Source organism: Halomonas sp. KM-1, from assembly GCF_000246875.1.
Classification (GTDB): Bacteria; Pseudomonadota; Gammaproteobacteria; order Pseudomonadales; family Halomonadaceae; genus Halomonas; species Halomonas aerodenitrificans.
In genome coordinates, this window is the sequence record NZ_BAEU01000047.1 from 1 (window position 1) to 56,058 (window position 56,058).

The following is a 56,058-nucleotide window of genomic DNA, read 5'->3' on the forward strand; positions in this document are numbered from 1 at the left end:
CCCGGTCGCGACGCTGCTCGTCCAGCGGGTACTCAAGGTTGAAGTGCAGCTCGGTGGCGTCGATCTCACGGGCGATCTGCAGCAGCGCGGCGGGGGCTTCGCCGAAATCGGCGATGTCCCGATGCAGCAGCGGGATACCGAGGCCAGCCAGCGCCTCCTTCAGGGCGATGACGCCACGATGCCAGAAGTCGAGCTTGTTGGCGCCGTGTCCATGACGCTGCCAGTGCGGCAGGCTGCGCAGAAAGACGGCTACCACCGGGCCGCGGCGCGCCGCGGCTGCAAGCGCCGTGTTGTCATGAATACGCAGGTCGCTGCGAAACCACACCAGTGAGCGGGTCATGGCATTACCTTGCCTGGCTCAGGCTTCCTGAATCAACGACCGCAGGCGCGCCATGGCCTGGGGCAGGTCGTCGCCCAACAGCTCCACCAGGCTGTCTGCCAGGTCGCCGTCACGGATGCGTGCCACAGGGCCGCACAGCCCCAGCGGGGCGTCGAGCTGCTCGGCCAGTCGTGGCAGTTGGCGCCGGATCACGTCGGCACGCTCGGCCCGGCCGCTGACCAGCAGCACTGCCCCCGCCTGCAAGCGCTCGACGGCCAGGGGAAGTTCGCTGAAAGGCAAGGCGCTGTCTAGCAGCTGGATGCGATAGCCGGCATCGCTGGCGGCCAGAGCGGCCAGCAGCAGCCACAGCGTGCCCGGGTCGTCGGGCAGCGGTACGAGCAGCAGCAGCGGGCCCCGGGCGAGCTGGTTGGCATGGTAGAGGCGTATGCCGATGCGTGTGCGCAGAAAGGACTCCAGGCAACGTCGCTGCAGGGTGGCGCCGAGCTGATCGCGCCAGCGCTCCTCAAGCTCGCGTGTCACCGGTTGCCACAGCTCGGACAAACAGGTGTTCACGGGATAGAGCGCCAGGCTCTGGGTGAACAGGGTCTCCATCTGGCTGCGGTCGAGCGCTTCTACGGCGGCGACCAACTGGCGCTGCTGGCTGGGCCAGTCGCCGGAGGCCGGCTCGGGGGGCGGTGCGGAGGCAGGCTGGTCGATGAGCTCCTTGACCTGGCTGACCGGCACACCACGGCTCAGCCACTGCAGGATACGCTCGACCCTTTCGATGTCCTCGCGAGCGTAGAGCCGGTGTCCCTTGGGGGTGCGCTGAGGGCGAATCAGACCGTAGCGGCGCTCCCAGGCGCGCAGGGTCACCGAGTTGACGCCGGTGATTCGGGACACCTCGCGAATCGGATAGAGCGGTGTGTCGGCCGGGTGGCCCCCCTTTGCGGTCATGCGCGCCTCTGCTCGTTCGTTGTGTGGGCCTTGCCATCACCTGGATTCGTCTGCCTGCCTGGCCGCCGTTGCGGGTGGCAGCAGAGAATATTGTACACTACTCGAACGGTGTACAACTGATGGAGATCAGGGTCAAGTCGGCACAGCTTCTCCCGCCTGCTCGGCGATCACGGCGGCCAGGGCCTCGACGAAGGCGGGATGTTCGCCCACCGGGGGCAGGAGCTGCAGGTCGACACTGGGGTGCGCAGCGCGTAGCGCCTCGACCTGAGCCGGCACGTCCTTGCGCAGATGACGCCCGGCGGCGAAGAATAGTGGCAGGATCTCGGCTCGCCGAGTGCCCGAGGCGGCAAGTTCAGCCACGGTACTTTCCAGTGAGGGTTCGCTAAGCTCCATGTAGGCGAGCTTGAGATCCGCCTCCATGCGGGCGGTCAGCGCCTGGTGAAGGTGCTCGAACGGGGCCCGCCACTTGGCGTCGCTAGAGCCGTGGGCGAGAAGGATCAGGCTGTAGGACATGGCTGTCTCCTGCTGGCAGGTCGGCGCCCCGGCGCTACCAGGGCTCTTGCATTGTCGCCAGCATAGCAGAGGTGTACAACGACTGTATAACGAAAGGCAGCGCTGGGGAGGGATTGCGATGCGGGTATTGATCACGGGTGGCAGCGGTTTCGTCGGGCAGCGCCTGTGCCTGCGCTTGAAGCAGGCCGGGCATCGCCTGCAGGTGGTGTCGCGTGATCCGGACGCGGCCAGGAGCAAACTGCCCCAAGGTGCCGACATAAGACGCTCGGTGCTCGACTTCGTCGAGTCGCCCCCGGATGCCATCGTCAACCTGGCGGGCGAGCCGATCGCCGCCCGGCGCTGGAGCGACGAGCAGAAGAACCGGCTGATCGACTCACGGGTCAACGTCACCCGCGATCTGGTTATCCTCTGCGAGCAGCTCAAGCAGGCCAACGGCACAGCCCCCGGCGTCATGGTCTCGGGATCGGCCATGGGCTTCTACGGCGATCAGGGCAAGATCGAGGTCACCGAACAGACCCCGCCTCACGACGAGTTCGCGCATCGCCTGTGCAAGCGCTGGGAGGACACCGCCCGAGAGGCGGCAGATTTCGGTACGCGGGTCGCGCTGCTGCGTACCGGGCTGGTACTGGATACGGGCGGAGGCAGCCTGGAGAAGATGCTGACACCCTTCAAGCTGGGCTTCGGGGGGCGCTTCGGCAGCGGACACCAGTTCATGCCCTGGATCCATCGTGAAGACCTGGTGCGCAGCATCCTGTTCTTGCTCGAGCGTGACGATCTCGACGGGCCGTTCAACGGCAGCGCGCCGCACCCCGTCACCAACGCCGAGTTCGCGCGCACCCTGGCCAGGCAGTTGCATCGGCCGGCCGTCATGCCGGTGCCGGCCATCGTGCTGGAGACCGCCTTCGGCGAGATGGCGCGGCTGCTGCTGACCGGCGCCGACATGCGTCCGGCACGCCTGCTCGAGGCCGGGTTCACGTTCCACTTCCCGACTCTTGAGCAGGCGTTGGCCGACATCCTCGGCAAGTCTTGATGGCTACCGCCGTAGGGCTCAGCGGTTCTCGTCACCCACCGTGACGATCACCCGCACGGCGTCCAGTCGTAGCCGTGTGCCTTCGATGGCGCCGTCGAGTTCGCCACGCTCCCGGCGCAGCGCCTCGAGTTCCGCCTCGCGCACCGCCGGGTTGAGTCGCGCCAGTGCCTCCAGGCGGGCCAGCTCTCCGTCCAGTTCCCGGCGCATGCGTACCTGAGCCGCTTCGACGATGCTCGGCAGCTCGCGATCAGCCTCCTGCTCGCCCTGGGTGAGCAGCTCGCGCAGCTGGTCGTGGCGGCTGCGAATCAGGTCCCGGGCCATGGCCTTCTTGACCTTCTGCAGGTTCTTGGAAAGCCCGGTGAAGGAGACCTTGTCGCTGAGCACGGCGCCGGACTCGTCGAGAAGTACACGTACCGCGGTAGGCGGCAGGAAACGATTGACGTGCAGCCGCTTCGGCGCCGGGCAGTAGGTGCGGAACACCAGTTCCGCCATCAGCCGGCCGGCGGGAATCGCCGGGTGCTTGAGCAGGGCGAGCGCGGTGTTGCCCATGGTGCCGTCGAGGATGCGCGCCATCATTTCGCGCAGCAGCGGGTGCTCCCAGGAGAGCCGCTGCACGTCGTCGCGGGCCAGCGCGCGCTCACGCGACAGGGTGGCGGTGAAGCCCTCCTCACCCTTGGCCAGGCCGGGCAGGCCGTCGAGCATCTGCGGGCTGGGCTGTAGGTGCAGCAGGCCGCCGCCGAGCTCCTGGCTGTCGACGCCGAAGATGTCCAGCGCCTGGTCGAGGTAGCGCGACAAGGCCGGGTCGTGGTCGAGCTCGCGGATCGCCGTGGCGACCGCTTCGGCCCGCGCCGGGCGGCAGGCGTTGAGTTCCAGCAGACGGTTGCGCCCGGCATCGCGCTGGGTCAGGCGGTTCTCGAACAGGGCGCGGGTCTCGGCGATGACGTCGGCGAGGGCCTCGTCGTCGAGCAGCGCCTCGGCCAGGGCATCGCCGAAGGCGTCGAACAGTTCACTGCCGACCCCGTGGGGAGCGTCGAACGCATCCATCCCCTCGCTAAACCAGCGCAGCAGACGCGCCCCGGGGCTGGCTTCGAACAGCGGCACGTGGATCTCGATGGCATGGCGCTGACCGATGCGGTCAAGCCGGCCGATGCGCTGCTCGAGCTGGTCGGGATGCTGGGGCAGGTCGAACATCACCAGGTGGCGGCAGAACTGGAAGTTGCGCCCCTCCGAGCCGATCTCGGAGCAGACCAGCACCTGGCTGCCCTCCTCCTCGTCGGCGAAGGCGGCCGCCGCACGGTCGCGTTCTACCAGCGTCAGCCCCTCGTGGAATACCGGCGCATGAATGCCGCCCAGTACCCGCAGCGCGTCGGCCAGGCCCTGAGCGGTCTCGCGGCTGTGCGCGATCACCAGCACCTTGTCGTTGGCGAAGCCCTGCTCGCCGTCGTCAGCCAGGCGCTCCAGCAGCCAATTCACTCGCGGGTCGATCTGCCACCACGGCTCGGCATTGAGCGGATCGTCCGAGAGCGCGCGATAGGTGGCGTCGGGGTAGATCAGCACGTCGGGATGATCGAGCCCGGTCTCGATCAGCAGTTCGTCGAGATGGTCTTCGTCGCGCTCGAGCTTGCGCAGTACCCGGCGGTAGGCCGAGGGCAGAGGCAGTTCGGTCAGGTGCAGGTAACGCTCGGGGAAGCCGCCCACATGGCGGCGGCTGTTGCGGAACATCACCCGGCCGGTGCCGTGGCGATCGAGCAGTTGCTCACGCAGCTGTTCGCGGGCGCTTTCCTGCTGCTGCTGGCCGCTCTCGGGGTTGGCCAGGGTGTCGAGCAGAGCCAGGCTGTCATGCTCCCCGATCACCGCGGCCACGCTGGCGCGATCACTCTCGCCGCCGGCCGGCAGGCGTTCCAGGGCGTCGATGGCCTGGGCCACCTCCACGTAATGCAGCTCCTCTTCGCGAAACGCCCCCAGGCTGTGGTAGCGGTCCGGGTCGAGCAGGCGCAGGCGGGCGAAGTGGCTCTCCAGGCCCATCTGCTCCGGAGTGGCGGTGAGCAGCAGCACACCCGGTACATGCTTGGCCAGGCGCTCGACGCAGGCGTAGCCGGCGCCGACCTGCTCGGCGCTCCAGTCGAGATGGTGCGCTTCGTCGACGATCAGCAGGTCCCAGTTGCAGGCGGCCGCCTGCTCCTGGCGCTGGGGGTTGGCGAACAGCCACTCCTGGCTGGCCAGGATGAGCTGGCCGGACTCGAAGGGGTTGGCTTCGGCCTGGGCCAGGCTCTGCTGCTCGTCGAGCAGGGTCACCTCGAGGGCGAAGCGGCGCAGCAGCTCCACCAGCCATTGGTGCATGAGACTCGGCGGCACCAGGATCAGGGCGCGTTCGGCACGGCCGGTGAGCAGCATGCGGTGCAGGATCAGGCCGGCCTCGATGGTCTTGCCCAGCCCCACCTCGTCGGCCAGCAGCACGCGCGGCGCGTGGCGTCGGGCCACTTCGTCGGCGATGTAGAGCTGATGGGGAATCAGGTCGATGCGCGGGCCGGCAAGGCCCAATGCCGGATTCTGCTCGATGCGATGATGGTGGTGCAGGGTGCGGAAGCGCAGATCGAACCAGTCGTTGCGGTCGACCTGGCCAGTGAGCAGGCGGTCGCGGGCTTGGTCGAACTGCATGCTGTCGGCCAGGCGTGCCTCAGGCAGCTCGCGCAGCTCGCCCTGGTCGTCCTCGCCGATATAGACGATCAGGCCGTCGACTTCCTTGCTGTCGTCGACGGTCAGGTTCCAGCCCTCGGCGGACTGGACACGGTCGCCGCTGCCGAAAGCGACGCGGGTCAGCGGTGCCTGACGGCTGCTGTAGGTACGGGTTTCCTGGCTGGCGCCGAACAGCACGGTAACGCTACGGTGGTCGCAACTCAGGATGGTGCCCAGGCCCAGGTCGGCCTCGCCATCGCTGATCCAGCGCTGGCCGGGTGAAAAGTCGCTCATGATGCCTCGGTCGATGCTGAACACGGTGCGCACGCTGCCGCCGAAGCATGGCTTCGGCGGGCAGGGCGGGCGATTCTAACGCAAAGCCCGCGCTGGCTTAAGGCTGGTGGAGAAGGGCGGGAAATGGTAGGGGGCGGCTGTTACGGGTGGTAATCAGTGGCGTCCCAGCCAAGTGTCGAGCTGCGCTCGCGACAGTTCGCCCACATGGCGCTCCACTGCGCGGCCTTCACGGTCGAACAGCACCGTGGTGGGGAGTCCCGGCGACTCCATCGTGCGGATCATCTGCTGGTTCGGATCGAGCAGCGGGTAACGGAACGCGAGCTCCTGCTCGTCCAGGTAGCGTGCCACCTGGAGTAGCTCCTCACCTTGATTGATCACCACCGCGGTAACGCCGTCGCGGGTGTCGGCCTCGGCTAATAACGGCATCTCGCGCAGGCAGGGCGGGCACCAGGTGGCCCACAGGTTGACCACCACCAGCTCGCCCTGAAGCTGCTGCAGGTTGACCGGCTCGCCGTCGAGGTCTTCCAGGGTGATGTCGGGCAGCTCGCGCAGCGGCATGTCGCCGCCGAAGGGGGCCAGGGTGACCAGCACCAGCCACAGCGCCGAGGCGCCGACGGTGAGTCCCATGGCGCCGATCATCGACAGCAGCCGGTCGCGCAGTGCCCAGCCGGTCCAGATCAGCGCGGCGAGCAGCCCCCACAGGCCGTGATAGCCGGGTTGCCAGAGCCGCAGTATGTCCAACGGGGCAGCGGCATAGGCGTCGAAGTTCAGCGCCACGTGCCCCAGGCGGGCGCCCACCAGCCAGGCCAGCAGCAAGCCGTTGAACCAGCGCGACCGCGCCGAGGGCGACAGCCCCAGCAGCAGCCAGGCGGCGAGCAGCAACAGCAGGGCACAGCCAATGGCATAGAGGCGCGGTACGGATATCAGCACGGGGCCCAGGGCAAAGGCATCCATTGGCTCGGCTCCAGCATTTAGGGTCGGCGCAAGCGCCGTGAGCGGGTAAAATCACTTACTTGCATAAAGTAACGCGTCAGGCAGAGCAAGCCTACTGCCCCAGGACGGCGCTGTCACCGGCGGGAGCCTACATGGCACACAAGACCTTCGATACCCTGCGCGCCCTGGCCATCGGTAGCCAGGCGCTGGGCTTCATCCTGATCATCACGCTGGAAACGGTCATGGGGGGCGAGGCCGCCCGGCCCTGGCAGGGAGTGACACTGGGCGCCATGGTGGCCTTTGCCCTGGCGCTGGCCGTGGCGCGGCTCTATCGCCGCAACAGGGCGCGCAAGGCCATGGCTCGCCGTCTGGCAGAGCACGATGACGAATCCTGATCCTGACGGCACACGTCGCGCCCGAAGTTGGCTGCTGACGTTTTGCGGCGTACTGCTCCTGCTAATGCAAGGCTGTGCCGGCAGCGCCGCGGTCCGTGAACATACCGCTCCGCTCACCCCAGCCGAGCGCGAGGCCACCTGGCTCGGCCAGTGGGCGCGCCTGAGTGGCTCCGCGCATCCGGGCAAGAGCGGCTTTGCGCTGCTTTCCAGCGGCCAGGATGCTTTCAGTCTGCGCGTGCTGCTGAGCGAGCAGGCCGACCGCAGGCTCGATATCCAGACCTACCTGATGGGCGATGGGCAGACCACCCGGGCACTGCTGCATCGGCTGCTGGGGGCCGCCGAGCGCGGCGTCGAGGTGCGCCTGCTGATCGACGATATCGGTGCAGTAGGCCAGGGTCGGCAGCTGGCCGCGCTCGACAGCCACCCCAACGTTCAGGTGCGCGTCTACAACGCCCTGAGTGTCGGTCGGGGCACGCTGACAGGCCGTGTGCTGGCCTCGGCGCCTCAGGCGGCGCGTCAGCACCGGCGCATGCACAACAAGCTGTGGATCGCCGACGATTCCCTGGCCATCGTCGGCGGGCGCAACCTGGGCGATGAGTACTACAGCGCCAGCGAACCACGCAACTTCACCGATCTCGACCTGCTGGCGCTGGGGCCGGTGGTGGAGCCTCTGGCACAGAGTTTCCACCTCTACTGGAACCACGGCCTGGCTCAGCCCATCGGTCGCTATCACCGTGTCGACGAGGACGCCTGGCAAGAACTGCTGGCGTCGCTCGCCGAGTGGTTCGAGAGCAGTGTCGACTCGCCCTATTTCGCCGACCTGCGCCAGCGCTATGCCGACATCGAGCAGGGGCCGCTGGTGGGCAAGCTGCACTGGGGGGAAGGCATTGCGCTGTGGGACCCGCCGGGCAAGCCTGCCTGGCGGGGGCGGCCGGCATTCCAACGTACCATGGCCGGCGCCCTGCACGACCAGGTGGGAGAGCCGAGCGAGCGGCTGACCCTCGTATCTGCCTATTTCGTGCCCGGCAGGCAGGGTACCCGCCTGTTGACGGAGCTGGCCGAGGCCGGCGTGGCGGTCGAGATATTCACCAACGCCCTGGAGGCGACCGATGTGCCGGTGGTGCACGGTGCCTACCAGGCCAGGCGGGAGGCGTTGCTCGATAGCGGGGTCGCACTCTACGAGATGCGTGCCGAGCACGAGCCGGATGCCGATATCGGCTTCAGTGTGGGGTCTTCGGCCTCTGCCCTGCACATCAAGGCGCTGGGAATCGACGCCGACCGTGTCTTCATTGGGTCGCCCAACGCCGACCCGCGCTCGGTGTGGTGGAATACCGAGGTGGGCGTACTGGTGACCAGTCAGGGTCTGGCCAACGAGTTCCAGCGCCTGACCGAGATCGGCAAGTCGCCGGCGCTCAGCTATCGGGTCGGCCGTACGCCGTCGGGGCGGCTCTACTGGCAGGCCCTCGTGCAGGGAGAACCGGTCGAGCTGATGCGCGAGCCCGGCAGTCTGTGGCGGCATGGTGGAGCCGGGGTGAGTCGGCTGTTGCGGCTCGAACCGCTGCTGTGACGCGCGGTGGCATCACTCCTGGGCGTCGGCGATTCCCACCCGGTTGCGCCCCGAGCGTTTGGCACGATACAGGGCGCTATCGGCGCGTGCCAGTATCGCCTCTGGGCCGTCGCCCCGGCGGTATTCCGCGATCCCCAGGCTGATAGTCACGGCCAGGCCGTGCAGAAGGGTCTCTGCCACCTGCTGGCGCAGCCGCTCGGCGAAGATCGAGGCTCCTTGCGCCGTGGTGTCCTGCAGCAGGATGGCGAACTCCTCGCCGCCCCAGCGTGCCAGCAGGTCGGTGCTGCGCAGGGTCTGGCCGACCAGGGAGGCCAGACGCTTGAGGATGAGGTCGCCCGTGTCGTGACCGTGCTGATCGTTGATCGACTTGAAGTGGTCGATGTCGAACAGCAGCAGTGAGAAGGTGTTGTCGCTGCGCTCGGCCTGGCGTACTGCCTTGCGCATGGCCACATCGAAGGCGCGGCGGTTTTGAGTGCCGGTCAGGTGGTCGCGGGTGGCCTGTTGCTCCAGCTCCTCTTCCAGGCGCTTGCGCTCGGCGATGTTGTGGAAGACGGCAATGAAGTGGCGGATCCTGCCGTTGTCGTCGTACACGGCCGTGATCGCCTGCCACAGCGGATAGATGTCGCCGTACTTGTTGCGATTCCAGATCTCGCCCTGCCAGTGGCCGGTTTCCAGTACCGCCTGCCACAGCTGAGCGTAGAAGTGCTTGTCGTGACGGCCCGACTTGAACAGTCGAGGGGTCTCGCCGATCACCTCTTCCGGCAGGTAGCCGGTAATGTCGGTGAAGGCCTGATTGACCCGTTCGATGCGCATGTCGGGATCGGTGATCAGCGTGGCCTGGCCGGTCTGGAACACGCTGGCGAGCAGCCGCAGCTCCTCCTCCTGACGCTTGCGCTCGGTGATGTCCTCCTTCACCGCCACGAAACGCACGATCCGGCCGCTGTCGTCGCGTACCGGAGTGATGGTTTCGGCTTCCCAATAGAGCTCGCCGTTCTTCTTGCGGTTCTGCAATTCACCGCGCCACACCCGGCCGCTGCGCAGGGTCTGCCACAGCTCACGGTAGACGTGATCTGGGGTCATGCCCGACTGGATCATGGCCGGAGTCTTGCCGATCAACTCTTCGCGGGAATAGCCGGTCACTTCGAGAAAGCGCCGGTTGACGTACTCGATGCGCCCTTCGGTATCGGTGATTGCCGTGGCCGCCGGGCTCTGCTCCACGGCGATGTAGAGCTGATAGAACTTGGCACGCAGCGTCTCGAGATCGGCGTCGGGCCAGTAAGGGTGGAACATGGCGCGCTCGCTTTCGCTGCCGCCATGCGCTGCTTCATGCTCGCCGTTCTTCACGAGCACCTCCGTACGAGTAGGACTTGTTCTAGCACAAGTCTCTTATGGTTTTGCTTGTATTCCTTGGCTTGTAGCGTTTATCCAGCCGGAGTCTGGCGACCCGGCCGCGCAGCATAGCGCCTTTTTACGGTGTGTTCACGTAGATGTCGGCTCTCGATGGGAGCTGGATGGCAAAACGGTGGGCGAAGCAACGAAAAAGGCCTCGCAATCGCTTGCAAGGCCCTTATGAATTCTTTGGTCGGAGTAGCAGGATTCGAACCTACGACCTCTGCCTCCCGAAGGCAGCGCTCTACCAAGCTGAGCTATACTCCGTTACTTCCTTACTCTGTTATTTCCTACTCTGTTATTTCCTTTTCGAGCTGCTTTTGGGCGATGCTCGGTGTCGGCTCCGGGAGCCGACGGATGGGCATTATACGCAAAAGCCATGGCCTTGCAAGCCCCCCGCGGCGGTGCTGTTCCACCTTCAGTTTTGGCGTTCCACCGCGAGTCGGGCCAGGTCGGCCATGCTGTCGCGGTAGCGGCTGGGAGACAGAAAGTCGAGCTGCTCCAGCGCCTTGGCCGACATCTCTTCGGCCCGTGCCCGGGTGTAGTCCAGCGCGCCGGTATCGCGCACGATGGCCAGCACCTCGTCGAGCCGTTCGAGCCCGCCCTGGCGAATGGCCTGACGGATCGTTCGGGCCTGGTCCGGGGTGCCGGCGGCCATGGCCTGGATCAGTGGCAGGGTCGGCTTGCCCTCGGCCAGATCGTCGCCCACGTTCTTGCCCATGGCCTTGGCGTCGCCTTGGTAGTCGAGCAGGTCGTCGACGAGCTGGAACGCCAGCCCCAGGTAGCGACCGTAGAGTTGCAGCGCTGCTTCCTGCTGCGGGTCGGCCTCGGCCAGCACCGCGCCGCTGTGGGTGGCGGCCTCGAACAGCATGGCGGTCTTGCCCTGGATGGTCTCGAAGTAGGTGGCCTCGTCGACATCGGGGTTGCCCACGTTGGTCAACTGCTGCACCTCGCCCTCGGCGATGACGCAGGTGGCACCGGAGAGAATGCCCATGATCTTGAGCGAGCCGATCTCCACCATCATCTGGAAGGAGCGCGAATAGAGGTAGTCGCCTACCAGCACGGAGGGGGCGTTGCCCCAGGCGTCGTTGGCGGTGGCGCGGCCGCGGCGCATGTGAGATTCGTCGACCACGTCGTCGTGCAGCAGGGTCGAGGTATGCATGAACTCGATCAGCGTGGCCAGCGAGATGTGCTTGTCACCCTGATAGCCCAGGGCGCGGGCGGCGAGCAGTACCAGCAACGGACGCAGCCGCTTGCCGCCGCTGGCGATGATGTACTGACCGATTGTCTCGACCAGCGGCACCCGAGATGCCAGCTGCTCCTTGATGGTACGGTTGACCGCGGCAAAATCGTCGGCGACCGCCGCGTGCAGCGACGAAGAGGCGGTGGTGTTGCTGTCAGTCGAACGGGAAGAGGCGTTGGCTGGCATGAGACAGTGTCATCGGGCTGTTGGGCCGGCATGCCGGACATGGCAGTGGCCTTGGGCTGCGGCTCATGCTATGGCCCCCCCATGTGGGCGTCAAGCTGCGCCGCGGTGGGTGGTTGCGGCATTGTCTTGGCGAGCGTGCTCAGTGCTTGAACGGCCCGCGGGGCGCGGTTATAATGCGCGGCCCACTCATCACGCTCCCTGTCAGATGGCTGCCGAAAGGGGCGCCACTCGAAGCAGGCCGATGAAGAGCCAACCCCGATGAGTTCTGGAGAGAGATACATGTACGCTGTTATCAAGAGCGGTGGCAAGCAGTACCGCGTTCAGGAAGGCCAGACCCTCAAGCTCGAGAAGCTGGAAATCCCCACCGGCGAAACCATCGAGTTCGATGAGGTGCTGCTGGTTGCCAACGGCGACGACGTGACCGTCGGCGCTCCGCTGGTCGACGGTGCCAAGGTGGCTGCCGAGATCGTTTCCCACGGCCGTGGCGAGAAGATCCGCATCATCAAGTTCCGTCGTCGCAAGCACCACATGAAGCGTCAGGGCCACCGTCAGTGGTTCACTGAAGTCAAGATCACTGGGATTTCCGCCTAAGCGGCTTCCCCTTAACGAGCGAGGACTTTGCAATGGCTCATAAGAAGGCAGCCGGCTCTACCCGTAACGGCCGCGATTCAGAATCCAAACGCCTTGGTGTCAAGCTGTTCGGCGGCCAGGTCGTCACCGCTGGCAACATCATCGTGCGTCAGCGCGGTACCCGCTTCCACGCCGGTACCGGCGTCGGCATCGGTCGCGACCACACCCTGTTCGCCCTGAGCGACGGTGTGATCAAGTTCGAGACCAAGGGTCCGAAGAACCGCAAGTTCGTCAGCGTCGTCTCTGCCTGAGAACGCACGAACTGGTAACTGGAAGGCCCCGCTCAGGCGGGGCCTTCTTGTATCATGGCGGTAGTATCCGCCGGGAGAGTCACAATGCAGTTCGTCGACGAAGCCTCGATCATCGTGGAAGCGGGCAGGGGCGGTAATGGCTGCCTGAGCTTCCGCCGCGAGAAGTACGTGCCCAAGGGTGGTCCCGATGGCGGCGACGGCGGGCATGGCGGCAGCGTCTACCTGGTGGGCGACGATGCCCTCAACACGCTGATCGACTTCAGGTTCCAGCGCTTCTATCAGGCCGAGAGCGGTCGCCCCGGCCAGGGGCGCCAGATGAGCGGCCGCGCCGGTAGCGACCTGGTGGTCAAGGTGCCGGTAGGCACCACGGTGATCGACGAAGACACCCTCGAGGTGATTGCCGACATCACCGAACTCGGACAGCAGGTGCTGGTAGCCCAGGGCGGTCGCCGTGGGCTCGGCAACATTCACTTCAAGTCGTCGACCAACCGGGCGCCGCGCAAGACCACGCCCGGCACCGACGGCGAGCGGCGCAACCTGCGCCTGGAGATGAAGGTGATGGCCGACGTCGGCCTGCTGGGCATGCCCAATGCCGGCAAGTCGACCCTGATCCGCTCGGTGTCCGCGGCCAAGCCCAAGGTGGCCGACTACCCCTTCACCACCTTGGTGCCCAACCTCGGTGTGGTGAAGCTAGGCATGCACGAGCACTTCGTGATGGCCGACGTGCCGGGGCTGATCGAGGGGGCGTCGGACGGCGCCGGGCTGGGGCTGCGCTTCCTCAAGCATCTGACCCGCACCCGCCTGCTCTTTCACGTGGTCGACGTGGCGCCCTTCGACGAGTCCGATCCGGTCGAGGTGGCCCGGGCCATCGCCCACGAACTCGAGCAGTTCTCGCCGACCCTGGCCGAGCGCCCGCGCTGGCTGGTGCTCAACAAGCTCGACCTCGTGCCTGAAGAGGAGCGCGAAGCGCGAGTGGCCGCCATCGTCGAGGGGCTGGGCTGGACGGGCCCCGTGTTCCGCATCTCGGCCATTAGCGGCGAGGGCACCGATGCCTTGGTGCAGGCAGCCCATCGTTGGCTCACCGACCAGCGCCGACTGGAGCACGAGGACGAGGAGGCCGCCGAGCACGAGCGCGAGATGCGCGAGCGCATGGAAGCCGAGGCGGTGGCGCGCACCGAAGCGAGGCTGGGTCGCCGGCGCAAGCGTCGCGATCAGGACGACGATGACGATGACTTCGACGATGATGATTACGATGTCGAGGTCGAATACGCCCCCTAGGTGGAACACTGGCTGCGCTCGGCCATACGTCGTTAAACCTTGGCTCAAGATGCTCATTTGCAACAGCAAACTCCGCTCTTTCGCCAAGGTTTGCCTAGTCTGGCCATCGCTCGCGCAGTGTCTCAAGGTTGGGGAATCGCAGCAGCCTTGTTGGAGAGTGAACAGGTGAGCAACGAGCGGGTTCCGGGTCGCGATGCGCTGCGTGGCGCTCGCCGGGTAGTGGTGAAGATTGGCAGTGCGCTGTTGACCAACGATGGGCGTGGGCTCGACGAGGCGGCCATTGGCGGCTGGGTGGACCAGATCGCCGCGCTGCATCGTCAGGGGCTCGAAGTGGTGCTGGTGTCGTCGGGCGCGGTGGCAGCCGGCATGGTGCGGCTGGGCTGGCAGGCCCGACCTTCGGCGGTGCACGAGCTGCAGGCCGCCGCCGCGGTGGGCCAGAACGGCCTGACCCAGTGCTACGAGCACCATTTTGCCCGCCATGGGTTGCTCACTGCCCAGGTGCTGCTGACCCATGACGATCTCTCCAACCGCAAGCGCTACCTCAATGCGCGCTCGGCGCTGCGCACCCTGGTCGACCTGCGCGTAATCCCGGTGATCAACGAGAACGACACCGTTGTCACCGACGAGATCCGTTTCGGCGACAACGACACCCTGGGTGCGCTGGTGGCCAACCTGCTCGAAGCCGAGGCGCTGGTGATCCTCACCGACCAGGAGGGACTGTTCGACGCCGACCCGCGCCACAATCCTGCGGCTACCTTGATCAGCGAAGGGCGTGCCGACGACCCGGTGCTGGCCGCCATGGCCGGCGGCGGCGGTGCGCTCGGCCGCGGCGGCATGACCACCAAGATTCAGGCAGCCCGGCTGGCAGCCCGTTCCGGTGCCGTCACGGTGATTGCCAGCGGACGTCAGCCCGAGGTGTTGACCCGGCTGGCCGCCGGTGAATCGCTGGGCACCCTGCTGCGTCCTGAAGAGGCCCCCATGGCGGCTCGCAAGCGCTGGCTGGCCGGCCAGCTGCAGGTGCGTGGCAGCCTCACGCTGGATGCCGGGGCGGTGAAGGTGCTGCGCGGCAGCGGCTCGAGCCTGCTGGCGGTGGGGGTCAAGGCGCTGTCGGGCGACTTCGTGCGTGGCGACATGGTGCTGTGTGTCGATGAGCAGGGACAGCGCATCGCCAAGGGATTGGTGAACTACGGCGCCGACGAGGCGCGTCGAATTCTCGGCCAGCCTAGCCATCAGATCGAGGCGATCCTCGGTTACATGGAGGCGCCGGAGCTGATCCACCGCGACAACCTGGTGGTGCTTTGAGGCAGTGTTTGCGCGGCCTGTAGCATGACGCCGTGCACCTGTGGTAGTATGCGCCATCCTCTCAGACACGGCCCGTCGACAACCTTCGCGTTGGCGAGATGGCCAGGCCGGCAGGAAAGCGAAATTTCCAAGCCGGACAAATCGTTATCGATGCCGCCCCAGACCGGGCGGCGTCAAAGTTTTCCAGGAGATAGTCAGTGGCAAACAGCAAGCAAGCCCGCAAGCGTGCCCGTCAGGCGGAAGGCCGTCGTGTTCTGAAGGCGAGCCAGCGCGCCATGGTGCGTACCTATGTGAAGCGCGTCATCAAGGCCATCAATGGCGGCGACCACGCCACCGCCATGACCGAGTTCCAGAAGGCGCAGCCGATCATCGACCGCATCGCCGACAAGGACGTGCTCTCCAAGAAGAAGGCTGCACGCCTGAAGAGCCGCCTGAACAAGCGAATTAAGGCGCTGGCTGCGTAAAGCCGGTCGCCTGGAGACGTCGCGAACCCGGCCCTTGGGCCACGTTCGCAACGCTCGTGAAAAACCGGCTGCGGCCGGTTTTTTTGTGTCTGCATGCCAGCCAAGGCTTGATGGTCGAGGATGGGAGCGGTGACGGAACCCGAGAAGTTGCCCGATTCAGCGAAGTCGAGCGTGCCCCTGGTGGCCGATGACGACCGTGCCGTGGCGCCCAAGGCCGGCGGGCTGATGCGTTCCGGCCTGGTAGTGGGTGTCATGACCATGGTGTCGCGGGTCATGGGGCTGGTGCGTGACGTGGTGGTGGCGACCCTGTTCGGTGCCGGTAACGGTGCCGACGCCTTCTTCGTGGCGTTCAAGATTCCCAACTTCATGCGCCGCCTGTTCGCCGAAGGGGCCTTCAACCAGGCCTTCGTGCCGGTGCTCTCCGAGTACGCCACTCGCGGCAGCAAGCGCGAAGTGCGCGAGCTGCTCGACGCCGTGGCCGGCAGCCTCACCGCGGTGCTGGCGCTGATCACCGCCCTGGCCATGCTCGCCGCACCCTGGCTGGTGTGGGTCTTTGCCCCGGGCTTCGGTCGCGACCCGGCCAAGCTGGCGCTCACCGCCGACATGCTGCGGCTGACCTTTCCCTATCTGCTGCTGGTCTCGCTCACTGCTTTTGCCGGCAGCGTGCTCAACACCTGGAACCGCTTCGCCGTGCCGGCCTTCACGCCGGTGCTGCTCAACCTCTCGTTGATCGGTGCCGCCGTGCTGCTCACGCCCTTGATGAGCGAGCCGGCCATGGCACTGGCCTGGGGCGTGCTGATTGCCGGCTTTGCCCAGCTCGCTTTCCAGGTGCCGTTTTTGGCGCGCCTGGGGCTGATGCCGCGACCCTGGCCCAACTTCGCCCACAGTGGCGTGAAGCGCATCCTGATATTGATGGCGCCGGCGCTGTTCGGTGTCTCGGTGTCGCAGATCAACCTGCTGCTGGATACCGTGCTGGCCTCGCTGCTCACTCCGGGCAGCGTGTCGTGGCTCTACTACTCCGACCGCCTGGTGGAGCTGCCGCTGGGGGTGTTCGGCATCGCCATCGGTACGGTGATTCTGCCGGCGCTCTCCAAGCGACACGCCGAGCAATCGGGCGAGCACTTCGCCGCCATGCTCGACTGGGCGGTGCGTGCCGTTCTGCTGCTGGGTCTGCCGGCGGCGCTGGCCCTGGCGATCCTTGCCGAGCCGCTGCTGATCTCGCTGTTTCACTACGGTGCCATGACCGAGCACGACATCGTCATGGCGGCCATGAGTCTGCGCGCCTACGCCTTCGGCTTGGTCGCCTTCATGCTGATCAAGGTGCTGGCACCGGGCTTCTTCGCCCGCCAGAACACCAAGACGCCGGTCAAGGTCGGCATCATCGCCATGGTCGCCAACATGGTCTTCAACCTGATCCTGATCTGGCCGCTGGCCCACGCCGGCCTGGCCCTGGCCACGGCGCTGTCGGCCTTCCTCAACGCCGGCCTGCTGGGCTGGCTGCTGCACAAGCAGGGTGTGCTGGTGTTCCAGTCGGGCTGGGGGCGCTATGCCGTGCAACTGGTGGGCGGCTGCGTGGTGATGAGTGTGGGCCTGGCCTGGCTGGCGCCGGAGTGGCAGCAGTGGCTCGAGTGGGGCGTTGCGACGCGGGTACAGTGGCTGGCCTTGTTGGTAGTGGTCGGTGCGGCGATCTACTTCGCCTGGCTGGCGGCGCTGGGGGTCAGGCCGCGACATTTTCGGATGAAAGGATAGTATGTAGCAGGCTAAGGCCTGCCTCCGGGACAGCCCGCTCGTTCGATATCGTGATATTGGGTAGCCGGCTGTCAAGGGAACTGGGGTTCGCTATAATCTTCCCCTTTGTACGTTTTTCAACCAGAAGGCTTAGTGAAGACTGAATGGAAGTCATTCGAGGACTGCACAATCTGCGCGAGGAGCATCGCGGCTGCGTGGCCACCATCGGCAATTTCGATGGCGTACACCGCGGCCACCAGGCGATTCTCGACCAGTGCCGCGAGCAGGCCTCGAAGCTGCGCCTGCCGGTCACGGTGGTGGTGTTCGAGCCCCAGCCGCGAGAGTTCTTCGCCGGTGATCAGGCGCCGCCGCGGCTGACCCGCCTGCGCGAGAAGGTGCGCCTGCTGGGCGAGAGCGGGGTCGATTACGTGCTCTGCCTGCCGTTCAACGAGCGCCTGCGCAGCCTCACCGCGGTGGAATTCATCGACCGCGTGCTGGTCGAAGGGTTGGGAGTACGCCACCTGGTGGTGGGTGACGACTTCCGCTTCGGCTGCGACCGCAGCGGCGATTTCAGCCTGCTGGCGGAAGAGGGGGAGCGGCGCGGGCGTGAAGGCTACGGCGTCGAGCACACCCGCACCTTCGCTCTGGACGACGAGCGTGTCTCCAGTACCCGGGTGCGCACCCTGCTGGCCAGCGGCAACTTCGCCCAGGCGGCACGTATGCTGGGCCGGCCCTATCGGCTCGGCGGCCGCGTGGTCGCCGACAAGCAGTTGGGGCGTACCATCGGCGTGCCCACGGCCAACCTGCCGCTGCCGCGACTGCCCCTGGCGCTGCGTGGCGTCTACGCAGTGGTGACCGAACTGCCCGACGGGCGCCGCTGCCCCGGCGTGGCCAATATCGGCTGGCGTCCCACGGTGGGCAGCGACCGGCCGGTGCTGGAGGTGCACCTGTTCGACTTCGACGGCGATCTCTACGGACAGCGGCTCACGGTGTTTCCCTGCGCCAGGCTGCGCGGCGAGGTGAAGTTCGACGACTTTGCCGCTCTCAGGCAGCAGATCGCCGCCGACCAGGCGCGCGCCCGGCGCTATTTTGCCGATGAGAGCCAGTTTACCGATGAGTGCCAGGGGGCCAGGGAGCTTGGCCTGACAGACGACTCACTTCCATTGGCTTCGGCGCCGCTGGCGCGCGAGACCGTGAATTTCGAATCCTCGGCGGGACGTTCCGCCGACCACGACGACGGCTGACTCCCAGGATATGAGCGACTACAAGCACACACTGAACCTGCCCGAAACCGACTTCCCCATGCGCGGCAACCTGCCTCAGCGCGAGCCCGGTCGGGTGTCGCAGTGGCAGGACATGAAGCTCTACCAGCGCCTGCGTGAAGAGCGTCGCGGCCGCGAGACCTTCGTGCTGCACGACGGCCCTCCCTACGCCAACGGCAGCATCCACATCGGTCACGCCGTCAACAAGATCCTCAAGGACATCATCGTCAAGTCGAAGAATCTGGCCGGCTTCGACGCCCCTTACGTGCCCGGTTGGGACTGCCACGGTCTGCCCATCGAGCACAAGGTGGAGACCACCCACGGCAAGCACCTCGAGCCCGAGCAGGCGCGGGCCCTGTGCCGCGAGTATGCCGCCTCGCAGATCCAGACCCAGCTCGCCGACTTCGTGCGTCTGGGCGTGATCGGCGACTGGGACCACCCCTACCGCACCATGGATTACGCCAACGAGGCCGGCGAGATCCGTGCCCTGGCCGATATGGTCGAAGCCGGCTATGTGTTCAAGGGGCTCAAGCCGGTCAACTGGTGCTTCGACTGTGGCTCGGCGCTGGCCGAGGCCGAGGTGGAGTACCAGGACAAGAAGTCCGATGCCATCGACGTGGCCTTCCCGGCCGCCGACGAGGCCAAGCTGGCTGCCGCCTTCGGTCTGGCGTCGCTGCCCAAGCCCGCCGCCATCGTGATCTGGACCACCACGCCCTGGACCGTGCCGGCCAACCAGGCGCTCAACGTGCATCCCGAGTTCACCTACGCTCTGGTCGATACCGGCGAACGCCTGCTGGTGCTGGCCGAGGAGCTGGTCGAGAGCTGCCTGGAGCGCTACGAGCTCCAGGGCGAAGTGATTGCCACCGCCAAGGGCCAGGCGCTCGACCTGATCGAATTCCGCCACCCGTTCTATGATCGCCTCTCGCCGGTCTATCTGGCCGACTACGTCGAGTCCGAGGTGGGCAGCACCGGTATCGTCCACTCAGCACCGGCTTACGGCGTCGACGACTTCGTCACCTGTCGTGCCCATGGCATGGCGTTCGAGGAGATCAAGAGCCCGGTACAGGGCAACGGCGTCTATGCCGACGACCTGCCGTTCTTCGGCGGCCAGATGATCTGGAAGGCCAACCCGCAGATCGTCGACAAGCTGCGTGAGGTCGGTGCACTGCTGGCGCACAAGGTCATCACCCACAGCTACATGCACTGCTGGCGCCACAAGACCCCGGTGATCTACCGCGCCACCGCGCAGTGGTTCGTGGGCATGGACCTCAAAGGAAAGGACGGGCGCACCCTGCGTGAGCGCGCCCTGGAAGGTATCGAAGCAACCCAGTTCACGCCGGCCTGGGGTCAGGCGCGGCTGCACGCCATGATCGCCAACCGTCCCGACTGGTGTATCTCGCGCCAGCGCAACTGGGGCGTGCCGATCCCGTTCTTCCTGCACAAAGCCACCGGCGAGCTGCACCCGCGCACCGTCGAGCTGATGGAAGAGGCCGCCAAGCGCGTCGAGCGCGAGGGCATCGACGCCTGGTTCCGCCTCGATCCGGTCGAGCTGCTGGGCGACGAGGCGGCCCAGTACGAGAAGGTCACCGACACCCTCGACGTGTGGTTCGACTCCGGCACCACCCATCGTCACGTGCTGCGCGGCTCGCACCTCCACGGTCACGAGAGCGGCCCGCGTGCCGACCTCTACCTGGAGGGCTCTGACCAGCACCGCGGCTGGTTCCACTCCTCGCTGCTGACCGGCTGCGCCATCGACGGCCACCCACCGTATCGTGGCCTGCTCACCCACGGCTTCACCGTCGACGCCCAGGGCCGCAAGATGTCCAAGTCGATGGGCAATGTGGTGGCACCGCAGGAGGTGATGGACAAGCTGGGCGCCGATATCCTGCGCCTGTGGGTCGCTTCTACCGACTATTCGGGCGAGATGGCGGTCTCCGACGAGATCCTCAAGCGCACCGCCGATGTTTATCGGCGTATCCGCAACACTGCGCGCTTCCTGCTGGCCAACCTCAACGGCTTCGATCCGGCCCGCGACAGCGTAGCCTTCGGCGACATGCTGGCGCTGGACCAGTGGGTGGTGGATCGCGCCGCCCAGCTTCAGGCACGCATCGAGAAGGCCTATGAGGAGTATCGCTTCCTCGACGTCTACCAGCAGGTGCACACCTTCTGCTCGCGGGAGCTCGGCGGCTTCTACCTCGACGTGATCAAGGATCGCCAGTACACCACCCAGGCCGACTCCCTGGCCCGGCGCAGCTGTCAGACGGCGCTCTACCACGCGGTCCAGGCGCTCTCGCGCTGGGTGGCGCCGATTCTCAGCTTCACCGCCGAGGAGATCTACGAGAACATCCCCGGCACCAAGGGCGATAGCGTGCTGCTCGAAAGCTATTACGAAGGGCTTGAAACCCTGGCGCCGGACGCCGAGCTGGGACGCGAGTTCTGGGAGCAGGTACTCGAGGTCAAGCAGGCGGTCAACAAGTGCCTGGAGGATGCGCGCAATGCCAAGGTGATCAAGGGCAGCCTGGCCGCCGAGGTCACGCTGTTCGTCGATGACGCCCTCGCTGCCACCCTGGCCAAGCTGGGCGAGGAGCTGCGCTTCGTGATGCTGACCAGCGAAGTGCGCCTGGCGCCGCTGGCGGAGGGCCAGAACGTTGAAGGTGCCGAGGCCACCGAGCTGGCGGGCCTGAAGGTGGCGGTGGCTGCCAGCTCGCACCAGAAGTGCGAGCGCTGCTGGCACCATCGCGAGGACGTCGGCAGCCACGCCGAACACCCCGACCTGTGCGGTCGCTGCATCAGCAACCTGCCGGAGGGGCCGGGTGAGACTCGCCACTATGCGTAACAAGCAGGATGACAGCGGCACTTCGGTGCCGCCGATGAGCAAACCGCTGCGCTGGCTGTGGCTGGCCTTCGCTGTGGTACTGCTGGACCTGGGTACCAAGGCGCTGATGTCCAGCGTGCTGAATTATGGCCAGCCGGTGGAGGTGCTGCCGTTCTTCAACCTCACGCTGCTGCACAACACCGGCGCGGCCTTCAGCTTCCTTGCCGGTCATCCCGGCTGGCAGCGTTGGTTCTTCGCCATCATCGCGGTGGGCGCCACGGTGGGCCTGACGATCTGGATGAGCCGACTGAAGGCCGACGAGAAACTGCTCGGTGCCTCGCTGGCGCTGATCATCGGCGGGGCTCTGGGCAACCTCTACGACCGTCTGGTGCATGGCTACGTGGTCGATTTTCTCTCCTTCCACGTAGCCGGTTGGTACTACCCGGCGTTCAACGTGGCGGACATCGGCATTACCCTGGGGGCCATCGGCCTGATCTGGGAATCTGTCTTCGAGGGCCGCAAGCAGTCCCGGCGGCGCGGCTGAGCCCAGCTGCTATGCTGCTTGGCAAAGCCTCGACCAAAAATGCATGAGCGAACGCGTAGGACCGACTGAGCGAGAGCAACGATGAGCGAATTTCGCATCGACGAGGGCATGGAAGTGACGATTCACTTCACCCTCAAGCTGGAGGACGGCACCGTGGTCGACTCCACCCGTGAGAAGCAGCCGGCCACTTTCCAGGTGGGCGACGGCAACCTGCCGCCGGGCTTCGAGCGCCCGCTGAAAGGGCTGGTAGGGGGCGAGAGCGGCAGCTTCGAGATCGCTCCTGAGCATGGCTTCGGTCAGCGCAATCCACAGAACGTGCAGATGCTCAGCCGCGACGACTTCGAGGAAATCGAGCCCGAGGTGGGCACGGTGATGTCCTTTGCCGACCCCGCCGGCGGCGAACTGCCCGGCGTGATCATCGCCGCCGACGAGCGCAACGTGGAAGTGGACTTCAACCATCCGCTGGCCGGACGTACCCTGACCTTCGAGGTCGAAGTGTTGGATGTCAGGCCCGCGCAGACACACTGAGTTTGTTAACGACGAGACTCAGCGCTTTCTACGTTTTATCTGTTTCTACCGATGCTCCGACGCATCAAGGCGACGTAACCATGCAAGCTAACTCCGTGCGAATCCGACTGGCCAATCCTCGCGGCTTCTGTGCCGGTGTCGATCGCGCCATCGAGATCGTCAATCGTGCGCTGGACGTCTTCGGCCCGCCCATCTACGTACGCCACGAGGTGGTGCACAACCGCTTCGTGGTCGACACCCTGCGCAGCCGGGGTGCCATCTTCGTCGAGGAGCTCGACGAGGTTCCCGACGACGTCATCGTGATTTTCTCTGCCCACGGCGTTTCCCGAGCGGTGCAGGAGGACGCCGAGCGGCGCGGTCTGAAAGTGTTCGACGCCACTTGCCCGCTGGTCACCAAGGTTCATATGGAGGTGCTGCGCTACGCCAAGCGTGGTCAGGAGTGCATCCTCATCGGCCATGCCGGGCATCCCGAAGTCGAGGGCACCATGGGGCGCTACGACACCACTCACGGTGGTGCCATCTACCTGGTGGAGGACGAGGAAGACGTCGCGCGCCTGGAAGTGAAGGATCCCGCGCGGCTCGCCTTCGTCACCCAGACCACCCTCTCCATGGACGATACCGCCCGTGTGATCGATGCCCTGCGCGCCAAGTTTCCCGAGATCGAGGGGCCGCGCAAGGACGACATCTGCTACGCCACCCAGAACCGTCAGGATGCGGTGCGCGAGCTTGCCGCCGGCTGCGAGCTGCTGCTGGTGGTGGGCAGCCCCAACAGCTCCAACTCCAACCGCCTGCGCGAGCTGGCCGAGCGGGTCGGCACGCCGGCCTATCTGATCGACGACGCCAGCCAGATCGACCCGGCCTGGTTGCAGGGCGTCAGCGCCGTCGGTATCACCGCCGGGGCCAGCGCGCCGGAAGTGCTGGTCAAGGGCGTGATCGAGCGGCTGCAGGGGATGGGAGCTCTGGCGCCGGAGGAGCTCGCTGGCCGTGAGGAAACCATCACCTTCTCGATGCCACGCGAGCTGCGTGAGCGCGTGATCGCCAGCGATTCGCTATCCTGAGCAGGCACGAAGCAAGGATCTCAACCCCGAGGCATGAGCTGACTCATGCTGCACGAGACGACCGAGCCGGGCCTGCCCCGGCTTTTTTCATGACGCTCCTAGCAGGTGGCGTTGTCATGATACATACTGAAACCAAGTGTAACCGAACGCGGAGGAGCGCCGAGTGACCCGCTACGCCAGCCACGCTCGACGACATCCCCGGCACGCCCCGGTCAGCGCGCAGGGCGGCTTCACCCTGATCGAGCTGATGATCGCGGTGGCCGTGATTGCCATCCTGGCGTCGATTGCGGTGCCTAGTTACCGGGGCTATGTGGAGCGTGCGACGCGCACGGATGCCCATGCCGGCCTGATGGAAGCAGCAGGCCAACTGGAACGCTGCTACACAGTCAACAACTCCTACGCCAATTGCAACGTCATCACGAACTCCCCCGACGGAAATTACGGCATCAGCCTGGCGAGTACGGCCTCGACCTATACCCTCACGGCAGCGCTTAACAGTGGCCGCGGCCCCGATGGCTGCACCGGCGCCTTGACCCTGAACCACCAAGGGGTGAGAAGCCCTGCAGGCTGCTGGTGAATGCCATGAAGAACTCCGGCTTCACATTGATCGAACTGCTGGTGACGATTGCGGTGATGGCAACCATTGCGACGATTGCGGTGCCGGGCTTTCAGGGCATGATGGCCAGAAATCAGCTGGCGGGTGACTACAACGTGGTTCTGACCGGTCTCAATCAGGCCCGCAGCGAGGCCATCAAGCGGAGGGAAGAGGTAACCTTTCGTGTGACCCAGGCGAGCCCCTGGGAGTACCGGATCACGACCGCTGACAACAGTGACCTCGCCATCCGCTCCGCGCGGGGCGGACAGGTCAGTCTCACGAGCACGAACATTACCTTCAACGCCCTGGGACGACGTGCGAACTGCACGTCGGGCTGCGACATCACGATAAACCACTCCGGCGCCGGCAGCCTGGATCTGCAGGTCAGCACCACCGGCCGCATCGGTAAGCCGACGAGTTGAGGAGCGCCATGCAACGCCATGCTCAATCGGGTTTCACTCTGCTGGAGGCACTGATTGCCGTTCTGGTGCTCTCCATCGGCCTGCTGGGCGTGGCAGCCATGCAGCTCAGGGCCTTGCAGAGTGCCCATATGGGCTACCAGCGTGCGGTGGTCAGTCTGGCCGCCATCGACGCCCAGGAAAGGGCCTGGGCGGAGCTGTCACTGTCAGAATCTGACCCCAAGAGCTGCCCCGACGCGTCAATGATGCCGTATATCAGAGGCGCTTGGCTCAGTGAGTGGTTTGGTGTGGGACGGGTGCTGACCAATGCCGGGAGTACTTTCAACAGGGCCTCGGAGTGCGAATACACCGTATCGATAGAATGGCAGGAGACGCGCTACTCCATCGGCGAAACCGGGGATGCCTTCGTTTACCAGTTCCGGTTGCCAGAGCTATGACCAGAGCCATGAAAGACATCCGTTACAGGCTGTCATCAGCCACCGGTCCAGGGGCATCGCGTCGTCAGGCTGGCTTCACCCTGGTCGAGCTGATGGTGGCAATGGTGATCGGACTGATCATCATCCTGGGCGCCGGGCAGCTGTTTCTCATGGGGTTCCAGACCTTTCGCCAGATCGAGCTGCTGAGCAACAAGCAGGCAGCATTGACCTTTGCTACGGAATTGCTGATAAGGGATATACGAAGATCTGATAATGGGGCGGTAGCATGGAATGACTCTAGCAGAACTCTTACAGTAGAGTTCGATTCGCCTGGAGGGGTGGATGGTTGTAATTTAGAACAAAGAGTACGGCGAATTTATAGTCTTTCATCCACCAGTACACCTCAAGAAGGATTTTCACTTTTGTTGACCCAAACTTGCAATGGTTCAGGGGCAAACACGGAGCCTGTTGTTTCAGCTTTTGCAAGCGGTGGCTTCGAGGTAGATGATAGTGATGGTGATAGTGGTATCTATATCGTGACTTTTTGTCTAATGTCTGAGCCGGGCAACACAGAATGTGATAATAATTCCGAGTTTGACTTTCGTGCGGTCAACCGAAGTCAGGCTGTCACAGCGCCTTGATGGCGAGGGGGTGGTGCATGAAGCAACAACGTGGGGCGGCACTCGTGGTGGTGTTGTCGATGCTGGCAATGTCGCTCATGCTAGGCCTGTCAGGCATGCAGTCGTCATTGATTGAAGAGCGTTTGGCTGGAAATTACAAGGCAACTGCAGATGCTCAGATGGCTGCTGAAAGAGCAGCGTCATCGGGCTGGGAATATATATTAAGTGAGAGTTTTGATGAGGGGTGGGTTAGCTTGTCCGACTTGTCTGTTTCCAGTCTTGAAAGCTTGACATGGGAGGGCATGAAGAGTGGGATGGATGGCGGGTGTGTCCCACCTTTAAGCTGCTATTATATTTATGTTGAGGATGGTGTTGAGAATTATATTGTGGCAATGGGTGGTGTTGGTGATGGTGAATTGGCAGTAAGTGAGTTGTTGATTGTTGAGATTGATTATTCTGTTGGTAGTGCTGGTTTGATTGCTGGTGCCGAGGCGGCGTTGACATGTGTAGGAGATGGCTGCGGATTTTTTGCCAAAACCCCACCGACTGTGGTAGACGGCAGGGATTACAAAGCGGACGTCGATACTAAGGGTAAAATTGAGAGCGGCGACCTTAATCTGGATGATGATGGCAATGTTGTTTACAAGGCTTCCTATATAGTGCCAAGTGGTAGTGTGGATTTGGGGAAAGCCTCTGTCACTGGTGAGCAGGTTTATAATGAATTTCGCTATGATGGTATGGAAGGGCGTATTAGCGAAACCTGGAGTGGCGAGGATGGAGCCGAGAAGAGAATAAAGACGGATATTGATAACCTGGTCGAGCTCGGTAAGGCCGGGGATGAAAGAATTGCATATTGGGACTCGAGCTCTGAGGGGGATTTTGCAATGCCCACCACTGGGATAGTCGTGGTCGATGGGACAGATTTGGTTATGGATGTTCCTGGTAACTTTAAATTTACTGGGCTGATCGTTGTCAGGAATGGTTCTTTTGATCTCAGGCCAGCTCAAGGTGCTGGCACAGTGGCCGTTGTCGGAGCCATTTTTGCCCAAGATGCAAGAGTTGATATGCAAAATGGTAACCCTTCTTTGCTTTATAGCTCTGAAGCCTTGTGTTTAGTGGGAGCAATAGCCTGTGAAAATGGAAATGACTCTGATGGAGGGAATGGGGGGGCTAGAGTAATAGAAATAAAAAGTTGGTATTGATTTTGATGTTTGCAATTTTTCTTGAGGATGGCCCGTAGACAGCGATAGCATGGGGCATGATAACCATGGTTTTCTGGGCTGGAGGCTATGATCGTCGAAATGGTAACACCAATCTATATGGCAAAACGTGGCAGTCATCTACATCCATAGCAATGGTAGTATCTTTACGCTAATGCAAATAACGTGAAAAATACGGGCACGCACATACCGTTCGATCCACGCCTGCTGGCCCGGAACTGAAGCACATGGCGATACGTTCCTCACTGGCCTAACCTGAAAGTACACGAATGCCCGACACTCCTACGCCCGCATGGCGCGGTCAGGGCATTTGACGTTCTTGCCAGGGAGGCACGCATGCACCAGCAGCAAGGTGCCGCGCTTATCATCGTTCTGTCGCTACTCTCCATCACCTTGATGCTGGGCCTGTCGGGCTACCACTCGGCCCTCGTCAACGAGCGTCTTGCCGGTAACCATCGTGCGGCCAGCCTGTCGCAGATGGGCGCCGAGGAGGCCATTTCCTACGCCTGGGGCGAGGGGGGCGAGCATCTCACCTCGGCCGATTTCGTCTCCGCAACCTCTCTAGAGGCGCTGACCGCCCAAGGCTGGTCGTCGTTCTATCCCGGCAGCCGTGCCGGGCCTTGCCGTGGCAACCTGCGCTGCCCCTTTCGCTACGTGAGGGTCGGCGGTCAGTATTTCATTGTCAGCATGGGGGCAATACGGGAGGGTGACCACACCGTGGCTAGCAGCATGCCCGTGGTCGCGCGAGTGGAGTTCAGAGAAATTCCCGCCCCGGCCTTCACCCGGGGCCTGCTGAGCGCAGGGTATATCACGGTGACCGGCAACTCCTCGCTCACCCCGGCCCGTCGTGCCGACGGCAGTATCGACCCCAACGTAGTGCATGCCAACAGCATCGTCAGCATCAGCGTGCCAGAGGCGCAGAGGGCTTACATCACCTCGGGGGCCGACAGGATGGTGGAGGTACCGCTACCCGGCCAGCGCCCCGGTGGCGAGGACATGTCTCAGTGCACCCGGACCACGCCGCCGGCCTATTGCTACAAGCGCTACGATCCGACCGTTTTCGACGAATACCGCGACCGCCCCGGCGCGATCCATAGCTGCAACGTCAATCTCAATGCGTTGCCCACCAACACCACGGTGTTCTGCCAGGGCAACCTCTCCGTGGGGAGCGGCAGCGTGGAAGGCCGACAAATCACCCTGGTGGCGACCGGCAGTGTTTCCATGAGCGGCTCTACCACCACGTCACCGCCCGATCGGGCGGAGATCGGCCTGTTCGTGGTCGCGGGGGGTAATATCGAGTTTTCGGGCAGGACCGACAACTACGGGGTCTTCTGGGCCGGTGGCCACGTGCGCCAGAGCGGTACTTCGCGGCTCTATGGCTCCATCGTGGCGGGGGATTACATTCAGAGCAGCGGTGGTATCACCTTCACCAGCATCAACAACGTGACCAATAGGGATGCATACATCGAGGCGGAGCCGCGTATCGTTGCCTGGCAGTGAAAGAGCCTCCCCGAGAGACCCTTGTGTTCACTGCCCGCTGGGCTTGCGATAGTGCCCCGGCACGGTCACCTTTTCGCCATCGGGTAGTCGACGCACATGGGTGGGAACGTAGATACGCCTGATGACACTCTTGCGGGTCTTGTCGTCCATCCTGCTGCCTCCAATTTGATTGAAGATGAAACTACTTTAAGGCAGGTCGGGTATTTCGCGCAACGCCGGTCGTGTATGTCTATGCGATTTACGCCGGCGGCGCCTTTGCCTAGGTTATGAGTAGCTGGGCAAGGAGCCAAGGGAGTTAGCATGGAGCAGCTGAACGTCGCACTCGCCGTCGTGGGTGGGCTGGTACTAGTCGTGGGCCTGCTGTCGAGCCCGCTGGACCGCTCCTGGCTTTCCGCCCCGCTATTCGCCTTCCTGTTCGGTGTGGCGCTGGGCCCCCATGGATTGAACGTGCTCGATCCGATGGCGTGGGGCGATGGCAAGCAGATGCTCGAGCAGACGGCTCGCCTGACCTTGGGCATCAGCCTGATGGGCATCGCCCTGCGCCTGCCGCCCAGCTACCCCTTCGCGCATTGGCGCTCACTGCTGGTGCTCTTGGCCGTGGGCATGCCGGCCATGTTTCTGATCAGCTCGCTGCTCACCCATTGGATCATGGGCTGGCCGCTGCTCATGGCGCTGCTGGTGGGTAGCGCCATCTGCGCCACTGATCCGGTGGTGGCATCTTCGATCGTGACCGGCAGCGTGGCCAAGGAGAACCTGCCCGAGGACTTCCGACACCTGCTTTCCAGCGAATCCGGCGCCAACGACGGCCTGGCTTATCCGCTGGTACTGCTGCCGGTGCTACTGCTGACCCTGCCCGCTGGCGATGCCTGGTTCGACTGGTTCATCACGATCTGGCTGTGGGAGGTCGGCGGCGGGATATTGATCGGGGTGGCACTCGGTTGGGCGACAGGGCGGGCGCTGCAGTGGTCGGAGGAGCGCGGCTTTCTCGATCAGCCCTCCTTTCTCTCGATCACCCTGGCCCTGACGCTGCTGGTACTGGGCTTGGGTTCGCTGCTGAATACCAACAGCATTCTCGGGGTCTTTGCCGCGGGCCTGGCCTTCGACCAGGAAGTGGGGGGCAAGGAGCGCAGCGAAGAGGACAACGTGCAGGAGGCGGTAAACATCCTGCTGACCATGCCGATCTTCGTGCTGTTCGGCTTGATTGCGCCCTGGGCCGAGTGGCGGGCGCTGGGGCCGCAGGGGGTGCTGTTGGCGCTGCTGGTGCTGTTGCTGCGCCGTCTGCCGGCGGTTCTGCTGCTTCGCCCCTGGCTGCCCGCGATGCGTGATCTGCCGCTCACGCTGGTCATGGGCTGGTTCGGCCCCATCGGGGTATCGGCGCTCTACTACGCCACCTTCATATCGAGCCGAACCGGCTACGACCTGGCCTGGACGGTGGGCACTCTGATCGTTGTGGCGTCCATGCTCGCCCACGGCATGACCGCGGCGCCGCTGGCCTATCGCTACGGGCGCTGGCGGCGTGGCAAGAGTTAACGTGCCTCGCGGAAGTGCTCCCTCAACCGTGCCAGCTCCTCTTCGCTCCACCCGTTCGGCTCGGTAAGCGCCACCCAGGCATCGAAATAGTGCTCGGCGGCGATGGTATGTCCGTAACCGGGAGGTGCCCGGCCAACGGCCAGATCGCCGAGCAGCTGCAGCATGGTCACCACCGGGTACCAGCGCAGCTCGGGCAGCACGTCGGGAGCGCGCGGCTCACGCAACCACTCCGGCTCGCGATAGAGAATGCGCGGCTCGAAGAAGGTGATGGGGTCGCTGCCGTACTGCAGGTAGGCGATGCGGAAATCGCCCCAGGCGCCATTCGCGGCGTCCAGACCCTGGTACTGATTCATGAATCGCACCACGGCACCGTCGCGGAAGGTGGGCAGCCAAGAGGGCGAGCCGGCATCCCGCTCCTGGGTGACTGTGCGCCAAGTGTCACTGCGAAAGGGCGGGCCGCTCCACAGGGCACCGTGGAAGGGATCGTCGATGATGTCGTAGAAATCGAATGACAGGTCCGAGTTGAGCGAGCCGAGGCTGAGGCCATGCAGATAGAGCCGGGGACGCTCGTCCTCGGGCAGCCCGCTCCAGTATGCATAGACGGTGGTGAACAGGGCGCGGGCGTTCTCGGCGCCGTACTCCCCTTCGACGAGCAGCGCCAAATGGCTGGGCAGGTAGGAGTACTGCATGGTGGCCGTGGCGATGTCGCCGCGGTGCAGATACTCCACCGTGTTCAGTGCCGCCGGATCGACCCAGCCTCTTCCGGTAGGTGTGGCCAGCACCATCACCGAGCGCTCGAAGGCGCCGACCCGCTGGAGCTCCTGCAGCGCCAGTTGGGCGCGCTCCGCGGGTGTATCCGCTGCACTCAGCCCTACATAGACGCGTACCGGATCCATGGCCACGGCCTCTGCATCCATGAAGGCACCTATGTCATCGGCGGAAGGGCTCTGGGTAACGAAACGCCTGCCGCGTCCGCCGAGCGCTTCCCAACTGATCAGCGAGTGCTCGCTGCCGGTCTTCATCGGATCGGTGGGCGGCGGCAGGTCATCCAGTATCAGCTCGTCGATCTGCTGAAAGGAGTTGTCGGCGGCGCGCAGGGCCAGGGTGAAGATGACCCCGTCGATGACCGACCAGAACAGCGCTGCGGCAGCGATCACGCCCAGCAGGTTCGAGATCCGATGCGGCACGAAGCGGCGCATCTTGCGGGCGAGAAAGCGGAAGGTCAGGCGGAACAGCTTGACCAGCAACCACAGCAGGGCGAACAGTGTCAGGGCGATCAGGCCGATGCTGATGGCGCGTATGCCACTGACCTCCTCCAGCCCCATCAGGTCGCGGATGCGGTTCTGCCAGGCTGAGGCCTGCCACAGGAAAACCGCGGCGATGAGCGTACAGATGCCGGCCGCCGACAATTTGATGATTCGCTCGATGTGCGAGCGGGGGCGCGGCAGCTGCAGGTAGTCCCACAGCCAGTGAGCGATAAAGCCCAGCGCATAGCCGGCGGAGAAGGAGAGCCCCGAGACGATACCCTGGGCGTAGGTGGGCCGTGGCAGCAGGCTGGGGGTGAGCGAAAAGGCAAACAGCAGCGTGCCGAGTAGAAGGCCAGCCGTCGAAAAATGCCTGAGAGCGCTGCGGATTCTCGGGTGCATGGGGCTCATCTATCTAGTAAATGGGCGAATCTTAACGCAACCCTGCCAGCCAGGTGCTGACGAGAGCAGCGAAACGTTCGCGATAGCGCTGCGCGCTGGAGCGCTGGGACCACTCTTCCAGGCGTACCGGCTTGCTGTCGCCCATGTGGCTCTCGAACAGTTCGGTCAGTTCTGCGGCGAAGCCGGGATGCTCCACTTCCACGTTGGCTTCGAGATTCCAATGCAGACTCCAGTGATCGAAATTGCACGAACCCACGGTGGCCCAGTCGTCGACGATACAGAACTTGGCGTGGGTGAAGCGAGGTTGATACTCGTAGATATGAATGCCAGCGTCCAGTAGCTCGCCGAAGTGGCGCTGACCGGCATAGCGCACGCTGGGGTGATCGTGCCCCTTGCCGGCCACCAGCAGGCGCACGTCCACGCCGCGCTGGGCGGTGTCGCCGATTAGCTTGCGCAGCTGCCGTGAAGGCAGGAAGTACGGCGTGTACATCCACAGCCGCTGCTTGGCCATGGCCATGCGTTGATGCAGCGAGTGCCGAATCGACATGTCGCTCGGTCCCTCGTTGTGCACCAGGCGCGCCGGCATTTCCCATTCCCGGGCGGAGGCGGATGCGGCGGGTCGCTCTCTATCGATGGGCGCCTTGTCGCCACGGGTACGGGAGGATTCCCAAAGGTCGGCGAAGAGCCTGATCCAATCTTCCACCACCGGTCCTTCGGCGCGCACCACCACGTCGAACCAGTCGCCCAGGTAGTCGTCGGTGAGGCAGTAACCGCCGGTATAGGCGACGCGACGATCGACCAGCAGCAGCTTGCGGTGGTTGCGATTCAGATTGCGCCGCAGCCGCCGCATCATGAACGGGTTGTAGTGGCGCAGCGCCACGCCCGCCGCGGAGAGCCGCTCACGGTCACGCTGACCCAGGCTCACGGCACCGAAACTGTCCAGCACCACGTGCACCGCGACGCCACGTTGCGCGGCGCGCTCCATGGCATCGAAGAAGCGGCGGGTCATGCGCCCCGATTCGATCAGATACTGCTCGAACCACACCGACTCCTCGGCCCTGTCAATGGCCTCGAGCAGCTCGGGGATGAAGCGCTCGCTGTCGGGTATGAGAGTGATGCGGTTGCCGTGCTTCCAACTGGGTTCCATTGCGGCTCTCCTTGCCGTTGCCAATTTCCTAGCCCAGAGGGTAGGGGGATACGGCGATCACCACAACGACAGGAGCGTCTTGCAGCAGGGGCCAGGCCGAACCGCCAGCCTGGCCATGAACCGCGACGCCTCAATGATAACGGTTGGGCAGGCGCGTGAAGCGTACCGGCGGGCTGTACTTCTCCCCCTCGGGAGCTCGCTCTGGCGCCGGACGCACCCGCCAACCGCGGGAGATTGCCCACTCCTTGAGCTCGCGATAGTCGAGCAGCGGATATTCGCGGGTGTAGGGATTGGGCGATGTCGAGGGAAAGGCGAAGGCCACATGGGGGTAGAGGGCCAGGGCGTTGGGGCCGCCATGGGCGGTCAGGGCCTGGTCGAGGGCCGATTGCCAGGCCGTGGCGTCGCGCGGGAGCCGAGCCGTGGTGGGCAGTGCATGGTCTTGCAAAGGGTGACTTGCCATGACGTATACCTCACTTGGAAGAGATAGTGGGTCCTGGTTGGCTACATAAAGGCCGGTGACTCCTTGGTCTTGCTTGGTAAGTGCTTGGTAAGCGCCCCACTCGTCACGAGTGGGGCGAGAGAGTGCGATCAATCCCAGCTCAGCGCGCCGCCGACCTGATATTCGGTGACCCGAGTCTCGAAGAAGTTCTTCTCCTTGCGCAGATCGATGATCTCGCTCATCCACGGGAAGGGGTTCTGCGCGCCGGGGTACTGCTCCTTCAGGCCGATCTGGGCCAGGCGGCGGTTGCAGATGAAATGCAGGTACTCCTCCATGATCGCCGCGTTCATGCCCAGCACGCCGCGGGGCATGGTGTCGCGGGCGTAGGCGATCTCGAGCTCGGTGCCCTCGAGGATCATCTGGGTCACTTCGTCCTGGAACTCGGGCGTCCACAGGTGCGGGTTCTCGATCTTGATCTGATTGATCATGTCGACGCCGAAGTTCAGATGCATCGACTCGTCGCGCAGGATGTACTGGAACTGCTCGGCAACGCCGGTCATCTTGTTGCGCCGACCCATTGAGAGGATCTGGCTGAAGCCGCAGTAGAAGAAGATGCCTTCGGTCACGCAGTAGAAGGCCACCAGGTTGCGCAGCAGCTCCTGGTCGGTCTCCGGGGTGCCGGTATTGAAGTCGGAGCGCGCCAGCGACTGGGTGTGCTTGAGGCTCCAGGCCGACTTGGCGGCCACCGACGGCACCTCGCGGTACATGTTGAAGACCTCGCCTTCATCCATGCCCAGCGACTCCACGCAGTACTGATAAGCGTGGGTGTGGATCGCCTCCTCGAAGGCCTGGCGCAGCAGGTACTGGCGGCACTCGGGGTTGGTGATCAGGCGATAGAGCGCCAGCACCAGATTGTTGGCCACCAGCGAATCGGCGGTGGAGAAGTAGCCCAGGCTGCGCTCGACGATGCGCCGTTCGTCCGGGGTCAGGCCATCCTGGCTCTTCCACAGGGCGATGTCGGCGTTCATGTTCACTTCCTGGGGCATCCAGTGGTTGGCGCTGCCGTCCAGATACTTCTGCCATGCCCATTCGTACTTGAAGGGGACGAGCTGGTTGAGGTCGGCGCGAGCGTTGATCATCTGCTTGTCGTCGACCTGAATGCGCGCCGCGCCCATCTCCAGCTCCTCGAGGCCGGCGGCCACGTCGAGCTCTTCCAGCGACTTGCGCGCCCGCGCCAGGCGGTCGCTCTCGGCCACCTGGTAGTTGCCGCCGGATTCCTTGACCTCGTTGGCCGGTGCGGGCTGCGGCTTGGCGGCAGGCGCCGGCGCGGCCTTGGCCGGCTGCTCGGCGACGGTGGTTTCGTCCTCGTGGAACTCGTCCCAGTTCAGCATTTCACTTCACCTCGGATTCTTTTGGGGCCGTAGATGGATTCACCGCTCGAGGCTCATGCCGGGAGCAAGCCCCGAAGTGTCGGACCATCGAGGAGGCGCTGTGAACCCATCCCTGGGCGCTACCGACGCCATCCCTGGCGTAGGACCACCTCTCCGGCTTGCTCCCGGCGCCTCTCGCTACGCCGTTGGCAATACGTGTCTTACTGGCAGGCCTCGCAACCCAGGTCATCGATTTCTGTGGCACTGGGTGCGCGAGAGCCGCTGCCCGCCTTGCCGGTGAGGAAGTCCTCCACCCCGCGCGGCTCTTTCTGCGTCGCGGGCTCTCGGTTCTGCGCTGAGGGCTCTCGGTTCTGCGCTGAGGGCTCTCGTGCCGGCTGTGCCTGCGGAGCGCCGCCGGCCGGTGCCTGGTTGCTCACCGCATTGAGGTTGCCGCGGTCCACGGTGGATTTCTCCACCGAGGTGGCGCCCAGGGCGCGCAGGTAGTAGGTGGTCTTGAGCCCGCGGAACCACGCCATGCGGTAGGTCACGTCGAGCTTCTTGCCGGAAACGCCCTTGATGTAGAGGTTCAGCGACTGGGCCTGGTCGATCCACTTCTGGCGCCGTGAGGCGGCCTCCACCAGCCACTTCGGCTCCACCTCGAAGGCGGTGGCGTACTTGGCCTTGAGGTCGTCCGGGATGCGCTCGATGGGCTGGGCCGAGCCGTCGTAGTACTTGAGGTCGTTGATCATCACCTCGTCCCACAGCCCGCGCGCCTTGAGGTCGTGGACCAGGTAGGCGTTGACCACGGTGAACTCGCCGGAGAGGTTCGACTTCACGTAGAGGTTCTGGTACGTGGGCTCGATCGACTGCGACACGCCGCAGATGTTGGAGATCGTCGCGGTGGGGGCGATGGCCATCACGTTGGAGTTGCGCATGCCCTGCTCGGCGATCTTCTTGCGGATGCGGTCCCAGTCCTGGGACGCGCCGGTATCCACCTCGATGTACTTCTCGCCGCGCTCCGTCACCAGCTTGTCGATGGAGTCGATGGGCAGAATGCCCTGGCTCCACAGCGAGCCCTCGAAGCTCTCGTAGTGGCCGCGCTCGGCGGCCAGGTCGCTCGATGCCTCGATGGCGTGATAGCTGACCAGCTCCATGGAGCGGTCGGCGAACTCCACCGCCTCTTCCGAGGCGTAGGCGATGTCCTGGGCGTAGAGGGCGTCCTGGAAGCCCATGATGCCGAGCCCCACCGGGCGATGCTTGAGGTTGGAGTTTCTCGCCTGGGGCACCGCGTAGTAATTGATGTCGATGACGTTGTCGAGCATGCGCACGGCGGTACGCACGCTCTTCTTCAGCTTGGCGTCGTCGAGCTTGCCGTCGACCACGTGCTGCGCCAGGTTGATCGAGCCCAGGTTACACACCGCAATCTCGTCGACGCTGGTGTTCAGGGTGATCTCGGTGCACAGGTTGGAGGAGTGCACCACGCCGGCGTGCTGCTGCGGGCTGCGCAGGTTGCACGGGTCCTTGAAGGTGATCCACGGGTGACCGGTCTCGAACAGCATCGAGAGCATCTTGCGCCACAGGTCCTTGGCGCGCACGCGCTTGAACAGCTTGAGCTGGCCGGAGCGGGTCATCGCCTCGTACTCCTCGTAGCGCTGCTCGAAGGCGGCGCCGTAGAGGTCGTGCAGGTCGGGACAGGTGGCGGGCGAGAACAGCGTCCACTCCTTGTCGTCGAACACCCGCTTCATGAACAGGTCGGGCACCCAGTTGGCGGTGTTCATGTCATGGGTGCGGCGGCGGTCGTCGCCGGTGTTCTTGCGCAGCTCGAGGAACTCCTCCACGTCCAGGTGCCAGGTCTCCAGATAGGCGCACACCGCGCCCTTGCGCTTGCCGCCCTGGTTCACCGCCACGGCAGTGTCGTTGACCACCTTGAGGAACGGCACCACGCCCTGGCTCTTGCCGTTGGTGCCCTTGATGTAGGAGCCCAGCGCGCGTACCGGGGTCCAGTCGTTGCCCAGGCCGCCGGCCCACTTGGAGAGCAGGGCGTTGTCGCGGATGGCGCTGTAGATGCCGTCGAGATCGTCGGGAACGGTGGTGAGGTAGCAGCTGGAGAGCTGGCTGCGCACGGTGCCCGAGTTGAACAGGGTCGGCGTCGAGGCCATGTAGTCGAAGCTGGAGAGCAGCTCGTAGAATTCGATGGCGCGCGCTTCGCGGTCGTCCTCGTTCAGCGCCAGGCCCATGGCCACGCGCATGAACATCACCTGGGGCAGCTCGTAGCGCACGTCGTCCCGATGGATGAAGTAGCGGTCGTAGAGGGTCTGCAGGCCGAGATAGGTGAAGGCGTTGTCGCGGGTGTGGTCCAGCGCGTCGCCGAGCCGCTCGAGATCGAACTCGGCAAGCCTGGGGTCGAGCTGTTCGTACTCGATGCCGCGGGCGACGTACTCGATGAACGCCGGCTTGTAGAGCTCGGCCATTTCACCGAAGGTCGCCTCTTCGGCCACGCCGAGGAAGGAGAGCGCCTCGCGACGCAGGCTGTCCTGTAGCAGCCGCGCGGTGACATAGGTGTAGTTGGGCTCCTTCTCCACCAGGGTGCGCGCGGTCATCATCAGCGCCTGGGAGACGCCATCCACCGAGACGCCGTCGTAGAGGTTCTTCAGCGACGCCTCGACGATGCGGTTGGGGTCGACATTCTCGAGCTCGGCGCAGGCATCGAACACCAGCGTCTCGATGCGGCCGAGGTCGAGCGGGCGGCGGCTGCCGTCGTCGAGGGTGACGTTGAGTGTGGGGTGCGGCTTTTCGATGTCGCCGCCGGCGGCGGCGCGGGCGCGGGCGTGCTCCTCGCGATAGAGCACGTAGGCGCGGGCCACCTTCTGCTCACCGGCCCGCATCAGTGCCAGCTCGACCTGGTCCTGAATGTCCTCGATGTGCACCGTGCCGCCATCGGGCATGCGACGCAGGAACGCGCTGGCGATGCTCTGGCTGGCCTGGTCGACGAAGTCGCGTACCCGCGAGGAGGCGCTAACGTTGTCGCCCTCCACGGCGATGAAGGCCTTGCGCATGGCCACGGCGATCTTGCTGGCATCGAAGGACACCACGTCGCCGTTGCGCTTGATCACGCGCAGAGTATGCGGCGCCGTGAGTGACAGGTCGGTCGAGTCGGGGGTCTGAAGTTCCATGGGCCGATGATCCCTTTCAGTGGGGATGAGACAGGGGCGACGAAGGCATTGACAGTCAGGGGTGGACTTGCTAGATGCACATCATCTTGTGTTGTTCGATCTTGAGGACACAAGATAGTGTGCTTTTTCGTCCTCTTCAAGTGGATAACCTGTGGGTGAGCTGTGACTGTTCAGGGGGCATCCTTTGGGATATCGTCAAGTCCGGGCTATGCTTCGCTGGCAAGCTGCAAGGACGCGAAATGTCACCAAGGGCAGGCGAAAGCGCCTATTTCGGGTATCCTTGATGAGTGATTGGCGGGACAGGGTGTCCCAATGACAACGAGGCCCAGCACGGGGATGACTAGGATGGATGACAACCTGGAAAGCAGCGACATGGAACACGTGCTGATTATCGAGGATGACGTGCGCCTGGCGGAGCTCACCCGGGACTATCTGGAGTCGAATGGCTTCAAGGTAACGGTGGAGGCCGAAGGCTCGCGAGGCGTTGAGCAGATCCAGGCGTTGCAGCCGGATCTGGTGATTCTCGATCTGATGCTGCCCGGAGAGGATGGATTGTCGATCTGTCGCCGGGCCAGGCCGGACTATGCCGGGCCGATTCTGATGTTGACCGCGCGTACCGACGACATGGATCAGGTCCTGGGGCTGGAGATGGGGGCTGACGATTACGTGCCCAAGCCGGTTCAGCCACGAGTGTTGCTGGCGCGTATGCGGGCGCTGCTGCGTCGCGCCGAGAATACCGATCAGTCCGGCGATGCGCGTCTCACCTTCGGCAATCTCGAGGTCGACAGCGCCACCCGCGAAGCCTGGCTCGAGGGCGAGCGTATCGATCTCACCAGCGCCGAGTTCGACCTGCTGTGGCTGCTGGCCAGTAACGCCGGGCGGGTACTCACGCGGGAGGAAATCTTCAGCGATCTGCGCGGCATCAAATACGATGGCCAGGATCGTTCCATCGACGTGCGGGTATCACGGATACGGCCCAAGATCGGCGACGACCCCAACCATCCGCACCGGATCAAGACAGTACGCAGCAAGGGCTACCTGTTCGTCAAGGACGCCTGATCGATGCAGCGGTTCCTGGCCGATGGCTCCTTTCTGCGTGTCTATCTGGCCTTGGCGCTGGCGTTGCTGCTGACCTTCGGCCTGGCCCTGATGGGCCTGGCCCTGGTCGACCGGGTGCGAGTCGAACAGTATCGCGAGCAGTTGGCCGAAGCCCCGTTGCAGCTTCTCTCCTGGCGAGTGGCAGCCTTGCCGGCTCATGAACGCGGCACCTGGCTGACCCAGCAGTCCGATCTGCTCAACATGCGGCTCTCGCTGCGCGAGCCCGACGACACCGACCTGAGCTGGTTCGAGCGGCGACGGCTGGATCGGGGCCGCGTGCTGGTGAAGGTCTACGACGAAGACAGCTGGCGACTCTACCGGCAGTTGCCGCGTGAGGAGCGTATTCTCGAGGCTCGCCTGTCGGGGCTCAACGAGCGTCAGCTGCGCGGCCTGGCTCAGCTCCTCGGCGACTGGCTCGCCGAGGTCGACGGCGAGGCACGCCAGCGGCGCCTCGAAGGCGTGACCAGCGATGCCCTGCCGGTGCAGCTACGCGATCTGGCCCCGGAAGGGCTCGATAGCCACCAGCTTTCCCGACTGCGGGAAGGTGAACTGGTGATTCGTCTGCTGCCCGGCCACTGGGCGCTGACGGTGCATCTGGCGGTGCCTGCCGCCGACGGCTCGCGGCAGTGGCTGTCGATCGGCCCCGTTTCGGCGCTGGAACCCACCCCCATTTCGCTGCTGCTGCTGGTGCTGGTGATCATGCTCGGCGTGCTGGCGGCGATCATCTATCTGATCGTGCGTGGTGTGGAGGCACGTCTGGCGCGGCTAGAGCTGGCCGCCGGGCGCATCGCCAGCGGTCGCCTCGATACCCGGGTCAAGGTAGATGGCGGCGGCTTCATCGGCCGGGTCGGCATGGCCTTCAACGCCATGGCGGCTCAAGTGCAGTCGCTGCTGCGTTCGCAGCAGGAGATGATCCGGGCGGTCTCCCACGAACTGCGCACGCCGGTGGCACGGATCCGCTTCGCCATGCAGATGGTCGAGGACATGACCGACGACCCGGCCATTCATCGTCAGCTGCACGGCATCGACAGCGATATCGAGGAGCTCGACCAGCTCATCGACGAGATTCTCACCTATGCTCGGCTCGACAGCGGCCTGGTCAACGGCACCGCACTGGAGCGTACCCGGGTCGACTGCCGGGCCGTCGCCGAGCGGGTCATCGAGACCCTGGCGCCGCTGCATGCCCATCTGCGTCTCGAGCTGGCCCCGGGGGCCGAGGTGGAGGTCCAGGCCGATCCGCGTTATTTGCAGCGGGCCCTGCAGAACCTGGTGGCCAACGCCTGTCGCCATGCGCAGTCGCGGGTGCTGGTGCGGCTCTCGCTGGAATCGCGTCTGGTGCGGCTCGACATCGAGGATGACGGCCCCGGCGTGCCGCCCGGTGAGCGCCAGTCGATCTTCAAACCCTTCGCCCGCCTCGACGACAGCCGCACCCGGCGCAGCGGCGGCTATGGGCTGGGGCTCTCCATCGTGCAGAAGATCATGGCCTGGCATGGTGGCAGCGTGGTGGTCGACGACAGCCAGGAGCTGGGCGGCGCACGCTTCTCGCTGCTGCTGCCGCGGGTGCCGGTGGGCAAGGAGAGGCTGCCGCCGGTCAAGCCGGTTTGATGCCTTCGAGCACGGCGAAGGAGGTTTCGCGGGCCGTACGCAGGAAGTCTTCCATCCACGGCTGATCGCGGCTCTCGTCGCGGATGGCGGCGTAAAGCGTGCTCCACATGCCAGCCTCGCCGAGACCCACTGCCTTCACGTAGTCCCGCTCCAGATACTCGGTCAACGCCCAGTTGGGCAGTGCACAGACGCCGCGACCGCTGGCCACCAGTTGCATCATCATGACCGTGAGCTCGGCGGTACGGATCTCCCGGGGGCGCACGCCGGCAGGATCGAGGAATTGGGTGAAGACGTCCAGCCGAGCATGCTCTACCGGGTAGGTGATCAGCGTCTCCTCGGCCAGGTCTGCGGGGGTCACGAAGGAGTGTTCGGCGAGACGGTGCTGGCGGGCCACGGCCAGCAGTCCTTCGTAGCGGAACAGCGGCTCGTAATAGACGCCGGTCAGCGGTTGCGGGTCGGCGGTGATCACCAGATCGAGCTGCTCGCGGGCCAGTGCCGGCAGCGGGTCGAAGTGGTGCCCGCCGGGAATGTCGATCTCCACTTCCGGCCAGTGGTCGCGGAAGCGGTCGATGGTCGGCATCAGCCACTGGAAACAGCTGTGGCACTCGATGGCCATATGCAGGCGGCCCGGTTCATGGCCGATCAAGCGCGCCACGTCGCGCTCGGCCATACGCACCAGCGGTAGCACCTGCTCGGCCAGGACCAGCAACCGCTGCCCGGCGCGGGTGAACTCGACGGGCCGCGTCTTGCGCACGAACAGGGCGGTACCCAGTCGCTCTTCGAGATCCTTGATCTGGTGGGAGAGAGCGGATTGGGTCAGGTGAACCCGCTCTGCCGCCTCGACCAGGGAGCCGGCGTCGCGCAGCGCGATCAGCGTGCGCAGGTGACGAAGTTCAATCATGAGCTTCTTTCATGTTCTGGGTTAATTTATTTAGTTTGATTCAATTTCATGTGCCAGCGAGACTCTACCGCAACATTCATGCGTAGAGGGTTTCATCATGACATTAGCTCATGTGCTTGGCTATCCGCGAATCGGCGCCGACCGCGAGCTCAAGCGGGCCGTCGAGGCCTACTGGCATGGCGAGCTGGGCCGGGACGCTCTCGAGGCCTTGGGTCGGGAGCTACGGGCGCGCCACTGGCAAGCGCAGCGCGATGCCGGCCTCGATCTGGTCACGGTGGGCGACTTCGCCTTCTACGACCAGGTACTCAACGTCAGCGCCATGGTGGGGGCCGTACCGGCGCGCTTTGCCGCCGAGGCGGAGGTCGCTCGCGGCGAGGTCGAGCTCGACACCCAGTTCCGTATGGCCCGTGGGCGGGCGCCCAGTGGGGCGCCGGCTGCCGCCTGCGAGATGACCAAATACTTCGATACCAACTATCACTACCTGGTGCCGGAGCTACATGCGGGGCAGACGTTCAAGCTCGCTGGCACGCGGCTGTTCGACGAGGTAGCAGAGGCGCATGCTGCGGGACACCCGGTCAAGGTGGTACTCACCGGTCCGCTGACCTGGCTGTGGCTGGGCAAGGGGCGTGAGGCCGACTTCGACCGCCTGAGCCTGCTGCCAGCGCTGCTGCCGGTCTACGGCGAGATACTCGCGCGGCTGGCCGAACAGGGCGTGGAGTGGGTGCAGTTGGACGAGCCGGCGCTGGTGCAGGACCTGCCGATCGAGTGGCGCAATGCCTATGAGTTCGCCTACAGCAGCCTGCGCGCCGCCCCGGTCAAGCTGCTGGTGGCCACCTACTTCGGTGGCCTCGGCGACAACCTGCGCCTGGCCGCGAGTCTGCCGGTGGATGGCCTGCACATCGATACGGTGCGTGCTCCCCAGCAGCTCACAGCGGTGCTCGACAATCTGCCGGGCTACAAGGTGCTGTCGGTGGGCGCCATCGACGGCCGCAACATCTGGCGCGCCGATCTGGCGGTTCTGCACGAGCGCCTGGCCAATGCCCGCATGCGCCTCGGCGAGCGGCTGTGGCTGGCGCCCTCCTGTTCGCTGCTGCACGTGCCGGTGGACCTGGCGGCGGAGACGACGCTCGACGAGGAGCTCAAGAGCTGGCTCGCCTTCGCTCGCCAGAAGCTCGACGAAACCGTGACCCTGGCGCGCCTGCTCGGCAATCGTGCCACTGACGAGGATCGTGCCCGGGTTACCGCTGCCACGGCGGCACTGGATGCCCGGCGCGCCTCGCCAAGGCTGCACCGGCCCGAGGTCGCTCAGCGTCTGGCCGGCGTCGGCGATGCCGAGCTCTCACGCGACAACCCCTATCCGGTCAGGGCCCGAGCCCAGCGGCGCGCGCTGGACCTGCCGCTGTTTCCCACCACCACCATCGGCTCCTTTCCGCAGACCGCGGAGATCCGCGCCGCCCGGCGCGCCTTCAGGAACGGCGAGCTGGGTCATGACGCCTACGAAGCGCAGATGCGCGACGAGATCGCCGATGCCGTACGGCGTCAGGAAGCCTACGGAATCGACATGCTGGTGCACGGCGAAGCCGAGCGCAACGACATGGTCGAGTACTTCGGCGAGCAGCTCGACGGCTACGCCTTCACCCGCAACGGCTGGGTGCAGAGCTATGGCTCGCGCTGCGTCAAACCGCCGGTCATCGTCGGCGACGTGAGCCGCCCGGCGGCGATGACGGTGGCCTGGAGCCGCTATGCCCAGTCGCTCACCCAGCGGCCGATGAAGGGCATGCTCACGGGACCTGTGACCATGCTGCAGTGGGCTTTCGTGCGTGATGACCAGCCGCGCGAGGTGACCTGTCGCCAGATCGCCCTGGCCCTGCGCGACGAGGTGGCCGACCTTGAGGCCGCCGGCATCCCGGCGATCCAGATCGACGAACCGGCGCTGCGCGAGGGATTGCCGCTGCGCCAGGGTGAATGGCAGGCCTACCTCGACTGGGCCGTGGAGTGCTTTCGCCTGACCGCCTCGGTGGCGCGCGACACCACCCAGATCCACACTCACATGTGCTATTCGGAGTTCAATGACATCATCGCGGCCATTGCCGCACTGGATGCCGACGTCATCACCATCGAGACCTCGCGTTCGAACATGGAGCTGCTCGACGCCTTCCAGGACTTCGCCTATCCCAACGAGATCGGCCCGGGCGTCTACGACATCCACTCGCCCAACGTGCCTGACGTGGCGTGGATGGTGCAGTTGATGGAGAAGGCGGCCGAGCGGATTCCCGTCGAGCGGCTGTGGGTCAACCCCGATTGCGGCCTCAAGACCCGCGGCTGGGCCGAGGTTGAGCCGGCCCTGGCCAACATGGTCGCGGCGGCTCGCGAGCTGCGTCGCCGCCACGGCTGAAGGCGCCGCTGCGCTGCGTTCGCAGTGCGTGAAACAGGTATCGGGCCGTCACGGCCCGGTGCCTGTTATGCTGTGCCGGTTCGCTATGCCCAAGGAATCGTCATGATCTCTCGTTTACCTCTCTCCTTCCGCCCCGCGTTGCTGGCTGCCGCTTCGCTGCTGCTGGCCGGCTGTGCCGCCGCTCCCGTCGACGGGCCGCGCTCCGCTGGCGCAAAGGTGGCCAGCACGGCACCGTTGCTGCCCTCGCTGCTGTTTCCCGGCGGCGCCGAGCACTTCGAAGCCTGGCGCTGCACGCCGCAGCAGGATCTGGTGACCGCTTTCGGCGAGCGCGAGTTACGGCTGTGGTCGGCCCACGGCGGCTATCGCCTGGCGCCGGCCGTGGTGGCCAGCGGAGCGCGCTATCAGCAGGGCGATCTCAGCTTCTGGAACAAGGGCGGAGAGGCCGTGGTGGAGAGCGCCAACGGACGGCTCGACTGCACTGCCGCCATGGCGCGTTCGGCGCTGACCCGCGAGCAGCGCCCCGGGGTGATGTTCCACGGTCGCGGCAATGAGCCGGGCTGGCACGTCAACCTGGCCCACGACACCCCCGAACTGACGCTGACGATGGACTACGGGACACGGGAGATGACGTTGCCCTATCGGGTCATCGCCATGGACAACGGCGGCGGCAGGGTGCTGCTCTCCAGCGGCCTGACCGATCAGCCCTTCGAGCTGCGCCTGGAAGCGCGGGCCTGCTTCGACGACATGAGCGGCGAGCCGTTCCCGGCCAGGGTCACGCTGACCTTCGAAGGAGAAACGTACCGGGGCTGTGGCCAGGGCATCGCACCCTAACCATCCGGTTGTCTTGAACGAGCCCGCCGCTCACCGTGACAAGCAAGGAGCCACCACAATGACTTTCGAACTGCCGGCACTGCCCTACGAGAAGAATGCCCTCGAGCCGCACATCTCCGCCGAGACTCTGGAGTATCACTACGGCAAGCACCACCAGGCTTACGTCACCAAGCTCAACGAATTGATCGAAGGCAGCGAGGACGCCCACAAGTCCCTCGAGGAGATCATCCAATCCGCCACCGGTGGCCTGTTCAACCAGGCAGCCCAGGTGTGGAACCACACTTTCTACTGGCACTGCCTCTCGCCCAACGGGGGCGGCGAGCCCAGCGGTGCCCTGGCTGAGGCAATCAACGCCAAGTTCGGCTCCTTCGACAAGTTCAAGGACGCCTTCAATGCCAGTGCCGTGGCCAACTTCGGTGCCGGCTGGACTTGGCTGATCAAGACCGCCGACGGCGGCGTCGACATCGTCAACACCAGCAATGCCGACACCCCCATCGCCCACGACCAGACCCCGTTGATGACCATCGACGTATGGGAACACGCTTACTACATCGACTACCGCAACGCGCGGCCGAAGTACCTGGAGAGTGTGTGGAACGTGCTGAATTGGGACTTCGTCGCCCAGAACTTCAGCTCCTGAGCGTGCGATCGGAATAAGCTCCCGCTCGACGATTCATTGGGCTGAGTGTGAGTTGAGCATGGCCCTGCCGATAGGCAGGGCCTTTTGCTGCGATAGACTTTCGTTTTTATCGAATGATAAGCGCAAAACTATGCGCTTTTAATGGCATTAATTGCACGTAACATGATGATCAACACTACCCCAATCTGGGAGATCGTCATGGCTACCCGTATTCTTCTCGTTACCTCCTCCATCCTCGGCGAGCATGGCCAGTCCAATGCTCTGGCCAACCACCTTCGTGAGCGTGCCGCCGGCCGCGAGGAACTCGCCATCACCCATCGCGACCTGGCCGTCGACTCGCTGCCCCATCTGGGGCTCGAGGAGCTCTCCAGTTGGCAGGTGGCAGCCGATGAGCGCTCTGCCGAGCAGCAGGTGCTGGCCCAGCGTTCCGATGACCTGATCGAGGAGCTCCAGGCCCACGACGTGCTGGTGCTGGCGGTGCCGATGTACAACTTCGGCATTCCGTCTCAGCTCAAGGCCTGGTTCGACCGGGTAATGCGCGCCGGCACCACCTTCCGCTACACCGAGCAGGGTCCGGTGGGCCTGGTGAAGGGCAAGCGGGCCGTGATCCTGGCCGCTCGCGGCGGACAGTACGCCGGTACCGAACAGGACACCCAGACCCCGCATCTGAAGGCGATGCTGGGTATGATCGGTATCTCCGACGTCTCGACGATCTATGCCGAAGGGCTCGCCATGGGCGACGGCCTACGCGACGCCGCTCTCAAGGAGGCACGTCAGGCCATCGATTCGCTGGTAGAGAGACTGTAACGCTCAGCACGCCTCGGGCACGTCCGCCACCCAGCGGTCGGTGACGAAGTCGCTGGTGCAGAGCCTGGCCTCGGGAGAGAAAACGCGCGCGGCCAGTTGGCCCAGGGCCTCCCTGTCGGCCCGGGTATCAGGCGTCAGCATCTCAGTCGGCACCAGCGGCTGCCATGTCTCTCCTTCTTCACGCGTCGCCAAGGCGTAGCTGAAGGCATAGAACCCCGGGAAACCCAGGCGCACGTCAGTAGCGATCAGGGTTTCCCGTCCGTCGCGCTGGCGAACCTCATAGCGCAGGTAGGGGCCGGCGAACCAGTCCAGGCGCTCTCCCATCTCCAAGGCCAGTGCGTCCTCCTCCAGCTCGGCACCACGGTGGAAAATTTCCAGCATCGGCGCCTCGGCACCGTCGAGCAGTCCCACCAGGGTTTCGTAGTGGCGGTCGCCGTCGATGATCGTCGCTCGCCACAGCAAGGTGTTGAACGGGGTAGGCTGCACCAGCCGCGGTGCATCCTCGATTCCGTGCTCGGCGAGTGCCGGCTCGAGCCGGTGCTCCACGACCTCTTTGGCGAGCATGGCAAAGGCCAGGTAGGCGCAGGAGATTGCCAGCCCCCAGGCCGGAGCACGGAAGCCGTTGCCGGAGGCAAGAGCAATCACGAAAGCGGCCAGTAGTGGCAGGGTGTAGAGCGGATCGATGATGAACACCACCGGCCATGCGCTGGGGCGTACATCCAGCGGCCACCAGAGCTGGGTGCCATAGGTGGTCAGCACGTCGAGCAGGGGGTGGGAAAGCATGCTCAGGACGAAGAATGCCCACCAGCGGCCGAGGGTGATGTCGCGGGCCGGAGCGAAGCGCCGGGCAAGCAGTGCCAGCAGAGTGCCGAGTCCGGTCAGCACGAATACGGAATGGCTGAAGCCACGGTGCTCGGTAACGTTGAGTACCGCATCGCCGTAGTCGAGGAAGACGTCCAGGTCGGGTAAGGCAGCCACGACCGCGCCGATCAGCACTGCCTTGCGGCCCAGCCGGCGTCCCAGCACGGTGCCGCCTACCGCCGCCCCAAGGACGGCGTGCGTCAGGGTATCCATCCGTTTGGACTCCTAGTCTTTCCCTGCCTCTAGCGTAGCCCTAGCCCTCAGCGCGTGTACCAAGCCGGACCACAGTCCAGGATGCGCCGATGCACCGGGCACTCGTCATGATGGGCTCCCGGTAGGTAGCCGGTGCTCATAAGGAACTCACCGACGATCTCGGGGCCGGTGAAGCGGAAGGTGCGGCGGAACAGCTTGACCCACTCCTCTTTCGTCAGCGGATGGTGATGGTCGAGCCAGGCCGCAAAGCTGCCGTGCGTGTCGCACAGTGCCAGGATGACGTTGGCGTTGTGTATCGCCGCCTCTACCTTGAGTCGATTGCGGATGATACCGGCGTCGCCGAGCAGGCGTGCGCGTTCACCGCTGCCGTAGGCGGCAACCTTGGCAATGTCGAAGTTGTCGAAGGCACGGCGAAACGCTTCGCGCTTCTTGAGTACTGTCAGCCACGACAGGCCGGCCTGGTTGATCTCCAGTATCAGGCGTTCGAACAGTGCCGTGTCGTCCCTGACGGGAAAGCCGTACTCCTGCTCGTGGTAGGGGCCATGCCATGGATGACCCGGTGCCAGATCACAATAGTGTGACATTTCCGCTCTCTTTCCCTTAGTGGGTATTGGCAAGCCATCGGGGGCTTGTCACGATTCGATTATCCGGCGTCAACGCTTCAGGAGCCACCCAGCATGAAAAGCCTACCCATGAACCGCAAGACGAAAAAGGTGACCGCGCTCTCCCTGTTGGGCGGCGGTGCCTTGGCCCTCTATCTGGCCTTCACCCCCGGCACCAGCACCCAGGCCGGCTCGGTGGTGGAGATGTACCAGGATCCCAACTGCGGCTGCTGCACCGACTGGGCCGATCACCTCAGGGAGGCGGGCTTCGAGGTACGTCAGCACAAAACCCGCGACATGCGCTCGATCAAGATAGAGCATGGCGTCACGCCCGAGTTGGCCTCCTGTCACACGGCGCTGATCGACGGCTACGTGATCGAAGGCCACGTACCGGCCGCCGACATCAAGCGTCTGCTCGAGGAGCGCCCTGACGTAGTAGGGCTGACGGTGCCCGGCATGCCCCACGGTTCGCCCGGCATGGAAACCGGCCGCTACGACGACTATGCCGTACTGACCTGGCAGCATGAGGACCGGACGCCGGCCATCTTCAGCGAGTATACTCACTGAATTGAGTTTTTGATTGGCTAGGAGGGCTCATGCAGTACCTGCACACCATGGTTCGAGTCAGCGACCTGGATGCGTCGTTGCGGTTCTACTGCAACCTGCTGGGGTTGAAGGAGGTGAGGCGTAAGGAGAACGAGAAGGGGCGCTTCACGCTGGTGTTCCTGGCGGCACCCGAGGACGAGTCTCGCTCCGCCGAGCTCAAGGCACCGGAGCTGGAACTGACCTACAACTGGGACCCGGAAGAGTACGGCGGCGGGCGCAACTTCGGTCACCTGGCCTATCGGGTCGACGATATCTACGCCCTGTGCCAGCGGCTGCAGGATGCCGGCGTGACCATCAACCGCCCGCCCCGCGACGGCCACATGGCGTTCGTACGCAGCCCCGACGGTATCTCCATCGAGCTGCTGCAGAAGGGCGATGCGCTGCCGGCCAGAGAGCCCTGGGCCTCTATGCCGAATTCTGGATCTTGGTAAGAACCCGCGACGAGAATAAGGAACGAATCTCTCGATGATCATGACTCTGCCTGGCCGAGCGCTGCTGCTGGCGCTCGTGGCCATGTCCCTGGCCGCATGTGGCGGCAAGCCAACCGAACCCGCTCGTCAAGATCAGCCCCGCGTCTCTAGCGACCATCCGGTGGTGGGGCAGCGCTGGAACCTGCTGCTGGTCGGTACCAATGAGCGCCTCTCCATGCCCGAGACGCCCTATTTCGTCGTTTCGCCCGACGGTCGTGTGACCGGCAGCGACGGCTGCAACGAGATCAATGGGCGGGTGAATCTCGACGGGGGCAACCGCATCCAGTTCGGTGAGCTGGGCACCACGCGTCGCGGCTGCCCTCAGCTCGACGACGCCAAGCGCGTCACCGGGATGATGGAGGATGCCTACCGCTTCCTCATCGACCACGACCGGCTGGTGTTCTTCGGCCGCGATCAGCGGGTACTGGGCGGCTGGCGCAAGGCGAACTGAGGCAATGAAAAAGCGCGGCCAAGGCCGCGCTTTTTGTGGGTCGAACGCCGACCAGTGGTTAGCGTCCTGGCAGGGCATTGCGTGCCTTGACCAGTCCTGCAGTGATCGCCCGCGCCAGCCCCGGTCCTACCGGCGTCAGCAGTATCCAGGGCGCGACGATCAGGTTGATCATCAGCGCCGCGAAGAAGACATCGCTGAACCAGTGGGCGCCGCTGAGAATGCGCGGGGCGCTGAGCAGGACGGCGAAAACGGCGCTGACCAGCATCACCCTGAGGCCGGCGAAGCGCCACATGAAGGCGGTGAAGAGGAACAGGTTCACGCCGTGATCACCGGGAAAGCTGCTGCCCGAGCTGTCCTTGGTCGAGAAGTCGACCATTTCCGTGATCAGGTTCACGTTGTCGTACACCAGGGTAGGGCTGGGGTGGGTATAGGGAACCACCATGCGAAAGCCCTGGGCAAAGAAGACGGCGGTCAACAGCATGGTGATGCCGATACCTCCCCAGCGCAGCATGCGATGGGTGGGGTCGGGGTCGCGACTGATTGCCCACAGGTAGATCGCCAGCAGGATCATCAAGCTGACTACGTCGAACATGCGGTTGTTCACCGCCGCCACGAACAGCACCCAGGTCTCGTTGTCCTCGGTCAGCCAGGCGTTGGTGGCGAAGAACACCGCATCGTCGAGCTCGGTCCAGAACATCAGGCCGGGGGACAACCAGGACCACACCAGCAGGGCGCCCAACAGGTTGAAGACGAGAATGCGGCCAGGCGCGAAGGTCGGTTCGGTATGAGGCATGAGGGCATCGGCACGGTTGATGGTCGATGCCCCCATTCTAGGGGAAAGCTGCGTTGCAGAACAGCGTTCCCTAATGCTCACGGTATTTGAGGAAATGCTGCACAAATTGACGAGCGAGATGAGGCGCACGGAGCACAGGAACCGGAGCATATGGGGTATATGTGAGGATTCCGAGCACCGCGCAACGCAGCGATTCGCTCGCGCAGGTATTTGTGCTGTGTTTCCCTATTGCATGTACCAGCCGTGGCTGGCCACCACCGACTGACCCGTAAGCGCCGCGCTGGGGAAGGCCGCCAGGTGCAGCGCCAGCTCGGCAATGTCCTCCAGGGTGGTGAACTCGCCGTCGACGGTATCCTTGAGCATCACGTCGCGTATCACCGCCTCTTCGGAGATGCCCAGTGCTGCGGCCTGCTCGGGAATCTGTCGCTCCACCAAGGGCGTGCGCACGAAGCCAGGACAGATCATGTTGGCGCGCACCCGATGTTTCGCCCCCTCCTTGGCCACGGTTCGGCAAAGCCCCAGCAGGCCATGCTTGGCCGCCACGTAGGGCGCCTTCAGCGGTGAGGCGAGCTTGCTGTGCACCGAGCCCATGTAGATCAGGCAGCCGCCGTGCTCCTGACGGTACATCTGACGCAGGGCTGCGCTGGTGACCAGGAAGGCACCGTCCAGATGTACCGCCATCACCTTGCGCCAGTCGGCGAAGGTCAGACTGTGCAGCGGGGCGATATGCTGAATGCCGGCGTTGGCGATGGCGATGTCCAGGCCATCCCATTCGGCGACGATTCGCTCGACGCCTGCGTCGACCACTGCCTCGTCTGTCACGTCCATGGCCAGTGCCATGGCCCGCCCGCCGTTGGCGCGGATCTCTGCCACCGTGGCTTCGGCTGCGGCCAGATCGAGGTCGGCCACCGCCACTCTTGCCCCTTCGCGGGCATAACGCTCGGCAATGGCGCGTCCGATGCCGCCTGCCGCCCCGGTGATCAGGGCCGTCTTGTCGGTCAGTTGCATGTCTTGCTCCTTGTCGAAATGTCAGCGACCGCCATAGATCTCGTTGGGCAGCCAGGTCGCCAGCGGGGCGAAGAAGAACACCAGCAATAGCCCGAGCAGTTGGATGGCCACGAAAGGCGCGACGCCCAGGTAGATGTCACGGGTGGTGATGCCTGGCGGACAGACCCCCTTGATGTAGAACAGCGCGAAGCCCACCGGCGGCGTCAGGAACGAGGTCTGCAGACAGATGGCGAACAGCATGGCGAACCACAGCGGGTCGACCCCCAGGCTGAACACCACCGGCGCGACCAGCGGTAGGATGATAAGTGTGATCTCCACCCAGTCGAGGAAGAAGCCCAGCAAGAACACCACCAGCAGGATGGTCAGGACGATGCCGGTTTCGCTGAAAGGCAGCCCGGTGAGTGCCAGACGTACCACATCGTCGCCACCCAGGCCCCGCAGCACGGCGGCGAACACCGTGGCGCCGATGAAGATGGCGAAGATGAAGGCGGTGGTGCGGCTGGTCTGGTAGAGCGCATGACGCAGGGTCGCCAGAGTCAGCCGGCGGTTGAACAGTGCCAGCAGCATGGCGCCCAGTGCACCCACCGCCGAGGCCTCGGTGGTGGTGGCGAAGCCGGTGAAGATCGAGCCGAGCACGGCAAGTATCAGCCCCAGCGGCGGCAGCACGGCGATGAACACCTGCAGGAACGCCCGGGCATCGAGCGGCTGGCGATCCTTGGGCGCGGGGGCCAGGTCCTTCTTCAGGTAGGCGGCAATCAGGATGAAGGCGATGTACATCACGCCCAACATCACGCCGGGCACCAGTGCGGCCATGAACAGGCGCCCTACGGAGGCGTCGGAGGTGCCCATGCGGTCGGCCATCAGCACCAGCATGATGCTGGGCGGCACCAGGATACCGAGGGTGCCCACCGAGCAGGCGGTGCCCACGGCCAGCGATTTGTTGTACTGGGCGCGCATCATCGGGCCCAGCGAGAGCATGCCGAGGAGTACCACCGAGGCGCCGACGATGCCGGTGGAGGCGGCCAGCAGCACGCCGACGATGACCACCGTGACGGCATAGCCACCGCGCAGACCGCCCAGTACCCGCACCAGCGAGTTCATCAGCCGCTCGGCGATGCCCGAGCGGTCGAGCATGATGCCCATGAAGATGAACAGCGGCAGGGCCACCATCAGCTCGTTGGCGACGATACCGTAGATGCGCCGGTCGAGCACCCCGATGGTACCGCCCCAGGAGAACCACAGATCGGCAGCCATGTACTCCACCAGCACGTGACCGATCACGGCGAAAGCAAAGCCCACGCCGGCCAACGACCAAGCCACCGGGAAGCCCAGTAGCAGCAGGCTCATGAAGCTGGCGAACATTGCCAGCACGAGAAATTGTTCCAGTCCCATAGTCGATCTCTTCAGGTGAACGAGGCGTCTTCCAGCGAGCGCGTGTTGGCTACTGCCGCGGGGTCGTCTTGTGGATGCGCCTGGGGAAACCGAACAGCAGGGTGCAGCAGCGCAGCACCCGCGAGAACAGCGCCACCGCCACCAGCGTCAGGCCGATGGGAATCAGGGTCTTGATGATGAAGCGATAGGGCAGGCCGCTGGGGGCCTGGGAGCGCTCGCCGCGCAGGTAGGAGCGGTAACCGTACTGGTAGAGCTGCTCCACCATCAGATAGAGAATCGGCAGGGCCAGCAGCACGATGGCCAGCAGTTCGATCCAGGCCTGGGTACGCAGCGAGAACTTCTCGCGAATCACGTCGACCCGCACGTGGTCGTCGCTGACGACGGCATAGGCCAGGGTCAGGATCATGGTGGCGCCGAACAGGTGCCAGGAGAGCTCTTCCACGGCGATGGAGCCGCGGCCGAGAATGAATCGATTGACCACGTTGGTCAGCACCACCGCCAGGGTGGCCAGCCACAGCCAGGAGATGGCCCGGCCGAACAGCAGGATGGTCATGTCGAGGCGGTAACTCAGGCGGTTGGTGGGCAGCTCTGGCGGCGCGGAGTGCCCCTCCGGCGCCGGGGTCGCCGAGTCATGGATGCTCATGGGTAACTCCGGGGAATCGGGTCAGTCGGCCACCGCCTGTCGACGGCGGCCATTACTGGGGAATGAACGAACCTTGAAAAGCCGGCCGAAGCGCCAAGCGACTAGCTCGCCTGGCCGTTCGGACGGCGTTCTCTCAGTCTTCGAGGTTTTCCGGCGCGTAGTAGGAGCGCGGCAGGTGGCCCTTGACGTGCCAGTTGCCATGCACCTTCATGAACTCGCGCTGGCTCTCGAGCACGCGACCGAACATCTCGTTCTCGGCGGCGATCTCGGCCTGTACCTCATTGGTCACCCGGCGCAGCTCGCCGAGGATCTCGTCGGAGAGCACCTGAGCATTGACGCCCTCTTCCTCGAAGTCACGCAGCGCCTTGGGATTCTCCATCTCGCTCTCGGAGTAGCCGAAGAGGGTGGCGGCCCGGCAGCCCATGTCGATCATGGCGCGGGTCTGCGGCTCCAGCGCTTCCCAGCTGTCCTTGTTGATCAGCAGGTGAGCGGTGGTGAAGGTCTGGTGCCAGCCCGGCAGCACGTAGTTCTGCACGATTTCCTGCATACCCAGGATGCGGTCCACGGCAGGTGCCGAGAACTCCATGGCGTCGATGGTGCCGCGCTCCATGGCCTGATACAGCTCGCCGCCGGGGATCATGGTCACGGAGGCGCCCAGGCGCTCCATCACGCGCCCGCCGATACCGGCGAAGCGGATGCGCAGACCGTCGATCTGATTGAGGTCTTCCAGCGGCTCGGCGAACCAGCCCGCTGCTTCGGGGCCGATCATGCTGCACAGCAGCGGCTGGACGTTGTAATCCTCGTAGATCTCCTCGAGCAGTTCGGCACCGCCGCCGAAGTAGTGCCAGGCCAGGTAGGCGGGCGGCTCCATGCCGAACGGTGCGCCGGCGAACAGCGGCAGGGCGGGAATGCTGCCCTGGTCGTAGCCGACCCAGGTGAAGCCGGCGTCGTAGCGACCTTCGGAAACGGCATCGAGGATCTCGAACGGCGGGATCAGCTCACCCGGCTCGTAGTAGCGCAGGTTGATGTTGCCGCCGGATGCCTGATCGAGCGATTCGCTGAGGAAGCGTACCGGCGTGCTCAGGCCCACCAGGTGCGAGGGAAAGGCGATGGGCACCTGCCAGCGCACGCGCTCCTGGGCGTTGGCGGTACTGGCAGCGGTGGCACCTACCATCAAGGTGGCGGCGGCAATGCCGAGGGTGAGCGGGCGAAGGCGAGTGGCGAGAGACGGAATGAACGACATGTTGGCTCCTTGTGCTTTGTTGTCGTCGCAGCGCCTTTGGTCGGCGCTGTCGTTGCAGCCATGTGACTCGATGTGTCGCGGCTGGCCGCGACGTCGCGTCAAGACATGACGCGTGACCACGTCATTGCACGCTTCATGCCACTTCGAGTAAATCTTTTCGTTTCAAAGAGTTAATCGTTGCCAGGGGGAGGTGGAGCAGATGGTGTGTCCGAATATGCGGACAACATTAGACCTTGGTGGAAAGTTGTTTTGTCCGAAAATCCGGTCAGGCGTCCGGTTTTTCGGACATGCGGGAGAGCTTGTCGTACAGCACCGAACGTGGAACGCCCAGCATTCGCGCCGCACGGGACTTGTTGCCACCGCAGGCGGCCAAGGCGTTGTGCAGGGCATCTCGCTCGGCGGCGAGCACCACTTCGGCAAGCGGACGTACCGCGGAAGTGGGCGGCGGCAGAGGGTTTGTCATGGTGGTGTGGGGCAGGGCGGCGCGCAGCTCCGGCACGTCGATCACGCTGCAGGCCTCGTTCAGTGCCAGGGTCTGTTCCAGCACGTTGCGCAGTTCGCGAATGTTGCCGGGCCAGGTGTGGCGTTGCAGCAGTGCCACCGCCTCCGAGGTGATCTCGGCGCGCGGCTCACCGCTTTCCGCGGCGATCCGTCCGAGCAAGGTCTCGCACAGGATACCCAGGTCGGCGAGACGCTCGCGCAGCGGCGGTACAAGAATGCGCAGCACGTTGAGGCGATAGTAGAGATCGGAGCGAAAGCTGCCCTCTTCGACCATGGCTTCCAGGTCGCGGCTGGTGGCGGCAATCACGCGTACGTCGACACGCTTGATCTCGTTGGAGCCCAGCGGCTCCACTTCACCCTCCTGCAGGGCGCGCAGCAGCTTGGCCTGTAGCGCCAAGGGCATGTCGCCGACTTCGTCGAGGAACAGGGTCCCGCCGTCGGCGAGCTGGAACTTGCCCTGGCGGGTGCGCTTGTCGGCGCCGGTGTAGGCGCCTGGCGCGACGCCGAAGAACTCTGCCTCGAGCAGGTTCTCGGGCACCGCGGCGACGTTGACGGCAACGAAGGGGCTGGCTCCCCGCGGCGAGTCACCGTGGATGGCTTGGGCCAGCACCTCCTTGCCGGTACCGGTCTCGCCTAGTAGCAGCACCGGCGTGGCTCGTGCAGCGGCCAGGCGGGCACGGCGCTTGACCTCGAGCACCGCAGGGCTGGCGCCGACGAAATCGGCCAGGGCATAGCGTGAGCCGCGGCGTGCCAGGGCGCGTCGCGCCACCGCCAGGTCATGTTGCAGGCGGCGGTACTTGCCGATCAGCGGGGTCAGCGGCTCCAGGTCGTCGAACACGATGAAGGCCACCGCACCGTTGACCCGGCCACTGGCCGGGTCGTGCAGCGGCAACCGGGTGACCACCAGCTGACGCGCCTGGTACTCCATGATATCGAGCAGGATGGGCCGCCCGCTGCGTACCACCTCGGGCATGCGGGTGTGCGGGATCACCTCGCCCACGGGGCGGCCGATCACGCTGGCCGGGTCGTCGATGCCCAGCAGCCTGCAGTAGCAGGCGTTGATCCAGATGAGGCGGCTCGCCTCGTCGACCAGGATCGCCCCAGCGCTGTTGCGCTCGAGCAGCGGAAACAGCGGACGTATCGCCTCGAGGGTCAAGCCTTGGCTCTGGCTGGCCATGCTGCTGTTCTCTCGAGGCATTCGCGTCATCTCCGGGCCGCTGAAAAGTCACCGCGCGGCGGTTTCGGGCCGCTTGGTTCACATCGCGGCGGTTTCGGGCCGTTGAAAAGTCACAACGCGGCGATCTTGTCGCGCTGTTCGAGCAGCACGGCGCGGGCCGCCTGGTACTCCTTGAGCTTGCCGCGCTCCTTCTCGACCACCGCTTCCGGCGCCTTGGCGACGAAGCTCTCGTTGGAAAGCTTCTTCTCGATGCCGCCGATCAGCGCGTCCTGCTTGTCGATCTCCTTGGCCAGGCGGGTGAGCTCGGCGTCCTTGTCGATCAGGTCGGCCATGGGTACCAGCACCTCCATGTCGCCGACCAGCTGCGTGGCCGAAAGCGGCGCCTCG

At 64.7% G+C, this 56,058-nt stretch carries 53 protein-coding genes and 1 tRNA gene (1 of these 54 only partly in view); 30 read left to right on the forward strand and 24 right to left on the reverse strand.

Annotated features, from left to right (window positions below; translation table 11 throughout):
- The 3 genes from B8115_RS04220 to B8115_RS04230 form a co-directional block, all read right to left on the reverse strand.
- Positions 1–340 (reverse strand): deoxyribodipyrimidine photo-lyase (locus B8115_RS04220; RefSeq protein ID WP_010626507.1); only part of this gene is annotated, 340 nt, incomplete at its 3' end.
- A gap of 18 nt (positions 341–358) precedes the next feature.
- Positions 359–1,273, reverse strand: a complete 915-nt coding sequence (locus B8115_RS04225) for a MerR family transcriptional regulator (RefSeq protein WP_010626508.1) — start codon at positions 1,271–1,273, stop codon at positions 359–361.
- 132 nt (positions 1,274–1,405) lie between these two features.
- Entirely contained in the window at positions 1,406–1,786 is a 381-nt protein-coding gene (locus tag B8115_RS04230; protein ID WP_010626509.1) for a sirohydrochlorin chelatase, read from the reverse strand.
- A 118-nt stretch (positions 1,787–1,904) separates the two neighbouring features.
- Between B8115_RS04230 and B8115_RS04235 the strand changes: the two genes are divergently transcribed.
- Positions 1,905–2,816 carry a TIGR01777 family oxidoreductase gene (locus B8115_RS04235; RefSeq protein ID WP_010626510.1) on the forward strand — a complete coding sequence of 304 codons (912 nt, stop codon included), beginning with the start codon at positions 1,905–1,907 and terminating at the stop codon, positions 2,814–2,816.
- An 18-nt stretch (positions 2,817–2,834) separates the two neighbouring features.
- Here the strand turns inward: B8115_RS04235 and rapA are convergent, their stop codons facing one another.
- Both rapA and B8115_RS04245 read right to left on the reverse strand, forming a co-directional pair.
- The gene (gene rapA / locus B8115_RS04240) at positions 2,835–5,786 is read right to left on the reverse strand and encodes an RNA polymerase-associated protein RapA (RefSeq protein WP_026037875.1); all 2,952 of its coding nucleotides are present in this window, start codon (positions 5,784–5,786) and stop codon (positions 2,835–2,837) included.
- Between the two features lie 153 nt (positions 5,787–5,939).
- Positions 5,940–6,740: a TlpA family protein disulfide reductase gene (locus B8115_RS04245; protein ID WP_010626512.1), complete on the reverse strand. Its 801-nt coding sequence runs from the start codon at positions 6,738–6,740 to the stop codon at positions 5,940–5,942.
- 131 nt (positions 6,741–6,871) lie between these two features.
- Here B8115_RS04245 and B8115_RS04250 point away from each other — a divergent pair, with 131 nt between their 5' ends.
- Positions 6,872–7,114, forward strand: coding sequence for a hypothetical protein (locus B8115_RS04250; protein WP_010626513.1), 243 nt, complete (start codon positions 6,872–6,874; stop codon positions 7,112–7,114).
- Positions 7,101–8,681: a phospholipase D family protein gene (locus tag B8115_RS04255; RefSeq protein ID WP_141638506.1), complete on the forward strand. Its 1,581-nt coding sequence runs from the start codon at positions 7,101–7,103 to the stop codon at positions 8,679–8,681. The genes B8115_RS04250 and B8115_RS04255 overlap by 14 nt, the downstream gene beginning before the upstream one ends.
- A gap of 12 nt (positions 8,682–8,693) precedes the next feature.
- On the opposite strand, the gene B8115_RS04260 is transcribed toward B8115_RS04255, so the two are convergent.
- From B8115_RS04260 to ispB, 3 genes are all read right to left on the reverse strand, one after another.
- Positions 8,694–10,025, reverse strand: a complete 1,332-nt coding sequence (locus B8115_RS04260) for a sensor domain-containing diguanylate cyclase (RefSeq protein WP_010626515.1) — start codon at positions 10,023–10,025, stop codon at positions 8,694–8,696.
- Positions 10,026–10,260: 235 nt separating this feature from the next.
- Positions 10,261–10,337: transfer RNA gene (locus tag B8115_RS04265), tRNA-Pro, on the reverse strand.
- 151 nt (positions 10,338–10,488) lie between these two features.
- On the reverse strand, positions 10,489–11,499 hold the full coding sequence (ispB, locus tag B8115_RS04270) for an octaprenyl diphosphate synthase (RefSeq protein ID WP_010626516.1): 1,011 nt from the start codon (positions 11,497–11,499) through the stop codon (positions 10,489–10,491).
- 279 nt (positions 11,500–11,778) lie between these two features.
- Here ispB and rplU point away from each other — a divergent pair, with 279 nt between their 5' ends.
- The 17 genes from rplU (at position 11,779) to B8115_RS04355 (ending at position 28,129) form a co-directional block, all read left to right on the forward strand.
- Positions 11,779–12,090, forward strand: a complete 312-nt coding sequence (rplU, locus tag B8115_RS04275) for a 50S ribosomal protein L21 (protein ID WP_010626517.1) — start codon at positions 11,779–11,781, stop codon at positions 12,088–12,090.
- A gap of 32 nt (positions 12,091–12,122) precedes the next feature.
- The gene (rpmA, locus tag B8115_RS04280; protein WP_010626518.1) at positions 12,123–12,380 is read left to right on the forward strand and encodes a 50S ribosomal protein L27; all 258 of its coding nucleotides are present in this window, start codon (positions 12,123–12,125) and stop codon (positions 12,378–12,380) included.
- An 84-nt stretch (positions 12,381–12,464) separates the two neighbouring features.
- Positions 12,465–13,658: an Obg family GTPase CgtA gene (gene cgtA, locus B8115_RS04285; protein ID WP_010626519.1), complete on the forward strand. Its 1,194-nt coding sequence runs from the start codon at positions 12,465–12,467 to the stop codon at positions 13,656–13,658.
- Between the two features lie 147 nt (positions 13,659–13,805).
- Positions 13,806–14,960, forward strand: a complete 1,155-nt coding sequence (proB, locus tag B8115_RS04290) for a glutamate 5-kinase (protein WP_010626520.1) — start codon at positions 13,806–13,808, stop codon at positions 14,958–14,960.
- A 197-nt stretch (positions 14,961–15,157) separates the two neighbouring features.
- Entirely contained in the window at positions 15,158–15,424 is a 267-nt protein-coding gene (rpsT, locus tag B8115_RS04295) for a 30S ribosomal protein S20 (protein ID WP_010626521.1), read from the forward strand.
- Between the two features lie 225 nt (positions 15,425–15,649).
- Positions 15,650–17,173: a murein biosynthesis integral membrane protein MurJ gene (gene murJ, locus B8115_RS04300; protein ID WP_141638511.1), complete on the forward strand. Its 1,524-nt coding sequence runs from the start codon at positions 15,650–15,652 to the stop codon at positions 17,171–17,173.
- A 143-nt stretch (positions 17,174–17,316) separates the two neighbouring features.
- Entirely contained in the window at positions 17,317–18,396 is a 1,080-nt protein-coding gene (gene ribF / locus B8115_RS04305; protein WP_010626523.1) for a bifunctional riboflavin kinase/FAD synthetase, read from the forward strand.
- A gap of 10 nt (positions 18,397–18,406) precedes the next feature.
- A complete protein-coding gene (gene ileS, locus B8115_RS04310) occupies positions 18,407–21,250 on the forward strand; it encodes an isoleucine--tRNA ligase (protein WP_010626524.1) in 2,844 nt (947 codons plus the stop codon).
- Positions 21,243–21,773 (forward strand): signal peptidase II, encoded by a 531-nt coding sequence (gene lspA, locus B8115_RS04315; protein ID WP_010626525.1) that lies wholly within the window; start codon positions 21,243–21,245, stop codon positions 21,771–21,773. Before ileS ends, lspA begins: the two co-directional genes overlap by 8 nt.
- A gap of 81 nt (positions 21,774–21,854) precedes the next feature.
- Positions 21,855–22,301 carry an FKBP-type peptidyl-prolyl cis-trans isomerase gene (fkpB, locus tag B8115_RS04320; protein ID WP_010626526.1) on the forward strand — a complete coding sequence of 149 codons (447 nt, stop codon included), beginning with the start codon at positions 21,855–21,857 and terminating at the stop codon, positions 22,299–22,301.
- A gap of 80 nt (positions 22,302–22,381) precedes the next feature.
- Positions 22,382–23,359, forward strand: coding sequence for a 4-hydroxy-3-methylbut-2-enyl diphosphate reductase (ispH, locus tag B8115_RS04325; protein WP_010626527.1), 978 nt, complete (start codon positions 22,382–22,384; stop codon positions 23,357–23,359).
- Positions 23,360–23,522: 163 nt separating this feature from the next.
- Positions 23,523–23,936: a type IV pilin protein gene (locus tag B8115_RS24050; protein WP_010626528.1), complete on the forward strand. Its 414-nt coding sequence runs from the start codon at positions 23,523–23,525 to the stop codon at positions 23,934–23,936.
- Positions 23,937–23,941: 5 nt separating this feature from the next.
- Complete coding sequence (locus B8115_RS04335) at positions 23,942–24,376, forward strand: GspH/FimT family pseudopilin (RefSeq protein WP_051004596.1); 435 nt, start codon at positions 23,942–23,944, stop codon at positions 24,374–24,376.
- 8 nt (positions 24,377–24,384) lie between these two features.
- Positions 24,385–24,810, forward strand: a complete 426-nt coding sequence (gene pilV, locus B8115_RS24055; RefSeq protein WP_010626530.1) for a type IV pilus modification protein PilV — start codon at positions 24,385–24,387, stop codon at positions 24,808–24,810.
- Between the two features lie 8 nt (positions 24,811–24,818).
- Positions 24,819–25,430: a PilW family protein gene (locus B8115_RS04345; RefSeq protein ID WP_010626531.1), complete on the forward strand. Its 612-nt coding sequence runs from the start codon at positions 24,819–24,821 to the stop codon at positions 25,428–25,430.
- A gap of 17 nt (positions 25,431–25,447) precedes the next feature.
- Positions 25,448–26,611 carry a PilX N-terminal domain-containing pilus assembly protein gene (locus B8115_RS04350; protein ID WP_158409634.1) on the forward strand — a complete coding sequence of 388 codons (1,164 nt, stop codon included), beginning with the start codon at positions 25,448–25,450 and terminating at the stop codon, positions 26,609–26,611.
- Between the two features lie 354 nt (positions 26,612–26,965).
- Complete coding sequence (locus B8115_RS04355) at positions 26,966–28,129, forward strand: hypothetical protein (RefSeq protein WP_010626533.1); 1,164 nt, start codon at positions 26,966–26,968, stop codon at positions 28,127–28,129.
- Between the two features lie 27 nt (positions 28,130–28,156).
- Here B8115_RS04355 and B8115_RS24060 read toward each other — a convergent pair whose 3' ends face one another.
- Positions 28,157–28,279 carry a hypothetical protein gene (locus B8115_RS24060; protein ID WP_274517413.1) on the reverse strand — a complete coding sequence of 41 codons (123 nt, stop codon included), beginning with the start codon at positions 28,277–28,279 and terminating at the stop codon, positions 28,157–28,159.
- 150 nt (positions 28,280–28,429) lie between these two features.
- Here B8115_RS24060 and B8115_RS04360 point away from each other — a divergent pair, with 150 nt between their 5' ends.
- Positions 28,430–29,659: a cation:proton antiporter gene (locus tag B8115_RS04360; protein ID WP_010626534.1), complete on the forward strand. Its 1,230-nt coding sequence runs from the start codon at positions 28,430–28,432 to the stop codon at positions 29,657–29,659.
- Here B8115_RS04360 and B8115_RS04365 read toward each other — a convergent pair.
- From B8115_RS04365 to B8115_RS04385, 5 genes are all read right to left on the reverse strand, one after another.
- Positions 29,656–31,305: an alpha/beta-hydrolase family protein gene (locus B8115_RS04365; protein WP_010626535.1), complete on the reverse strand. Its 1,650-nt coding sequence runs from the start codon at positions 31,303–31,305 to the stop codon at positions 29,656–29,658. The two genes, B8115_RS04360 and B8115_RS04365, sit on opposite strands and share 4 nt — an antisense overlap.
- Positions 31,306–31,336: 31 nt before the next feature.
- Positions 31,337–32,452 (reverse strand): phosphatidylserine/phosphatidylglycerophosphate/cardiolipin synthase family protein, encoded by a 1,116-nt coding sequence (locus B8115_RS04370; RefSeq protein WP_010626536.1) that lies wholly within the window; start codon positions 32,450–32,452, stop codon positions 31,337–31,339.
- A gap of 130 nt (positions 32,453–32,582) precedes the next feature.
- Entirely contained in the window at positions 32,583–32,912 is a 330-nt protein-coding gene (locus B8115_RS04375; RefSeq protein ID WP_010626537.1) for a hypothetical protein, read from the reverse strand.
- Positions 32,913–33,040: 128 nt separating this feature from the next.
- Positions 33,041–34,282 (reverse strand): ribonucleotide-diphosphate reductase subunit beta, encoded by a 1,242-nt coding sequence (locus tag B8115_RS04380; RefSeq protein ID WP_010626538.1) that lies wholly within the window; start codon positions 34,280–34,282, stop codon positions 33,041–33,043.
- 200 nt (positions 34,283–34,482) lie between these two features.
- Positions 34,483–37,434 carry a ribonucleoside-diphosphate reductase subunit alpha gene (locus B8115_RS04385; RefSeq protein WP_010626539.1) on the reverse strand — a complete coding sequence of 984 codons (2,952 nt, stop codon included), beginning with the start codon at positions 37,432–37,434 and terminating at the stop codon, positions 34,483–34,485.
- 345 nt (positions 37,435–37,779) lie between these two features.
- On the opposite strand from B8115_RS04385, the gene B8115_RS04390 reads away from it, so the two are divergent.
- Together B8115_RS04390 and B8115_RS04395 are read left to right on the forward strand one after the other, a co-directional pair.
- On the forward strand, positions 37,780–38,493 hold the full coding sequence (locus B8115_RS04390; RefSeq protein ID WP_010626540.1) for a winged helix-turn-helix domain-containing protein: 714 nt from the start codon (positions 37,780–37,782) through the stop codon (positions 38,491–38,493).
- Positions 38,494–38,496: 3 nt separating this feature from the next.
- Positions 38,497–40,137 carry an ATP-binding protein gene (locus B8115_RS04395; protein ID WP_010626541.1) on the forward strand — a complete coding sequence of 547 codons (1,641 nt, stop codon included), beginning with the start codon at positions 38,497–38,499 and terminating at the stop codon, positions 40,135–40,137.
- Here the strand turns inward: B8115_RS04395 and B8115_RS04400 are convergent.
- The gene (locus B8115_RS04400; protein WP_010626542.1) at positions 40,124–41,038 is read right to left on the reverse strand and encodes a LysR family transcriptional regulator; all 915 of its coding nucleotides are present in this window, start codon (positions 41,036–41,038) and stop codon (positions 40,124–40,126) included. The two genes, B8115_RS04395 and B8115_RS04400, sit on opposite strands and share 14 nt — an antisense overlap.
- Positions 41,039–41,135: 97 nt before the next feature.
- Here B8115_RS04400 and metE point away from each other — a divergent pair, with 97 nt between their 5' ends.
- The 4 genes from metE to B8115_RS04420 all read left to right on the forward strand — a co-directional run bounded on the left by metE (position 41,136) and on the right by B8115_RS04420 (position 45,711).
- Positions 41,136–43,433 carry a 5-methyltetrahydropteroyltriglutamate--homocysteine S-methyltransferase gene (gene metE / locus B8115_RS04405; RefSeq protein ID WP_026037879.1) on the forward strand — a complete coding sequence of 766 codons (2,298 nt, stop codon included), beginning with the start codon at positions 41,136–41,138 and terminating at the stop codon, positions 43,431–43,433.
- A gap of 102 nt (positions 43,434–43,535) precedes the next feature.
- Positions 43,536–44,264 (forward strand): MliC family protein, encoded by a 729-nt coding sequence (locus B8115_RS04410; RefSeq protein ID WP_010626544.1) that lies wholly within the window; start codon positions 43,536–43,538, stop codon positions 44,262–44,264.
- Positions 44,265–44,322: 58 nt separating this feature from the next.
- Entirely contained in the window at positions 44,323–44,904 is a 582-nt protein-coding gene (locus tag B8115_RS04415; protein ID WP_010626545.1) for a superoxide dismutase, read from the forward strand.
- Positions 44,905–45,102: 198 nt separating this feature from the next.
- The gene (locus B8115_RS04420; RefSeq protein WP_010626546.1) at positions 45,103–45,711 is read left to right on the forward strand and encodes an FMN-dependent NADH-azoreductase; all 609 of its coding nucleotides are present in this window, start codon (positions 45,103–45,105) and stop codon (positions 45,709–45,711) included.
- Positions 45,712–45,714: 3 nt separating this feature from the next.
- Here the strand turns inward: B8115_RS04420 and B8115_RS04425 are convergent, their stop codons facing one another.
- On the reverse strand, positions 45,715–46,785 hold the full coding sequence (locus tag B8115_RS04425; protein ID WP_010626547.1) for a metal-dependent hydrolase: 1,071 nt from the start codon (positions 46,783–46,785) through the stop codon (positions 45,715–45,717).
- Between the two features lie 47 nt (positions 46,786–46,832).
- Positions 46,833–47,369 (reverse strand): DNA-3-methyladenine glycosylase I, encoded by a 537-nt coding sequence (locus tag B8115_RS04430; RefSeq protein WP_010626548.1) that lies wholly within the window; start codon positions 47,367–47,369, stop codon positions 46,833–46,835.
- 93 nt (positions 47,370–47,462) lie between these two features.
- On the opposite strand from B8115_RS04430, the gene B8115_RS04435 reads away from it, so the two are divergent.
- Genes B8115_RS04435 through B8115_RS04445 form a run of 3 tightly spaced genes read left to right on the forward strand, consistent with a single transcriptional unit; the run spans position 47,463 to position 48,914 of the window.
- On the forward strand, positions 47,463–47,954 hold the full coding sequence (locus B8115_RS04435) for a DUF411 domain-containing protein (protein WP_010626549.1): 492 nt from the start codon (positions 47,463–47,465) through the stop codon (positions 47,952–47,954).
- Positions 47,955–47,983: 29 nt separating this feature from the next.
- Positions 47,984–48,424, forward strand: a complete 441-nt coding sequence (gloA, locus tag B8115_RS04440; protein WP_010626550.1) for a lactoylglutathione lyase — start codon at positions 47,984–47,986, stop codon at positions 48,422–48,424.
- 34 nt (positions 48,425–48,458) lie between these two features.
- The gene (locus B8115_RS04445) at positions 48,459–48,914 is read left to right on the forward strand and encodes an META domain-containing protein (RefSeq protein ID WP_010626551.1); all 456 of its coding nucleotides are present in this window, start codon (positions 48,459–48,461) and stop codon (positions 48,912–48,914) included.
- Positions 48,915–48,972: 58 nt separating this feature from the next.
- Here the strand turns inward: B8115_RS04445 and B8115_RS04450 are convergent, their stop codons facing one another.
- From B8115_RS04450 to B8115_RS04480, 7 genes are all read right to left on the reverse strand, one after another.
- Complete coding sequence (locus tag B8115_RS04450; protein ID WP_035590028.1) at positions 48,973–49,707, reverse strand: phosphatase PAP2 family protein; 735 nt, start codon at positions 49,705–49,707, stop codon at positions 48,973–48,975.
- Between the two features lie 225 nt (positions 49,708–49,932).
- The gene (locus tag B8115_RS04455; protein ID WP_010626553.1) at positions 49,933–50,715 is read right to left on the reverse strand and encodes a 3-hydroxybutyrate dehydrogenase; all 783 of its coding nucleotides are present in this window, start codon (positions 50,713–50,715) and stop codon (positions 49,933–49,935) included.
- Positions 50,716–50,736: 21 nt separating this feature from the next.
- Positions 50,737–52,107, reverse strand: coding sequence for a TRAP transporter large permease subunit (locus B8115_RS04460; RefSeq protein ID WP_010626554.1), 1,371 nt, complete (start codon positions 52,105–52,107; stop codon positions 50,737–50,739).
- Positions 52,108–52,156: 49 nt separating this feature from the next.
- Positions 52,157–52,750, reverse strand: a complete 594-nt coding sequence (locus B8115_RS04465) for a TRAP transporter small permease subunit (RefSeq protein ID WP_010626555.1) — start codon at positions 52,748–52,750, stop codon at positions 52,157–52,159.
- Positions 52,751–52,883: 133 nt separating this feature from the next.
- Entirely contained in the window at positions 52,884–53,993 is a 1,110-nt protein-coding gene (locus B8115_RS04470; protein WP_010626556.1) for a TRAP transporter substrate-binding protein, read from the reverse strand.
- Positions 53,994–54,258: 265 nt separating this feature from the next.
- Positions 54,259–55,692 (reverse strand): sigma-54-dependent Fis family transcriptional regulator, encoded by a 1,434-nt coding sequence (locus tag B8115_RS04475; protein ID WP_238539195.1) that lies wholly within the window; start codon positions 55,690–55,692, stop codon positions 54,259–54,261.
- An 89-nt stretch (positions 55,693–55,781) separates the two neighbouring features.
- Positions 55,782–56,058 carry the end of a valine--tRNA ligase gene (locus B8115_RS04480; RefSeq protein ID WP_010626558.1) on the reverse strand. Its footprint extends 2,573 nt past the window's final position, so the window shows 277 of its 2,850 coding nt (coding positions 2,574–2,850); the start codon falls outside the window, past its right edge; the stop codon is at positions 55,782–55,784.

What these genes read in the sequence shown, in the direction of transcription:
- B8115_RS04225 (WP_010626508.1), bottom strand. Translation starts at nt 1,273, where the DNA reads ATGACCGCAAAGGGGGGCCACCCGGCCGACACACCGCTCTATCCGATT.
- B8115_RS04230 (WP_010626509.1), bottom strand. Translation starts at nt 1,786, where the DNA reads ATGTCCTACAGCCTGATCCTTCTCGCCCACGGCTCTAGCGACGCCAAG.
- B8115_RS04235 (WP_010626510.1), top strand. Translation starts at nt 1,905, where the DNA reads ATGCGGGTATTGATCACGGGTGGCAGCGGTTTCGTCGGGCAGCGCCTG.
- rapA (WP_026037875.1), bottom strand. Translation starts at nt 5,786, where the DNA reads ATGAGCGACTTTTCACCCGGCCAGCGCTGGATCAGCGATGGCGAGGCC.
- B8115_RS04245 (WP_010626512.1), bottom strand. Translation starts at nt 6,740, where the DNA reads ATGGATGCCTTTGCCCTGGGCCCCGTGCTGATATCCGTACCGCGCCTC.
- B8115_RS04250 (WP_010626513.1), top strand. Translation starts at nt 6,872, where the DNA reads ATGGCACACAAGACCTTCGATACCCTGCGCGCCCTGGCCATCGGTAGC.
- B8115_RS04255 (WP_141638506.1), top strand. Translation starts at nt 7,101, where the DNA reads ATGACGAATCCTGATCCTGACGGCACACGTCGCGCCCGAAGTTGGCTG.
- ispB (WP_010626516.1), bottom strand. Translation starts at nt 11,499, where the DNA reads ATGCCAGCCAACGCCTCTTCCCGTTCGACTGACAGCAACACCACCGCC.
- rplU (WP_010626517.1), top strand. Translation starts at nt 11,779, where the DNA reads ATGTACGCTGTTATCAAGAGCGGTGGCAAGCAGTACCGCGTTCAGGAA.
- rpmA (WP_010626518.1), top strand. Translation starts at nt 12,123, where the DNA reads ATGGCTCATAAGAAGGCAGCCGGCTCTACCCGTAACGGCCGCGATTCA.
- cgtA (WP_010626519.1), top strand. Translation starts at nt 12,465, where the DNA reads ATGCAGTTCGTCGACGAAGCCTCGATCATCGTGGAAGCGGGCAGGGGC.
- murJ (WP_141638511.1), top strand. Translation starts at nt 15,650, where the DNA reads ATGCGTTCCGGCCTGGTAGTGGGTGTCATGACCATGGTGTCGCGGGTC.
- ribF (WP_010626523.1), top strand. Translation starts at nt 17,317, where the DNA reads ATGGAAGTCATTCGAGGACTGCACAATCTGCGCGAGGAGCATCGCGGC.
- ileS (WP_010626524.1), top strand. Translation starts at nt 18,407, where the DNA reads ATGAGCGACTACAAGCACACACTGAACCTGCCCGAAACCGACTTCCCC.
- lspA (WP_010626525.1), top strand. Translation starts at nt 21,243, where the DNA reads ATGCGTAACAAGCAGGATGACAGCGGCACTTCGGTGCCGCCGATGAGC.
- fkpB (WP_010626526.1), top strand. Translation starts at nt 21,855, where the DNA reads ATGAGCGAATTTCGCATCGACGAGGGCATGGAAGTGACGATTCACTTC.
- ispH (WP_010626527.1), top strand. Translation starts at nt 22,382, where the DNA reads ATGCAAGCTAACTCCGTGCGAATCCGACTGGCCAATCCTCGCGGCTTC.
- B8115_RS04335 (WP_051004596.1), top strand. Translation starts at nt 23,942, where the DNA reads ATGAAGAACTCCGGCTTCACATTGATCGAACTGCTGGTGACGATTGCG.
- pilV (WP_010626530.1), top strand. Translation starts at nt 24,385, where the DNA reads ATGCAACGCCATGCTCAATCGGGTTTCACTCTGCTGGAGGCACTGATT.
- B8115_RS04345 (WP_010626531.1), top strand. Translation starts at nt 24,819, where the DNA reads ATGAAAGACATCCGTTACAGGCTGTCATCAGCCACCGGTCCAGGGGCA.
- B8115_RS04350 (WP_158409634.1), top strand. Translation starts at nt 25,448, where the DNA reads ATGAAGCAACAACGTGGGGCGGCACTCGTGGTGGTGTTGTCGATGCTG.
- B8115_RS04355 (WP_010626533.1), top strand. Translation starts at nt 26,966, where the DNA reads ATGCACCAGCAGCAAGGTGCCGCGCTTATCATCGTTCTGTCGCTACTC.
- B8115_RS24060 (WP_274517413.1), bottom strand. Translation starts at nt 28,279, where the DNA reads ATGGACGACAAGACCCGCAAGAGTGTCATCAGGCGTATCTACGTTCCC.
- B8115_RS04360 (WP_010626534.1), top strand. Translation starts at nt 28,430, where the DNA reads ATGGAGCAGCTGAACGTCGCACTCGCCGTCGTGGGTGGGCTGGTACTA.
- B8115_RS04365 (WP_010626535.1), bottom strand. Translation starts at nt 31,305, where the DNA reads ATGCACCCGAGAATCCGCAGCGCTCTCAGGCATTTTTCGACGGCTGGC.
- B8115_RS04370 (WP_010626536.1), bottom strand. Translation starts at nt 32,452, where the DNA reads ATGGAACCCAGTTGGAAGCACGGCAACCGCATCACTCTCATACCCGAC.
- B8115_RS04375 (WP_010626537.1), bottom strand. Translation starts at nt 32,912, where the DNA reads ATGGCAAGTCACCCTTTGCAAGACCATGCACTGCCCACCACGGCTCGG.
- B8115_RS04380 (WP_010626538.1), bottom strand. Translation starts at nt 34,282, where the DNA reads ATGCTGAACTGGGACGAGTTCCACGAGGACGAAACCACCGTCGCCGAG.
- B8115_RS04385 (WP_010626539.1), bottom strand. Translation starts at nt 37,434, where the DNA reads ATGGAACTTCAGACCCCCGACTCGACCGACCTGTCACTCACGGCGCCG.
- B8115_RS04390 (WP_010626540.1), top strand. Translation starts at nt 37,780, where the DNA reads ATGGATGACAACCTGGAAAGCAGCGACATGGAACACGTGCTGATTATC.
- B8115_RS04395 (WP_010626541.1), top strand. Translation starts at nt 38,497, where the DNA reads ATGCAGCGGTTCCTGGCCGATGGCTCCTTTCTGCGTGTCTATCTGGCC.
- B8115_RS04400 (WP_010626542.1), bottom strand. Translation starts at nt 41,038, where the DNA reads ATGATTGAACTTCGTCACCTGCGCACGCTGATCGCGCTGCGCGACGCC.
- metE (WP_026037879.1), top strand. Translation starts at nt 41,136, where the DNA reads ATGACATTAGCTCATGTGCTTGGCTATCCGCGAATCGGCGCCGACCGC.
- B8115_RS04410 (WP_010626544.1), top strand. Translation starts at nt 43,536, where the DNA reads ATGATCTCTCGTTTACCTCTCTCCTTCCGCCCCGCGTTGCTGGCTGCC.
- B8115_RS04415 (WP_010626545.1), top strand. Translation starts at nt 44,323, where the DNA reads ATGACTTTCGAACTGCCGGCACTGCCCTACGAGAAGAATGCCCTCGAG.
- B8115_RS04420 (WP_010626546.1), top strand. Translation starts at nt 45,103, where the DNA reads ATGGCTACCCGTATTCTTCTCGTTACCTCCTCCATCCTCGGCGAGCAT.
- B8115_RS04425 (WP_010626547.1), bottom strand. Translation starts at nt 46,785, where the DNA reads ATGGATACCCTGACGCACGCCGTCCTTGGGGCGGCGGTAGGCGGCACC.
- B8115_RS04430 (WP_010626548.1), bottom strand. Translation starts at nt 47,369, where the DNA reads ATGTCACACTATTGTGATCTGGCACCGGGTCATCCATGGCATGGCCCC.
- B8115_RS04435 (WP_010626549.1), top strand. Translation starts at nt 47,463, where the DNA reads ATGAAAAGCCTACCCATGAACCGCAAGACGAAAAAGGTGACCGCGCTC.
- gloA (WP_010626550.1), top strand. Translation starts at nt 47,984, where the DNA reads ATGCAGTACCTGCACACCATGGTTCGAGTCAGCGACCTGGATGCGTCG.
- B8115_RS04445 (WP_010626551.1), top strand. Translation starts at nt 48,459, where the DNA reads ATGATCATGACTCTGCCTGGCCGAGCGCTGCTGCTGGCGCTCGTGGCC.
- B8115_RS04450 (WP_035590028.1), bottom strand. Translation starts at nt 49,707, where the DNA reads ATGCCTCATACCGAACCGACCTTCGCGCCTGGCCGCATTCTCGTCTTC.
- B8115_RS04455 (WP_010626553.1), bottom strand. Translation starts at nt 50,715, where the DNA reads ATGCAACTGACCGACAAGACGGCCCTGATCACCGGGGCGGCAGGCGGC.
- B8115_RS04460 (WP_010626554.1), bottom strand. Translation starts at nt 52,107, where the DNA reads ATGGGACTGGAACAATTTCTCGTGCTGGCAATGTTCGCCAGCTTCATG.
- B8115_RS04465 (WP_010626555.1), bottom strand. Translation starts at nt 52,750, where the DNA reads ATGAGCATCCATGACTCGGCGACCCCGGCGCCGGAGGGGCACTCCGCG.
- B8115_RS04470 (WP_010626556.1), bottom strand. Translation starts at nt 53,993, where the DNA reads ATGTCGTTCATTCCGTCTCTCGCCACTCGCCTTCGCCCGCTCACCCTC.
- B8115_RS04475 (WP_238539195.1), bottom strand. Translation starts at nt 55,692, where the DNA reads ATGCCTCGAGAGAACAGCAGCATGGCCAGCCAGAGCCAAGGCTTGACC.